This window comes from Paraburkholderia sp. BR10937, from assembly GCF_040965695.1.
In the GTDB taxonomy this organism is placed as follows: Bacteria; Pseudomonadota; Gammaproteobacteria; order Burkholderiales; family Burkholderiaceae; genus Paraburkholderia.
Genome location: NZ_JBFRCL010000048.1, coordinates 1 through 55,440, shown reverse-complemented (window position 1 = coordinate 55,440; position 55,440 = coordinate 1). Strand labels below are relative to the sequence as shown.

Below are 55,440 nucleotides of genomic sequence, written 5' to 3'. Positions count from 1 at the left end.
CGGCGCGCCCTGGCCGGTAGTCAGACCGCCGCTTGCCCGGCCACGCACGCGCTATCTTCGGCCGCCATTCAGGCAGCAACTGCCGCAGATCGACCACGGGAATCAATGTGGCGCGCTGGTTGACGAGCCCGAGCCGATACGGCGGCGCGAGCGGGACCGCCGCGAGCGTCTCGGGCGGGTTGACGACTTCCTGCAAGCCGGCCACCGGCAGCGCGAACCCGGTACGGGCCAGATGGAACGAGCCGTACAGTTCGACGTTCGGACCGGCGGCAAGCGCAGTCCACCGACGAGGCCAGCAGCAGCATCGCGACAAGGCAAGCAAGCGCCTTATTCGTGTCGCAATCCTTATTAATTATGAGAGTACGCCATGGCGCGCCCTGGCGTTGAGGCGCGCACGGTCTACGTCACTCTGACGAAGGGCGTGTGCCCTGAGAAATCGATACGGCGATTTGATTTGTGATGGCGAGGCGAGCCGTCCACGTTCGAATCGGGCACAGGCGGCAAGCGCATCGATATCCAATTATTACAACCGGTCGACGCACGCTCGCGCCTCATTGCGCGCATTTCTGTGAGATATGGAGCGCGAAGCGAGCCGTTGCGCGCCGTACGCACTCCGGGGGCCCTTTGCACCCTGCCAGCCCGACGCCTTCTGTAACAACTCGAAAAATCGGTGCAACTCGCGTAATTGCATTGGTTCCGGCAATGTCATAGCGTTCGATAATTGGCTGGTGCGCGCCGTTGCTCCGGCCTGCCCGTTTCTGGAGATCGTGTGTGAGAAGGTCGAAACTATTTCTCGGGGCCGCTGCGGCCGCGCTTGTCGGCGTGTGCGGCGTAGCACAGGCGGCGCGTGTGGGCGTGTATTTCGGCGCCGGCGTGCCGTATTACTACCCGGTCGCGCCCGCGCCCTACTACTACGCGCCGCCGCCGGCCGTCATCGTCGCGCCGCCGCCGCAGGCGCCCGACTACATCGAGCAGGGCCAGGCCGGCACCCCCGCCATGGACCCGCAGCAAGGCCCCGTCAACGCCGCGCCAGGCGATGCGGCGGGCGACCAGCAGGCAAACGCCGACACCTGGTATTACTGCGACGAGTCGAAAACCTACTATCCGTATGTAAAGCAATGTTCGTCGGGCTGGCGCGCGGTTCCCGCCCAACCGGCGCCGTCGAACTGAACACCTTGAAAATATCGAGCCGCACATGAAATACACGTATCTCGCGCTACTCGCCACGGCGGGGCTGCTGAGCGCATGCGCCGTGACGCCCACGGGGCCGAGCGTGATGGCCCTGCCTGGCACGGGCAAGACCTTCGATCAGTTCCGCGCCGACGACGCGAACTGCCGCCAGTTCGCCTTCCAGCAGGTGGGCGGCGTCACGGCGAACCAGGCGGCGACCGGCGCCGGCGTGGGCAGCGCCGTGGTCGGCACGGCGCTCGGCGCGGCCGCGGGCGCCGCATTTGGCGGCGGCCAGGGCGCGGCCATCGGCGCGGGCGCGGGCCTGCTTGCGGGCAGCGCGGTCGGCATGGGCAACGCACAGGGATCCGCGTGGGACGTGCAGCGCCGTTACGACTACGCTTATCTGCAATGCATGTACGCCACCGGCAACCGCATCCCGGCGCCCGGCAACATGACGATGTCGCAGCCCCAGCAGTTCCAGGCGCCGCAGCAGCAGTTCCAGACCGCGCCGCAACCGCGCTATTTGCCGCCGCCCCCGCCGGGGTCGCCGCCACCGCCGCCGAGCGGATATTGAAGCTGAAGCGGATATAGACCGCACGACAAAGAACGCGAGGCTGACGCATCTGCGCCGGCCTCGCGTTTTGCTTTGGATTCCGAATAACCTGGATCAGTGCGCGTCGTCGAATTCGAGCCCATTGCCGTTCCACACCACACGGCGCTTTTCGCCCGATTGCGGGTCGATGAGCGTCATCTGCTGCGCGGCGTGGACAGGATCGGGTCTCTCATCGCGGCCCGTCGCGGACCTGGACTCGAGCAGCGGCTGCAGCACCGGCGCGAGCGACTTCAGCAGTTGCACCGACAACGCGCTCGTGAACGTATAGCGCGCCGCGTACGGCTCATGCACCCATGCCGTGAGCGTGCCATAGAAGCGGTTGCCGATCACGAACACGAAGGTCGCGCTGCGGTTCACCTTGCGCGATTCGATGAGCCGCGCGCCCGGCGCGTACACGTTGAAGCGCTGGTCGCCGGTACCGGTCTTGCCGTACACGGGCAGCGTCTTGCCGTCGGGGAGCGTCATGCCGTCCGCAAGGCGCTTGGCCGTGCCGCCCTCCACCACCGACGTCAGCAGCTGGCGCACCACTTGCGAAATTTCCGGCGATATCAACGCCTGCGGCTGCGCGGACGCATGCACGAAGTGCGTCTCGTACGGCGTGCCGCGCGCGAAGTCGAGCGACTCGAAGCTATGCGTCGGCAGCTTTTCGCCATTGCTCGAAATCAGGCCGATGAGTTGCGCGAGCGCCGCGGGCCGGTCGCCCGACGCACCGATCGCCGCGCCATAAGAAGGCGTGATGCTGTCGAACGGATAACCGACCGCACGCCATGACTTGCCGATCGCGTCATACGCCCGCAGCTCGATCATGTGGCGAATGCGCCGGTTCTGGGTCGCGTGATACTTCGTCTTGAAGAGCCAGCTGTAGGTGTAAAGACGCGTGTCGCGGCTCTCCTGCTGGACCTGCGCGAGCGTCGCATCCGGGTGCACGCGCATGTAATTCAGCAGCCACAGTTCGAGCGGATGAATGCCCGCAATATAGCCACGGTCATTGAGGTTGAATTTGTCGATGGCGTACTTGTCGTAGTAGTGCGCGAGGTCTTCGTCGTCGAGCCACTGGAACTTCGTGTTCTTGAGTTGCGCGCGCATCTGTGCATCGAACCACGGCAGCTTGCCGTCGGGTTTCACGCTGCGCAGGACGGTCGCAATGCGCGCCGGGCCCTTGCGCGTGTGCTGGAGCAGGATCGCCAGCGCTTCGTCGTTGCTCTTGCCCGCGTAGCGCGTGTAGAAGCGCTTCATATAGACCTGGCTCTCACCATCGGCAAACTGCGTGAGAAAACGCGTGCGCACGACGGGATCGTCGAGCCATTGCGCGGGCGGCCCCGACGTCTGAATCATCTCGTAGTGGACGATATCGCGCATGAGCCGCACGAACACCAGATTCACCGAATGCTGGAAGGCGCGGTGCACGGTCAGAATCTGCGCGTTGTCGCTCGACTCGAAATTATTGAAGCTCTGCGCGCCGCCGCCGGTGTAGAACGTCTCGCCCGGGCTGGCCGAGTACTTGCGCTCGACGGCCGCTTCCAGCATCGAATGCAGCGAGCGGTCGGACGTCTTCGAAAGATAGTCGATCGCCCAGCGCGTGAGCGCATCGCTCGGATCGACTTGCGGCAGCATCGCGCGCAGCGACTTCGCGTCGTCGGCCGCGTAACGCGCGTGCAGCGCGCTCACGATCTGCAGATACGTCACGAGCGTGCGCAGCTTCGCCGTCGACCCCAGATTCAGGCGCGCGCCCGAATTGATGTCGAACGGCTGATTCACGCTGTCCGTCTGCACGCGCACGAGGTTCTCGCCGCTGCTGCGCTCGAACAGCGTGAAGCTATACGCGATCTTCGATGGATCGTCGGCGGGACGCAGCATCTCGAAGCCGACCAGACCCGCCTGGCGCGCGCCGTCCTTCGTGGCGGCGTCGGCGAGGCGGTCGCTCACGGCCTGCTGCACGCTGTCGACGAGCGTAGCCGTGGCGGTCAGATCGAGGCGGTCGAGGTCGTAAAGCGTCTTCAGCCCCAGCGCCTGCATGAGCTGGGTGCGCAGCGTCAGCACCGCCTTGCGCTCCACGAAGGAAACCGGCACGCGCTGCGACGGCTTCGAGCGGTCGAGCGTGAGCTGCGTGGCGAGCGCGGCGTCGCGCAGCGCCGGCGTAATCACGCCGCCGGCGCCGAGCAGGCGGATATAGCTGTCGGTCAGCTTCGCGAGCGCCTCGTTGTTCTTTTGCAGGAAGTACGAAGGCGCGCGCTGGGCGATCAGCAGCGAGAGCACCTGGCGGAACGCCAGCGCCTGCGCGTCGAGCGTCTCGGGCGTCAGCGGCGCGCGCAAGATGCGATTGACTTCGCGGAAGTCGCGGCCATACCAGGCGGCGAGGCCGTCGCCGAGACCGTTGACTTCGCCCACGCCCGGCTTGGCGGAGAGCGGCACCGAATTCAGGTAGTGCACGAGAATCTGCTGGCGCGCGGGCATGGTCTGCGGGCCGTCCAGATAGGCGCGCAGCGACGCGGACGCGATCTGGCGCAGCTTCTCCGGCGGCGTGGAGGTGCGGCCGCCGGTCGAGTGCCGGAACTTCTCGATCTGCGTGGCGAGCGTGCTGCCGCCCGGCGTTTGCTGATGCTGGTTCACGAGGCGCGCACCCTGATCGACGAGCGCGCGGCTAAAGCGTCCCCAGTCGATGGCGGGATTGCGATTCGGCTGGTCCTGGGCCAGCAGGTATTTGTCTTCGATGAAAAGCAGCGAGTCGCGCACCACGGCCGGCACGGCGTCGAAATTCTCGTACGCGCGCTGCGGATAACGCGTATGGAAGAGCGTCGCACCGGAAGCGTCGCGCAGTACGATGCCGGCCTGATCCTTTTCCTCGAACGGCAGGAAAAGCCCCTCGTCGGCGACGGCGATCATGCGATCTGAATCGCGCGCCTGCGCGGCGATCGCGAAACCGCGTTCCGCAAGCCGGTTCTCGAAGGTGGGCAGTTGCGCATAACCGAGCCGCACGTCGTACGGCCCGTTCGTGGTGGGAAAGCGGATGCTGTGGCTCGGCCCGTTCTCGATCGTAAAACCGATGTCGCGCGTAAGTTCGGAGAGGTAGCGCGCCTGCAGGCGCGACGTGTCGATTTCGATCTGAACGATGCGCGCGATGATGACGAGGGCAGCCAGAAACGCGACGACGAATCCCCACTTGACCCACCTGAAGAGTGAGCCAGCGCCAGCGGCGCGAACAGGAAAGCGTACCGATGGGCGGTTCATGCGTATTCTCCTGACGTCACGTCAGATTTCCAGACGGCACCCCTTAAACAGTCTATCTCGCTCCGTAGGTTCTTGCGCGCCAGTATGTAGGCCTTCGCACGCACGTCGCACTGCCGCAACACCGATGCCCGGCGCGTGACAGTTTTGCGGCATTTTGCGCCGGCGCCGTGGCACGGCACATGCTCCCGATATAATGATTGACTATTTCGTTGGATATCGGGAAATATGAAGAAGCTTGCCGTGCCCCTTGCCCTTTCGCTCACGCTCGGCGCGTGCGCGTGGTTTCAGAGCAACCCGGACGCCGGTCAGCCGGTCATCGATTCCACAACCAACCGGTCGGTCCAGGACGTCATCTCGTGCCTGACCGTCGAAGCCTCACGTCACGGCGCCAGCTTCACCACCTCGCCGCTGCCGCAAGGCCAGATGCTCGAATTCGGCGACTCGAACGTCATCAAGGTTCGCACCGACAATGGCGCGACGACCTATCGCTATTACGCCGGCAAACGCCACGCCTCGAACCTGTGGATCGAGGGTGCGAGTAAAACCTGCGCGCCTTGAACGTTTGACAGGCCGTTTTTGCCGGGGCGCCGTCGCGCGGCGTTTCGCGGCGCCCTTCGCGCCCTTTCTATTACAGCCTTTTACATCGATGCGCGCCGTGTAGCGCGCTGACACATTTTCGGCGGGCGTTTTAAGAATCGCTTAAGTCTTCGTCCGCATCATCGCTTCACCTAGAAGAAACGAACGCTGCAGGAGGTTCCGTGAAACAGCAAGACCCGCAAATCCAGGCGACCAGTCAGGTCGACAGCGAGGCCACGCCCGGCGCGAAGCCCGCTCGCCGCACCTTGTTGCGCCGGTTGCTGAGCCACCACGAGCTTGCGACCCTCCTGTTGCTGCTGCATGCGCCGATCGACGCGCACGCCAAACCGGAGATTCCGATGCTCAAGGAAGCCGGCCTCGTCGAGCAGGTGCAGGACGACGCCGGCGACCCGCGCATCCGCCTCACATCGGAAGGCAACGCCGTGCTGCAAGGACTCGGCCTCGCGCCCTGAGGTTGCCGCGCGCGGCGCGCGACGCACCAGACAAAAAAGACGGCGGCACGCCATGCGTGCCGCCGTCTTTTTTTATCGAACTACAGAATGAATCGAAGCGCCTCGACTCAAGCCGACTCGAGTTCCGCGTCTTCGGCGGCGAGCGCCTCATGTTCGTCCTGCAGGCACAGCAGCCGGTAGCCGCTTTTGTAGACCGGCTGCAGCCGAAAGCCGTTCGGCGTGTCGATCTCCAGCAGCAGCCGCAGTCGCGACACGTGGCTGTCGATCGTGCGGGTCAAGGTCTGCAACTCGCGCCCCCACACCATCGCGTAGATGTGATCGCGTGAGAGCACGCGCCCGATATTCGAGAAGAACAGCGCCGCCAGCCGGTATTGCGTAGTCGAAAGCAGCACAGGCTTGCCGTGCACGCTGACCGCCTGATGCCGCAAGTCGAAGTGGTAGGCGCCGGCGTCGATCGTCAGGTTCTCGAAGCGGTCGGGAAACGCGCGGCGCAGGAGCGCATGCACGCGCGCGCGCAGCACCGAAGGACAGACCGGCAAGCACACGTAGTCGTCGGCGCCGATAGAAAACGCTCGCACCACGTTCTCGTCGGAAGCGTCCTCCGAGACGAACAGCACCGGTATCTGGCTGCCGTTCACGGCCCGCAAGGTTCTCAGCAGCTCCGCGCCGGCGATTTGCGAGCCCTGCCAGTCGAGCAGGAGCATATCGACCGTCGATGCGGCCAGCGTCCTGGCAAGCAAGAGTGCGTCGCCGGACGCAACGCAGGCGTGACCGCATTGCGTCAGCACGCGCTCGAGCTGCTGGCGATGGTCAGCGTCGCGCTGGAGAATCGCGATGCGCATGGTGGGGGCCTCTGCTGGATCGATGATGAAACCGGGCAATTTTGTGGATATGTGCAAAATCTGCCCATCGGACGATTCCGAATTCCAGAGCGCTTCACCGTTCTCCCACAGCGGCGCGGGAGCGTCCCGACGGGCCACGCGTCTGGCAGCTCGCAGGCTTCCTGTAGAATCGCGCTCTGGCCTGAAGTCGTCGCACGTCTGCCCACCCTCGCGGACGCGCTGTTGCCGCGCCCCACCCTTGCGCCCGCCTATCCGACGACCGCCGCCCCGCGCCACGCGCGCACCAGGCAAATTCGGCCATCACGGACGTCCACACGCGTTCCGCACGCGCTACATACAACGTCGTACATAACAACACCCTGGTTTTTCGGAAATGCAAGCAACAGAAATTGGCGTGCGCACGCCTGCCGCTGCGCGCGCGCTCACCCGCAGCGACTACAAGACGCTCGGGCTCGCCGCACTCGGAGGCGCCCTCGAGTTCTACGACTTCATCATCTTCGTGTTCTTCGCGCCGGCTATCGGCCAGTTGTTCTTCCCCGCAACGATTCCCGACTGGCTGCGCCAGCTGCAGACTTTCGGCATCTTCGCGGCGGGCTACCTCGCGCGGCCGCTCGGCGGCATCGTCATGGCGCACTTCGGCGACCTGCTCGGCCGCAAGCGCATGTTCACACTCTCCGTGCTGCTGATGGCGCTGCCCACGCTCGCCATGGGCTGCCTGCCCACCTACGCGACGATCGGCGTGCTCGCGCCGGTGCTGCTGCTCGCGCTGCGCGTGCTGCAAGGCGCGGCCGTGGGCGGCGAGGTGCCGGGCGCGTGGGTGTTCGTCTCCGAGCACGTGCCGCGCCGCCATACCGGCTATGCATGTGGCACGCTCACAGCGGGCCTCACGTTCGGCATCCTGCTCGGCTCGCTGATCGCCGCGGCGGTCAATCATCACTACGCCCCGGGCGACATCGCCGCCTATGCCTGGCGCATCCCGTTCCTGATTGGCGGCCTGTTCGGCATGTTCTCGGTGTATCTGCGCCAGTGGCTGCACGAAACGCCCGTGTTCGCAGAGATGAAGGCGCGCAAGTCGCTCGCCGACGAAATCCCGCTCAAGGCCGTGCTGCGCGACCACGGCCGCGCCGTGATCGTCTCGATGCTGCTCACGTGGATGCTTTCGGCCGCCATCGTCGTCGTGATTCTCATGACGCCGCCGCTCCTGCAGAAGCAGTTCCATCTCGACGCCACCACGTCGCTGCTCGCGAACTGCGTCGCGACGCTCTTCCTCACGGCGGGCTGCGTGAGCGCGGGCGCGCTGGCGGACCGCTTCGGCGCGCGCCGCGTGCTCGCCATCGGCGGCATTGCCCTCGCCATTGCCTACTACACGCTGTTCCGCCAGATCGCCGTGGACAGCTCGATGCTCATGCCGCTTTATGCGCTCTGCGGGCTGCTGGTCGGCACGATCGGCGCGGTGCCCTACGTGATGGTGAATGCGTTCCCGCCCGTGGTGCGCTTCTCGGGCATCTCGTTCTCGTACAACGTCGCGTATGCCGTGTTCGGCGGCCTCACGCCGATCGTCGTCGCGCTGCTGATGAAGTCGGCGCCGCTCGCGCCCACTTACTATGTGGCCGCGATCTGCGTGCTCGGTGCAATCACGACGCTGTTCTTCAAGGACCCGCAACGGGAGGAGTAAGTGCGCCGCGGTGCGCACCGAATGCGCAGGGGACGGTCGCCACTGGTCCGGCACCATTTTGCCGCCGGCTTCGATGTTTCACCTCACGCTGAAACGTCGAAGCCGACGAGCGCCCTACCATGGGCGCATGAATACCTCACACCCCACCCCCGTCCATTTCACGCCCGCGCTCACGCGTATCGTCGCGACCGTCAGCGTCGGGTTCGTCGTCACGCAGCTCGACGTCACCATCGTCAATATCGCGCTCGCGCGCATCGCAACCGATCTCCATGCGAGGGTTGCGGGCCTGCAATGGATCGTCGACGCCTATACGCTCGCCTTCGCCGTGCTGATGCTCTCAGGCGGCGTGCTCGGCGACCGCTACGGGGCGCGCCGCCTCTACGCCATCGGGCTCGTGGTGTTCGCGCTCGCCTCGCTGGCCTGCGGGCTCGCGGCCAATCCGGTCATGCTGATCGCCGCCCGCGCGCTGCAGGGCGCGGGCGCGGCGGCCATGCTGCCCAATTCGCTCGCGCTGCTCAACGAAGCGTGCCGCCACGACCGGGCGCTCAGGGCGCGCGCAGTGGGTTTCTGGACCGCCGCCGGCGCCATCTCGATCGCCGCCGGCCCGGTGGTGGGCGGACTGCTGATCGCGGCGTTCGGCTGGCGCAGCATTTTCCTCGTGAACCTGCCGCTGTGCGCGGCAGGCCTGTGGGCCGCGCTCGCCTGGATTCCCGCGCCGCGCCGACATGTGCACGATGCCAGCGCCGTCGGCGCACCCGCCGTGCGCAGCCTCGACGTGCGCGGCCAGCTGCTCGCCATCGTGGCGCTCACGGCCTTTACAGGCGCCGTGATCGAATGGCGGCCGCTCGGCTTCACGCACTGGGCCGTGGCGGGCGGCTTTGCGCTCGCCCTCGTCGCAGGTTTTGCGTTCGTCTCGCTCGAAGCGCGCGCACACGACCCCATGGTGCCGCTCGGCATGCTGCGCAACCGCACGTTCAGCGCGGCGGTGCTGTTCGGTATCTGCGTGAATCTCACCTATTACGGCACGGTGTTCGTGCTCGCGCTCTATCTGCAGCATGCGCGGGGCGAGACGCCGTTGCAGGCGGGCCTCGCGTTCATCCCGCTCACCGGCGGCTTCCTGCTCTCGAACCTCGTGAGCGGCCATGTGGTGGCGCATTACGGCACGCGTCGGCCGATGATCATCGGCGCGCTGATCGCGGGGGCCGGCTACGCGCTCTTGATCAGCGTGGACGCCTCGACGCCGCTCGCCTTCGTGCTGCTCGCCTTCCTGCTGATTCCCTCCGGCATGGGCCTGGCGGTACCGGCGATGACGACGGCCGTGCTCTCCTCGGTGGAGCCGGCGCGTGCGGGGACGGCCTCGGCGCTGCTCAATACGGCGCGTCAGGCGGGCGGTGCGGTGGGGGTGGCGGCGTTCGGCGCGCTCGCGGGCGGGGCGGGCGCGGCGCAGGTGGTGGCCGGCCTGCGCGCGGAAACCGCGGTCTCGACGGCGCTCCTGCTCACGGCGGCCGGGCTGGCCTGGTTCGTGAGGACAGAGCCGGCGCATGCGGGCGTCCGCCGCGCCGCGCCGGCGCGCGTGAACGAATCCGAATCTCGCTGAGACAACCGCGAGCCGGCGTGCGGCACTACAGCGACGCCTCCTGGATCGCGCCGGAGTCGATTGCGCGGGCGATCAAGCCATCGTCCTGCGCCTTGCGAATGGCGTGAGCGATCAGCTGGTCGGGCTCCTCGAGCTCAGCCTTGAGCGTGCCGATGAGCCCGGAGGCGTCGAGGATCACCAGCGTCTTCGCGGTATCCGCATAGCTGATGAACACGCGCCGCGTGCCGTCTTCCGCAAGACTCGCGCAGAACTGCCCGGTCTTGCCTGCCACGTTGAAGTCGAAGTTCTGTATCAAGGCCTGCTCCCTCTACACCCGGTTGCCCGGTGGTTGCAATTCGACACTCGCCTCGCCACGCGAAGGCGTCAGCCTCGCAGGCCGCCGCTGCGCGGCGCGCGCAGACCATCAATGGAAGCACGTCCCGCGCCCGTCACGGTCAGCAGCAGGAAACCGCCCGCGATCGCCACGTTCTTCCAGAAATGAATCACCGCCTCCTGTTGCGCCGCGGCCTGGGTCATGTTCCAGAAGTCATGGCCGAGTATCGCCGTGACGATAGCGTACACGGCAAGCAAGAACGCAACCGCACGCGTGCGCACGCCCAGCACGATCGCAATGCCGCCGAGCAGTTCGACGGCGGTCGCCACGATCGCTCCATACGTGGCATACGGCACGCCCTTCGAGTGCAGGTAGCCGACGAACCCCGCGTATCCCAGCAGCTTCATGGCACCGCCCCAGAGAAACAGAATGGCGAGCGCGATGCGAGCGATGAAGATGATGAAGGAATCGGCGGGACGGGTCATGGAGGGCTCCGGTATGCAATATCGGAATGACCGCGGGGCGCACGCTCAGTTCCCTCGACGTGAGGCGGCAGTGGCAGACGAGGCGGCACGCGGAACGGCGCGCCATGCGCCGGAGCGCAACGAACTAATTCGGGAATTGATTCGGAATGCTATGGAATTTGGCTGACCTGCCTTGTCGCGATCCGTTCGCGACGCACTCGCGCAATTGCGCAAACCGACGCGGTGCTGGCACGCTCAATGCTTGTGATGCATGCCGTGCGGCCGATGCGCGTCGAGCCAGCGAGTCAGGCGCGCCTCGAGCGTGCCTCTGCTGCGGCGCGACACGGCCCACATGGCCGCACACACCAGCAACATGACGCCTGGTCCGAGCAGATAAGCAGCAACGGTTTCCCTCATGGCAGTCTCCTCTGCGCGACGCCACAGTCCGTGAGAATTTTTATTCTAGGCGATAGCACGGCACACGGTAAACGTCGTCCACGAATGCAGCAGGAGCGTAAACCCGAGGTTTTCATATATCCGTTGCCGGCCGCTTCTTTACCTCAGACGTAATCGCCTTGCTCACGCGTTTCGCTAGAATCGCCAGCATGAACACGCTCGCTTCCCTCCTCCCCGCCGCGCCGTCCGGCGCCGGGCGCCCCAGCGTCGGCGAGATGCTGCGCGACTGGCGCATGCGCCGGCGCATGAGCCAGTTGCTGCTCGCAACCGAAGCCGAGATTTCGACGCGCCATCTGAGCTTCGTCGAATCGGGCCGCGCGCTGCCGAGCCGCGAGATGGTCATGCATCTGGCGGAGCAGCTCGATGTGCCGCTGCGCGAGCGCAACGCGCTGCTCGTGGCGGCGGGCTATGCGCCGCTCTATCGCGAGCGCGCGCTCGACGACCCGCAGCTCGCCGCCGCGCGCGAGGCGGTCGATCTCGTGCTGCGCGGTCACGAGCCCTATCCCGCCGTGGCCGTGGACCGTCACTGGAATATCGTCGCGACGAATGGCGCGCTCGCGCCGCTCATCGGCGACGCTTCGCCTGCGCTGCTCGCCGCGCCCATCAATGCGCTGCGGCTTTCTCTGCATCCCGAGGGCATGGCGCCGCGCATCGTCAACTGGCATGCGTGGCGCGCGCATCTGCTCACGCGCCTGCAACGTCAGATCGACGCGAGCGCCGACCCCGCGCTCGCCGCGCTGCATGAGGAACTCGCAGCGTATCCCACGCCGCCGGGCGTAGCGAACGCGAGCGCCGAGCCGATCATGCATCACATTGCCGTGCCGCTGCGCGTGCGCACGGTGCTTGGCGAGCTGGCGTTCTACAGCACGACCACTGTGTTCGGCACACCGGTCGACATCACGCTTTCCGAACTGGCCATCGAAGCGTTCTTTCCCGCCGATCCGCACACCGCTCAGGCATTGCGCAATCACGCGCCTTGACGCGCGGAAGGCGGCCGCGCCGGGTGCGCCGGACAATATGTCGGGCACGTGAAACGAGCGGGAATAATCATTCCAGATTCATGCGCACGCAACGATCGCACAATTCGGAGCGCAGCAAAGTATCAGGACGATGCAAATCTCAATCAATTACAAAAGAATCGCGCGTCTTTTTGCACCTGATTTACGAGTCATTTCCAGATCGATGATGCAATCGCGAGAAAACCACGCTCTGCTCAAGCGAGCGATTCACCCATGAATTCATGGGGATTTCCTTCGTTGACAGACCGTCACGTGGTGGGGCCTGTCGTGACCGGCATCGTAGGGCTGGCAGGCGGCCTGGGCGGCTTTCTGCTGCCGATTCTGTTCGGCATCCTGCTCGACTGGCTCAAGATCCGTTCGAGCTGCTTCATGCTGCTCTACGGCATCGTGTGGGTCTCGCTGATCCTGCTTTACATCTCCGAAGTCAAGCGCACGCCGATTCTAGGCGAACCCAGCGCCTGAGCGGCGCAGCGCTGCCCTGCAGTTCGGGCGTCGTGGCGGCGGCTCAGGCCGCCGCTTTCGCGGGCTCCGGGTCCGCCGCGGTAACGACCAGCACGCTGCACGACACGCGGTCGAGCAGCAGGCGGTCGTCGCGCCCATCCCACCAGCGTTTGAGCGGTCCACGCCGGTGGTGCGCCACCACGATGAGATCGGGCTGCAGTTCCGCACAGTAGCTTGCGATCACGTCGATCGGCCGGCCCACCACGAAGTGCCCCGTCGCCACGAGTCCCTTGTCCTGCAGGCACGCCACTCCGTCACGCAGAATCTCGCGCGCCGCTTCTTCCGCGGCTTCGAACGGCACGGCGGCGGCGATGTCCGTCCCCCATTGCAGCGGCGCCTGGTCGAGCACGGCCAGCAAATGCGTTTGCGCGTGGCATTCGCGCGCAAGGTCGGCGCCCTCACGCAAAGCCCGGCGGCCTTCGCGCGTTGCGTCGTAACACAGCAGAATCCTGTTGAACGAGGCCATGATCCCTCCCCCGATGATTTCCGGCGCCGGGCGGGCGAACGCGCCATACCCGCAATGCCGCTTTTATTTATATCACGTCGCGATATAACTGGCACATCGGCAGTCGCTGTATACGGTATAGAAGGTGCGACGGTTATCGACAACGACTTTGAACTCGCCAGGCTGCCCTTCACCCGCGTATCGTCGGCGCGCGGGCCGGTCTGTTTACTGGGCGCCGCTCCCATCGAAGTAGTGCCCTGGCTGACCTGAAGCGGCAAAAAAACCCGCCCCACCCGGATTGCGTCTCGCCAGCGGCTCGCAAACGTTTCGCAAGTGCGATCTTCGCGCAATATCCAGCCTGCATATTTTCCAGAAACCAACGGTGTGCCCCACCGTCTGCACTCGTAACATCTCAGTTACACATTGCCCTGTTACAGGTCGTCAGGGTCGAAACACCTGTTACAAACTCAATAGTCATAGGTATTAATCCGCAGTGCCGTATTTTTTACCTGTCAACCCAACTCCTTTCTAAACGTTTATTCCACCGGGCGGCGTTTTTCGTCCTTCGGCGATTCGTTGCGCAGGCACCGGAGATCTGGCGAAAACCCTGATAAACCAAGGTGCTACGGCCTGTTTGAGCGCCCCGGTCAGTGTCGCGACCGCTTGTCGCCAGCCACATATCAAATTGCAGCAAAACTTACCGAAAATAATTTACAACAGTACGATTATTTTTGATCCGAGGGATTGATTTCTGAGATAAGCCCTCATACAATTCCCTCCAAGGTTGTTACGAGATGTAACAACCTGTATCAAAGAGTCAGATCGAGCCAAAGAGCGAAGATCGACCACAAGACCAGAAAAGATACAACGGCGAAAAAGGCCGGGGGGTTAAATTCGGGGCTTCGGAAACTAGAGAAATGGACCGCAGCAGCGAGACGCTGGAATCTATCCGCGAAATTAATTTGTCGTATCTGATGCTCGCACAGCGCATGCTGCGCGAGGACAAGCCAGTCGGCATGTTCCGACTGGGACTGTCGTCGGAACTGGCCGATCTGCTTGGCGCTCTGTCGCTCGCGCAGATCGTCAGGTTGGCCTCTTCCGACCAACTTCTCTGTTTTTTCCGCTTCGACGATCATGCGATGTTGTCCGCGCTCACGCAGACTTCGAAGCATGCCGACGTGGCGGCTACCCATGCGGCCATCCTGCTTGCAGGACAGCCGGCTGGTCAATTCGCCTGAGGGTGACGTCCATGACTACGCGGCGCAGCCTCACCGAAGACGCTCAGGAAGTATTCCGCGCGATCGCACTGATCGAACTGGGCGCACGCATGCAGGTGCTCGAAAGCGAACTCACGCTCTCGCGCGACCGCATGATCCGCCTGTATCGCGAGATCCGTGGCGTATCGCCGCCCAAAGGTATGCTGCCGTTCTCGGCGGACTGGTACATGACGTGGCTGGCCAACATCCACGCCTCGCTGTTCTATAACACGTACCTGTTCCTCAAGAACGAAGCGCGTTGCTCGCATCTCGACGCGCTCACCAAGGGGTTCCGGCTGTATCTGGAACATTGCCGCCACAGCGGGGCCGAGCCGGCGCTCGACCTCACGCGTGCGTGGACCCTGGTGCGATTTTTCGATGCCGATATTCTGCAGTTGACGCCTTGCTGCCGTTGCGGCGGCAAGTTCGTCGCGCATCGCCACGACCTTCAGCACAACGTCGTGTGCGGCGCATGCCAGCCTCCTTCGCGAGCCGGCAAGACGAAAAAGGCGGCTGCAGCGCGACGGGGCGCCGAGCAGACCGAGAGCGACCTTCCGGTAGTCGTAACATCGGATGGCATTGCCGAGGCTGCGTAAGCGTAGGAGAGCAGATCCGGACTAACCGGACGCGAGACCAAGACGCGAACCCGTCCGGTGCCTGAGCGCACCGGACGGCGAAGCGCTTTCTGATTGCCGCCTTGGCTTGCTGCCTGCATGGCGCGCGCCTGTTACACCTTTCCCTTCTTTAGCTTCCGCCGAACGTCTGCCAGACGAGCCACAGGTTCGCCGCCGAGATCACGACGAACAGGAACCACGCCAACAGCCGCGTGGGCAGCCGGTTCACGAACTCGCCCATCAGCGCACGATCGTTCGTCATGCGAATGAGCGGCCAGAGCGCGAACGGCAACTGCAGACTCAGCACCACCTGGCTTGCCACCAGCAGCTTGCCCACCGCGCCGTTGCCGAGCAGCGCGACGCCCGCGAAGGCGGGGATCAACGCGAGCACGCGCGTAATGAGTCGCCGCTGGTAGCACGGAATCTTCATCCGCAGGAAGCCTTCCATGATGACCTGGCCCGCCACCGTGCCCGTGAAGGTCGAGCTTTGCCCGGAGGCAAGCAGCGTGATCGCGAACAGCACCGCCGCCGCGCCCGTACCGACGATCGGCGCGAGCAGCTTGTAGGCCTGTTCGATATCGGTGACCTGGGTGTGCCCGTTGGCGTGAAAGGCCGCCGCGGCCAGAATCAGGATGGCCGCGTTGATGAGCAACGCGATCAGCAGCGAGACGATCGTGTCGAGGCGCGACAAGCCGATGGCCTGCGCGAGGCTCGCACGGTCGCGCTTGACGGCGCGCGTCTGCACGATCGACGAATGCAGGTAGAGGTTGTGCGGCATGATGGTCGCGCCGAGAATGCCGATCGCCAGATACAGCGGCTCCGCCGAGGAAATGGCGTGCCACGACGGCACCGCGCCCGCGAATACCGAGGGCCAGTGCGGCTTCACGAGCGCGAGCTGGATCACATAGCCGAGGCCTATCGTGGCGATAAGGCCGGCCATGATCGCCTCGAGCGAGCGGAAATTCTTGCCCTTCAAGCCGAGCACGATGAGCGTATCGAAGGCCGTGAGCACCACGCCCACCATCAGCGAGCAGCCCAGCAGCAGGTGAAACGCGAGCGCGCCGCCCAGCACCTCCGCAAGATCGCAGGCGATGATCGAAAGCTCGGCAAGCACCCACTGGCCGAGCACCACGGGCCTCGAATAGCGCTCGCGCGAAAGCTCCGCGAGATCGCGCTGCGTGACGATGCCAAGACGCATGGAAAGGCATTGCAGCGCGATCGCCGCGAGGCTCGAAAGCACGACCACGAACAACAGGCTGTAACCGAAGCGCGAGCCCGCCTCGATGTCGGTGGCCCAGTTGCCCGGGTCCATGTAGCCGATCGACACCAGCAGGCCCGGGCCCGCGAATTGCCAGAACTTCTTCCAGAACGGCGCGCGCGGCGAAACCTCGATGCTGCCCTGCACTTCGGACGGGCAAAACGGCGCCGTCGCCGTAGTCGGTAGTCGGAATTCCAACGCTTCGATCCTCAAGGGTTGACGCGTCGCGGCACGTGACGCGATCGGGCCCTCAAGTGTACAGCGTCGGCTGCGGCACTTCTCTCAAGAGCGTATAGCGGCCCACGTCGCGCAGGCGGTAGTCGAGCGGATCGTGCAGCGTATGCACGCGCGCATTGCGCCAGAAGCGGTCGAGCGCGAGCGCCGCCCCCGTGGCGCGTGCGCCGCACGCTTCGAAGAGCTGCTCGCCGCCCTGGAGCGCGGCGCGGTGCGCGACGATCTTCGCCTCCGAAATCGCGAGCGAGACTTCGGCGCGCGTGGTCGTGCTCAACGCCTCGCCTTCGTCCCACGCGGCGTCGAGCAGCGCAGCCGCGCGATCCGCGAGCACCGCCGCCGCGAGCGACTGCACGCGCATTTCGCCGAAGCGCTGCTGCAGGAACGGGTCGTCGGCCACGTGCTGCACGCCCGAGTTGACCCACGGGCGGCCGTTCGCGAGCACGTAGGCGCGCGCTTCCTCGAGCGCGCCTTCGGCCAGGCCCACAAAGAGATTCGTCAGCACGCCTTGCGAGACCAGCGTGCGCAACGTGGCGCGCGGCGTGTCGGGCCGCTGTAGCACTTCGGCGGCGCGCACTTCCACATTCTCGAACGATACCGTGCCGCTATCGGTCTGACGCTGGCCTATCGGGTCCCAGTCGTCGTGCACCGTGATCCCGGCGCGCGTGGTGGGAACGACCGCGAACACCGGGCTGCCCGTGGCAGGATCGTGCGCGCTCACGGTCATCATCTGCGAACCGTAGGTGCCCGAACAGAATCCCTTCCTGCCATGCAGACGCCAGCCTCCTTCCCTGTCCGGCTGCGCGACGAGCCGCGTGTCGATCGGATTCACGGCATTGCCCCACCACCAGCGATGCTCGACGGTGCCTTGCAGCCAGTTCGTGCGCTGCGCCGCGCTGCCCCATAATGCGACGCTCGCCACCTGCAGGCACTGAAAGCCGAGCAGATGCGCAAGCGCGCTGTCGACGCGAGCGAGCGCGCGGATCGTCGCGTAGATATCGCTCCAGCGCACGCCATCCCGACCGAACTGCCCGCCGAATTCGCGCGGCACGGCGAGCGTGAGCAGCCCGGCATCCGCAATGCGCTGCTTTTCGGCGGCTGCGTGGCCGCCTGCGAGATCGCGTTGCGCCGCGTTCGCGCGCAGCGCTTCGAGCAGCGCGGCGAAACGCGCGTCCTGTTCCTGCCCGCGTGGGCGCTGTGCTTCGTTCATACCCATAGTTCCCGAATGTGATGCCCGAAAAGCGAAGCGCGCAGCAAGGGGGCTGCGCGCGTCATGTCGAACAGCTCGCGCCGTTCAGGTTCGCCGCAAAAGACGCCGCACCAGCGTGTCGCCCGTGAACTGCACCGCCGCGACGATCGCGATCAGCAGCACGATCACGGTGACCATGACCGTCGTGTCGAAGCGTTGATAGCCGTAGCGTATCGCGAGATCGCCGAGACCACCCGCGCCGACGGCGCCTGCCATCGCCGAGGAGCCGATCATCGCCACCACGGTGATCGTGAAGCCGCCGAGCATGCCGGGCAGCGCCTCGGGCAACAGCACATGCCAGACGATATGGCGGCGCTGCGCGCCCATGGCCTGGGCCGCCTCGATCAAGCCGCGATCGACTTCGCGCAAGCTCACCTCGGCCACGCGCGCGAAGAACGGAATGGCCGCAATGGAAAGCGGCACCACGGCGGCCCACACGCCTATCGTCGTACCAACAAGGAAGCGCGTGAGCGGCAGCAACGCGACGAGCAGGATGATGAAAGGCGTGGAGCGGAACGCATTGACGAGCGCGCCCAGCGTGGTGTTGAGCGCGGGCCGCTCCAGGATGCCGCCGCGCGCGGTAGTGACGAGCAGCAGCGCGATGGGAATACCGATCAGGAGTGCGAATATCGCCGATACGCCGACCATCAGCAACGTGTCGCGAATGCCTTCGAGGAGTTCGGTGATCCACACGTCAGACATAGCCCAGCACCTCCACGCGGCTCGCATGACCACGCGCGCGCTCGGCGAGCGAAGCGGCCTCGGCGGCGTTTAGCACCGGCGCGGAAACGACCAGCCGCCCTTGTGCGCGCCCCTGGATCCGCTCGATACCGCCATGCACGAACCGCACGCCCTGCGCGCCGAACGCCTGCGCGAGCGTGGCGAGGTCCGGCTCTTGCGCCGTTTCGCCGGTGAAGCGCACGTCGAACAGCGCGTGCGCGCCCGCTTGCGGCGTACCCTGAATACGCGCCGCCAGGTCGTCAGGCAACTCGTGGCCGGGCGTGTGCAGAAGCGCGCGCGTCGCCTCGTGCCGGGGATCGCCGAACACGCGCCACACGGGCCCCTGCTCCACCACCTCGCCGCGCTCGATCACCGCGACCGTGTCGCAAACGTCGCGGATCACCTCCATCTCGTGCGTAATGAGCACGATGGTGACGCCGAGCCGCCGGTTGATATCGCGCAGCAGCGCGAGTATGGCGCGCGTAGTTTCCGGGTCGAGCGCCGACGTCGCCTCGTCGCAGAGCAGGATATCGGGCTCGTGCACGAGCGCGCGTGCAATGCCCACGCGCTGCTTCTGGCCACCGGAAAGGCGCGCGGGCCACGCGTCGCGACGTTCGCTCAAGCCGACGAGATCGAGCAGCACGTTCACGCGCGCCTCGATGTCGGCCTTCGGCACACCCGCGATTTTCAGCGGCAGTGCGATGTTGTCGTGCACGGTCTTGGCGGAAAGCAGATTGAAGTGCTGGAACACCATGCCGATGCGCCGCCGCAGCGCCACCAGGGCGCGTTCGTCGAGCGCGCCCACGTTCACGCCGTTCACCCGCACGCCGCCGCTCGTGGGCTTTTCGAGTCCGTTTACGAGCCGCAGCAGCGTGGACTTGCCCGCGCCGCTGCGCCCGATGATGCCGAACACTTCGCCGCGCGCCACCTGCAAGTCGACGCCCGCAAGCGCCGCCGGCGCGCCTGGCGCGTAAGTCTTGCCGACGTTTTCGAACACCACTGCGGGCTGCGATGCATTGGCATTGCCCTGCGCCTCGCCCGCCGCCGGCCCCGCCTCGATAAAGCGCGCCGTCCCGAACCATTTCATCATCGCTGCTCCTCGTGCGTGAATTGCGCGTTACCAGGCGACCGCGTAGAGGTTGCCGAAGGCCTTGTCGAGTTCCTTGCGCACGGCCGGCGAATGCTGGTAGATGTCGATGAACTTGCGGATGCGCGGATCGTTCACGCTCTCGGGCCGCACCACGAACTGGATCGCAAACGCCTTGTTTTCCACGCCGTCGAAGAGCAGCGCGCTGTTCGGATCGGTGGTGCCCGCGAGCTTGATGAAGCTCGGGTAGCCTTGCGCGAGATCGACGTCATCGAGCGAGCGCGCCAGTTGCGACGCTTCGAGCTGCACGATCTTGAGGTGTTTGGGATTGGCAACGATGTCGAGCGTCGTGGCGCGATAGTCGACGCCAGGCTTGAGCTTGATGAGGCCCGCGCGCTGCAGCAGCAGGAGGCCGCGGCCGCCGTTCACGGGATCGTTCGCGATGGCGACCGTCGCGCCATCCTTCAGGTCTCCGAAGCGTTTCACCTTCTTCGAATACAGGCCGATCTTCATGATGGTGCCCGGCGCGATGGCGACGAACCTGTAGCCGCCCTGCTGTTCGGCGTTTTCCAGAAACGGCTTGTGCTGAAAGTAGTTGGCGTCGATATCCTTGTTCGCGAGCGCGGCGTTGGGCGTATTCCAGTCGGTGAATTCGACGATCTTCACGTCCACCCCCTGCGCCTTCGCCTCGCGCGCCGCCTCCTGGAGCGCGGGCGTTTGCGGCGTGGTGGCAATGCCGATCTTGAGCGTCGCGGTGTCGGCGTGCGCATCGAGCGCCGCCGCCGCGAGCGACACGGCGATTGCCGTCAGCAGACCGAAGCGCTGAAAAAAGGAAGGGCGCCCCACGGCGCGCACGGCACGGATCATCGCGTTCCCCGGATGGAAGTTGGACTTCGTTCAGTGAGGAGCGACGCGATGAGGGCCCATCGCGTTGGCTCCAGATGGGTCCAGACGATGATAGGGGCGCGGCGCGGCCGGGTCTACGAAGCGATTGAGCAAAGGAAATCGCCACCTGCGATATGCACAGGCGGCGAGCGTTGCGGCTTTTTACGCGGGGTTAGACCCGCGCTTGAACGCGCGGTCTAGCGCGCCGCGAGCGGCGCCGGCGGTGGCGGCGTAGCGTCGCCGGGCTTCGCGTTGCCCCAGCCGCCGCCCAGCGCGCGGATCAGGTTGACGGTCGCCACCGCCTGCGAGCCCTGCAGATGGCTGGCCTGCAGTTGCGACACGAGTACCGTCCGTTCGCTATCGATCACGTTCAGATAGCTGACCTCGCCTTCCTCATACTGCGTGCGCGAAAGCTGCGCCGACTGCTGCGAAGCGCCCACCGCGTCGTTCTGCTCGCGGATCTGGTCGTCGAGCAGGCGCAGGTCGGAGAGATTGTCCTCGACCTCGCGGAACGCCACGAGCACCTGCTGACGGTATTGCGCAACATCTTCTTCATACTTCGCGCGCGACTGGGCGAGATTCGCCTTGCGCCGGCCACCATCGAACAGCGGCAGCGTGAGCGCCGTACCCGCGAGCGGCCCAAGCAGGAACGCACGGCTCGACCACATGAACAGGTCGCCGAGCGTGGCCGACTCGAAGCCCGCAGCACCCGTAATATTGAGTTGCGGGAAGAACGCCGACTTCGCGAGGCCCACGCGTGCGTTCGCGGCCGCCATCGCGCGCTCGGCGGCGGCCACGTCGGGGCGACGCTCCAGCAGCGTGGAGGGCAAACCCGGCGGCACCTGGACGACGACCGGCGCGAGCGGCGTTTCGGGGAACGTGAAGTCCGCGGGCGCCTTGCCGAGCAGGATCGCGAGGCTGTGCTCCGAAGCCGCGCGCTGACGCGCGACGCCCACCGCGTCGGCACGCGCGCTCGCGAGTTCGTTGCGCGCCTGGGCTACGTCCAGTGCGCTGATGTCGCCTTCCTTGAAGCGGCGCTCGACGAGCTTGAGTGCGTCTTCGCGCAGCGCCACCGTGCGGCGGTACAGATCGACGTCGGAGTCGAACTGGCGCAGCTGGAAGTAGTTCTGCGCGACATCGGCCTGCAAGGCGAGCTGCACCGAGAGGAACAGCGCTTCGCTTTGCTGGGCGTCCGCCTGCGCCGCGTGAACGTTCGAGCTCACCCGGCCGAACAAGTCGACTTCATAGCTTGCCGTAGCCTGTGCGCGCCACAGCGTTTGAGCGGGCACGTTGTAATTTTGCGGGAAATACAGCGAAGCCGGCGAGGCACGCTGATAGGTCGGGCCGAAGCCCGCATCGATCGACGGGAACCACGAGGCGCGCGCGGCCTGCGTCACGGCGCGCGCCTGCTGCACGCGCGCGGCGGCCGCCTTGAGGTCCTGGTTCGCTTCGAGCGCCTGCTGCTCGAGCTTGTCGAGCGTCGCGTCACCGAACACCGTCCACCATTCGCCGCGATGTGTGTCGTCAGCGGGCTGCGCGGGCGTCCACGTGCCCACGTCGTGCGGATTCGTGCTCTGCGTTTGCTGCGGCGCTTCCTTGTAGGCCGTGGGAACGGCTGCGTCGGGCACCTTGTAGGTCGGCTCGACCGAGCATGCCGCGAGCCAGGCAAAGAGCGCGACGCTCGCCGCGATTCGGGTGATACGCGCGAGATGCCCGCCTCCCGGTGCGGCATTCGCGCTAGAGCGCAAGATGGATTCGTTAGTCATGTTGATCATTTTCCCTTGTCGCCTTACGCGTCAACCATCGACTGCGGCTTGCGCGCATTGTCCTTCTGCGCGACGTGAATCTTGCCGCCCGCGAGCGTGCGCAGCACCACATAGAACACCGGCGTCAGCAACAAGCCGAATGCGGTCACACCGAGCATGCCGAAAAACACGGCCACGCCCATCGCATGACGCATTTCCGAACCCGCGCCGCTGGAGAGCACGAGCGGCACCACACCCATGATGAACGCGATGGACGTCATCAGGATCGGACGCAGACGCAGGCGGCTCGCCTCGATGGCAGCGGTAAGCGGCGTGTGTCCGTCATGCTCCAGCTCGCGCGCGAACTCGACGATCAGGATCGCGTTCTTCGAAGCGAGCCCCACCAGCACCATCAGGCCGATCTGCGTGAAGATGTTGTTGTCGCCCTGCGTGAGCCACACGCCCGTCAGCGCACACAGCACGCTCATCGGCACGATCAGGATCACGGCGAGCGGCAGCGTCAGGCTCTCGTAGAGCGCCGCCAGCACGAGGAACACGAGCAGCACGCTGATCGGGAACACCCAGATGCCCGCATTGCCCGCCAGCACCTGCTGGTACGTGAGGTCGGTCCACTCGAACTTCACGCCGCGCGGCAGCACTTCAGCCGCGATGCGTTCCGCCGCCGCCTGCGCCTGGCCCGACGAATAACCGGGCGCCGGGCCGCCGTTGATGTCGGCAGCGGTGTAGCCGTTGTAGCGCACCACCATCTCGGGGCCATACGTTGGCGTGACCGTGACGAGCGACGAGAGCGGCACCATTTCGCCCGCGGCGTTGCGCGTCTTCAACTGCAGGATGTCGTCGGCCCGCTGGCGGAACGGCGCATCGGCCTGCACGCGCACCTGATACACGCGTCCGAAGCGGTTGAAGTCGTTCACGTAGAGCGAACCCAGATAGATCTGCATCGTGTCGAACACATCGGTGACCGGCACGCCGAGCTGCTTCGCCTTCGTGCGGTCGAGATCGACGTTCAGCTGCGGCACGTTGATCTGATAGTTCGTGAACGTCGGGCCCAGCTCCCGCGTTTGCGCCGCGCGCTTGACGAAGTCCTGGGTCGCGCGGTTGAGCGCCTCATAGCCGAGCGCACCATGATCCTCCAACTGCATCTTGAAGCCGCCCAGCGTACCGAGGCCGAGCACCGGCGGCGGCGGGAACACGGCGATGAACGAATCCTTGATGCCGGCGTACTGCTGGTTCAGCGCCCCCGCAATCGCACCGGCCGAAAGCGCCTTGCCCTTGCGCTCCTTGAACGGCTTGAGGGTGACGAACACGATGCCCGCGCTCGAACTATTGGTGAAGCCGTTCACCGAAAGGCCCGGGAACGCCACGGCGCTTTCCACGCCGGGCTGTTTGAGCGCGATGGCGCTCATGTCGCGAATCACGTTCTCGGTGCGATCGAGCGCGGCGCCATTGGGCAGCTGTGCGAACGCAATCAGATACTCCTTGTCCTGCGCGGGCACGAAGCCGCCGGGCACGACACGCGCCATCAGCACCGTTGCGGCGATCAGCACCACGTAGACCGCAAGCATCGCGCCCTTGTGGCGGAGCACGCCGTTCACGCCGCGCCCATAGCTTTCCGAGCCGCGCTGGAACACGCGGTTGAAGCGACGGAAGAAGCCGCCCAGCACGAGGTTCATCCCACGCGTGAGCCAGTCTTCCTTCTCGCCGTGACCGCGCAGCAGCAGCGCCGAAAGCGCGGGCGAAAGCGTGAGCGAGTTGAACGCCGAGATCACCGTGGAAATCGCGATGGTCATCGCGAACTGCTTGTAGAACTGGCCCGTGAGACCGCTCATGAACGCGAGCGGAACGAACACGGCCACGAGCGTGAGCGCAATGGCGATGATCGGCCCGCTCACTTCCTGCATGGCCTTGTAGGTTGCATCGCGCGCGGATAGCCCGCTGGCGATATTGCGCTCCACGTTTTCGACCACCACGATCGCGTCGTCCACCACGATGCCGATCGCGAGCACCATCCCGAACAGCGACAGCGCGTTGATCGAGAACCCGAACGCAAGCAGCAGCGAGAACGTCCCGACGATCGACACCGGCACCGCGATCAACGGAATGATCGAGGCGCGCCACGTTTGCAGGAACACGATCACCACGATGACCACGAGTGCGATCGCTTCGAGCAGCGTATGCACCACGGCTTCGATACTGGAGCGCACGAACTGCGTGGGGTCGTAGACAATCTTGTAATCCACGCCCGCTGGCATGTCCTGCTTGAGTTCCTTCATCGCCGCGCGCACCTGGTCCGAAATCGCGAGCGAGTTTGCGCCCGGCGCCTGGTTGATCGCGAGCGCCACGGCCGGCTTGTTGTCAAGCAGCGAACGCAGCCCGTATTCCGAGGCCGCCAGCTCGATACGCGCGATATCGCGCAGATACGTCACACCGCCATCGGGATTCGTCTTGACGATGATGTTGCCGAACTCGCTTTCCGTGCGCAGACGGCCGCGCGCATTGACGTTGAGCTGGAACGGCGTGCCAGGCACGCTAGGCGACGCGCCGATCACGCCCGCCGCCACCTGCACGTTCTGCTCGCGAATCGCGTTGACCACGTCGTTCGCGGTCAGATTGCGCTGCGCCACCTTCTGCGGGTCGAGCCAGATGCGCATGGCGTAATCGCCCGAGCCCCACAGCTGCACCTCGCCCACGCCCTGGATGTTCGAGAGGCGGTCCTTCACGTTGAGCAGCGCGTAATTGCGCAGGTACGTCATGTCGTACCGGTTGTCGGGCGAGATCAGGTGCACCACCATCGTGAGCGTAGGCGAGCTCTTGATGGTCGTGATGCCGAGGCGCTGCACGTCTTCCGGCAGGCGCGGCAGCGCCTGGTTCACGCGGTTCTGCACGAGCTGCGTGGCCTTGTCCGGGTCGGTGCCGAGACGAAACGTGACCGTGAGCGTGAGATTGCCGTCGCTATTGGCTTGCGACTGCATGTACAGCATGTTCTCGACGCCGTTGATCTGCTCTTCGAGTGGCGCAGCGACGGCTTCGGCGATCACCTTCGGGTTCGCACCCGGATACTGCGCGTGGACCACCACCGAAGGCGGCACGACCTCGGGATACTCGGAGATCGGCAACTGGAACAGCGCGATCACGCCGGCCAGCAGGATCAGCACGGACAGCACGCCCGCGAAGATCGGCCGGTCGATGAAGAATTTCGATATGTTCATGGGTTGCTCTTGTTCATGACGCTCAAATTGACGCGAATCTTTCTGCTTAGTCGTCCTGACGGAAGCACGGGCGCAGGCTGCGATTGCCCACGCCCGTCGCTCGTCAGGACGTTTTCGCTGCCTTGGCGCCGGGGTTCGCTGCCGTGCTGGTCGAATCGGCGTCGGGGTCGCCGTTCATCGGCACCATGTGCGAGCGCACGGCTTCACCGGGGCGCACGCGCTGCGTGCCGTTCACGACCACGTGGTCGCCCGCCTTCAGGCCACCCAGAATCACGCGCAGGTTGCCCTGCTGGCCGCCCGTTTGCACCGTGCGGTAGGCGATCTTGCCGCTGTTGTCCACGACGTAAACAAACTTTTTGTCCTGGTCGGTGCCGATGGCGGCGTCGTCCACGAGCAGCGCCGGGTGCGGGGCGCTGCCGCTCACCTTGATGCGTGCGTAAAGCCCCGGCACCAGCGCGCCGTCGGCGTTGTCGAAGCGCGCACGCACGCGGATCGTGCCCGACGTGGTGTCGAGACGGTTGTCCACCGACTCGATCGTGCCCGTGCGCGAATAGCCCGATTCGTTCGCGAGACCCAGTTCCACCGGCACCTTCGAGCCATTCTTCATGTGGCTGATGTAGTCGAGATAGGTCTGCTCGTCGGCGTCGAATTCGGCGTAGATGGGCGAAACGGAGACGAGCGTCGTGAGCGGCGCGGCGCTCGCCCCGGCGGATACGACGTTGCCCACCGTGATCTCGGCGCGCGACACACGCCCGGCAACCGGCGCGACGATGCGCGTATAGCCCAGGTTGATCTGCGCGGCTTCGAGCGCGGCCTGCGCGGCCTTGAGGTTCGCGTTCGCTTCGCGCGAGGCGTTCTGCTTCTCGTCGTAATCGCGCTTGGCGATGGCGTTGTCGCCAATCAGGCGCTGCGCGCGCTCCCAGTCGCTTTGCGCGTAGCCCGTGCGCGCCTGGGCAGCGGCAAGCTGCGCGGCGGCTTGATCGACGGCCGCCTGGTACGGGCGCGGGTCGATCACGAACAGGGTCTCGCCCTGCTTCACAAGCGCGCCGTCACGGAAGTTCACGGAGACGATCGTGCCGGAAACCTGCGGACGTATCTCCACTTTCTCGACAGCGGCCATGCGGCCCGAGTAGGTCTGCCAGTCGGTGATCGTGCGGTTGAGCACGGGCGCGACGTCGACCTCGGGTGCGGGCGGCGCTTCAGCGGCAACGGCAGGGTGCGAGTCGAGGCGGATGGCACCGAGGGTGCCGAGGCCCGCGACCACCAGCACGCCAATGACCGCTAGTGCGATACGGGTTCGGGATTGCGAAAAAAGTGACATGTCGGACTCCAGAAATAATGGTTGATTGTTCTTCACTGGTTCGGCAGCACCGCCGCAAGGGTGCTTCGTCTATGACGCCCCCGCGTCGAAGCAACATTGGAAAAACCGTACGGCTTCGCTGAGCGCGGCCGGATGCGCCGCGAGATTCGCGTGCGAGACGCTCGGGTAGCGCACCACCTGGGTGCGCACGCCCGCGTCGATCAGGCGGCTCGCGTACTTCTCCGCTTCGATGTGCAGCACGTCGTTCTGTGCGGTCACGATGAGCGTGGGCGGCAAGCCGCCAAGACGCAGCGATTCGAGCGGCGCGGCGTACGGATGCATACGCTGCGTCGAGTTGGGCAGATACGCGCGATAACACGCCGCGCATTCGCTTGCGGTGATATCCGAGCCAAGGCGCGCCTCGTCGCCAAGACGCGTGAGGCTCGGGTCGAGCATCGGCGCAAACAGGGCCTGCGCCGCGAGTTTCACGTCGCCGCGATCGCGGCCCATGAAGGCGAGCACGTTGGCGATCTGGCCGCCCGCGTCGTGGCCCGCCGCGATCACGCGCTTCGGGTTGCCGCCGAACGCGCGGGCCCGCGTGAGCGCCCACAGCGCCGCGCGATGCGCATCTTCGGGGGCGGCGGGAAACGGGTGCTTCGGCGCGAGCGAATACCCCACGCTCACCACGAGCGCTGGTAAGCGTTCTGCGAGAAACCGCCCCACCGCATCCGCTTCGTCGATCGACCCGCGCACGAAGCCGCCGCCGTGGAAATACAGCAACACCGGCAGGCCATTCGCGGCTTCGGGGCGGTACAGGCGCAGCGGAATCTGCTGGGCGTAGCCTTCGATCACGACGTCGGTCGTGAGCAGCGCGCGCGCCTTGCCAGGCTTGGCGGACGCGGTAACGGGCGGCGCCGCGGGCACTTCGGCCAGCGGCGCTTCCTCCGCGGAGGTCCAAGACGTTGGGCGTTTAAAGACATCCATGTCAAATCGGCGCAATGCGCGAGAGTAGATTCGAATGACGGGAATTGTGGGTTCGGCAGACTTGCAAATAAATGCCTATAATCCGGCAACACAATTCGGCGCACCTGAACAATCTGTCTCCTCTTTCTGCGCGGGCGTATCTTTCGAATGCCGCGCGCCGTGCGACCGAAGCTTTTTGGAGAGTGGCAATGGACCGCCTTCAGGCCATGCAGGTGTTCACCCGCGTCGTCGATACCAACAGCTTCACGCGTGCTGCCGAAACGCTCGACATGCCGCGTGCTTCGGTCACGACGATCATTCAGAATCTCGAAGCGTTTCTCGGCGTGCGCCTCATGCACCGCACCACGCGCCGTCTGTCGCTCACGCCCGATGGCGCGGCGTACTACGAGCGCTGCGTGCGCATTCTCGCGGACGTCGAGGAAACGGAAACCACATTCCAGGATCGCAACCGCAAACCGCACGGCAAACTGCGCATCGACATGCCCGGCTCGATTGGGCGGCTCATCGTCATTCCGTCGCTGTGCGAATTCCACGGCCGCTATCCGGACATCGACCTGCAACTCGGGCTATCCGATCGCCCCGTGGACTTGCTGCAGGAAGGCGTGGATTGCGTGGTGCGCGTGGGGGCGCTGCAGGATTCGTCGCTGGTCGCGCGGCGCATCGGCATTTTCGAAGGCGTGTCGTGCGCGGCGCCGTCGTATCTGGAGCGCCACGGCACGCCGCAAACGCTCGAAGAGCTGGCCGAGCATCGCGCCGTGAACTACTTCTCGTCGCGCACGGGACGCGTGATGGACTGGGCGTTTCTCGTCGACGGCAAGGAAGTGGAGGTCAAGCTCAAGAGCATGGTCTCGGTCAACGACGCGGACGCTTACGTGACCTGCGGCATCGAAGGCTTCGGCCTGATTCAGGGGCCGCGTTACATGGTGCTGCCGCACCTGAAGTCGGGCGCGCTCGTCGAAGTGCTGCCCGATTACAAGCCGCTGCCCATGCCGATTTCGGCCGTCTATCCGCACAGCCGCCATCTGTCACCCAAAGTGCGCGTGTTCGTAGACTGGATCGCCGAAGTGTTCGACCGCTGCCCGCTCCTGAGCGGCCGCGCCTCGCTCGACAAGGCCTGCACGATGCGCACGCTCGAAGAGCGCGAAAACGCGCCGTCACTCGAAACGCCGGTGATTTCGGAATGGGCCGCTTAAGCTGGGCCGCGTAGGCCGGGCCGCGTAACGCCGTCGCGCTGCGCCAACCCTCGAAGCCGCGCCCGCAAAGGCTTTCGCGGGCGCGGCGCAGCGATTGTTCCGGATTTTCGACAATTGCTTTCGCGTTCCGGCCGTTTATCGCAAACGGCTGCGCAACTACATTTGCTCCTGTCGCCGCGACCCACGTGGCACCAGTACAAAAGGAGCAGATCATGAAACGCACTCTCGCAACCGCCATTGGCGCCACGCTCGTTCTCTCGCTCGCCGCCAGCGCTTCGGTCTTCGCCCAGGACAACAGCGCCCCGAAAACCCGCGCCGAAGTGAAGGCGGAAATCGCCGCCGCGTACCGCGACGGCACGCTGCCCTCGCTGAACAAGACGAGCTACCCCGAGCAAAGCCTGATCGGCCGCACGCAAGCGCAACGCATCGCGCTGCAGGAAAGCCGCGCGAACAACGCCCAGCGCGTTGCGCAGGCTGGCGAATGAGCCCGCAAGACGCATCGGCATTTCGATTTCAAGACGAAAAACGTAGGAGTCCAACATGAATCCGACCGTACCTTCCGAACTCGAGCAGTGGGACAACACCACGCCCGTGTGGACGCCGTTTCGGCATTGAAATGTGAAGCGCGCGTGAAGATGTGAAATGTGTGCAAGGGCCCGGCGGTTTATGCAACCGCCGGGCCCTTGCATTACCGGTTCACGAAATCCGGCTCGAAAAACACCCAGCGCACGAGGGGAAAGCGCGCCTGCAGATCGGCTTCGATCTCGTTGATCGCTTCGACCATGGTGCGGCTGTGGTCGTACTCGAGCATTTCGCACTGCACCGCCACCATCACCTCCTTGCCCCATTGCAGGGTAATGAGGCTGATGATGCTGCGAATCTCGGGCCGCGCGCGCAGGAACGATTCGATATCGCGCCGCATTTCCGGGCTGGCCGATTCGCCGACGATCATCGACTTCACTTCGCGCGCGATGAACCACGCGATCAGCATGAGCAGAATGCCCACGCCGATCGAGCCGCACGCATCCCATACCGGATTGCCCGTGATGACCGTCAGCAGCACGGCGGCGAACGCAATGGCGAGACCCGCCAGCGCGGCGATGTCCTCGCCCGCCACGACGAGCAGATCAGAATCGCGCGTTTCGCGCGCCCAGCGCCACAGCGATTTGGTGGGCGCGCCCTTGCGAATCTCGCGCATCGCGCCGTAAAGCGAAAACGCTTCGAGCACTACGGAAATGCCGAGCACGACGAGCGCCACATAGACGAATCGCAACGGCTCGCGCGCGATCAGCCGGTGCACGCCCTCGTAGACCGAGAATGCGCCGCCCACGAAAAACAGCAGCAGCGCCACGAGCAGCGAATAGAAGTTGATCGCGCGGCCCGTGCCCATGGGATGCAGCGGCGTGGGCGGCTCGCGCGACTGACGCAGGCCGAACAGCAAAAGCAGCTGGTTGCCGCAGTCGGCCGTGGAGTGGATCGCCTCCGCAAACATCGATCCCGAGCCCGTGAACGCCGCGGCAGCGTACTTGCAGACCGCTATGCCGAAGTTCGCAGCGAGCGCGTAGAAGATGGCTTTCGGCGATTCTCCGCTCATACGGCCCTCACGCGACGTCCACGCGTGCCGGGCCTTCGCTCAGTTCGCCGATCACGCGCGCGTCGCCAAAGCCTTCCGTGCGGAAGATCGCCAGCACGTCGTCCACGCTTGCCGGCGCGCATGCCACGAGCAGGCCGCCCGAGGTTTGCGGGTCGGTGAGCAGCGTGCGCGCGCTTTCGGGCAGGCTGGGCGCGAGCGTGACGGCGTCGCCGTACGAAGCCCAGTTGCGGCCCGAGGCGCCCGTGTACACGCCGTCGTCGACGAACTTCTGCACGCCCGGCAGCCACGGCAGTTCGGCGTAGTGCACGCGCGCGGTGAGATTCGCGCCGCGCGCAATTTCGAGCGTGTGGCCGAGCAGGCCGAAGCCCGTCACGTCGGTCATGGCGTGCACGCCCGGCAGTTCCGCCAGCGTCGCGCCCGGCTTGTTGAGCAGGGTCGCGGCGGCCACCATCGCCTTGTAGCCCGCGTCGCCGAGCATTTCCTTCTTGAGCGCGGCGGACAGCACGCCAACGCCCAGCGGCTTGCCGAGCACGAGCACGTCGCCGGCTTGCGCCGACGCGTTGCGCTTCACGCGCTCGGGATGCACGACGCCGAGCGCCGCAAGGCCGTAAATGGGCTCCACGGAGTCGATCGAATGGCCGCCCGCCACGGGAATGCCCGCGGCCGCGCACACGTCTTCGCCGCCGCGCAGCACCTGCGCGATCACGTCGTGCGGCAGCACGTTGATCGGCATGCCCACGAGCGCCAGCGCGAGGATCGGCTTGCCGCCCATGGCGTAGACGTCCGAGAGCGCGTTGGTCGCGGCGATGCGGCCGAAGTCGTACGGGTCGTCGACGATCGGCATGAAGAAGTCCGTGGTCGCGACGATGGCCTGCTCGTCGTTGAGCTTGTAGACGGCGGCGTCGTCGGCGGTCTCGGTGCCGACCAGCAGGTTCGGAAATGCGGTGGTGAGCGGCGTGCTGCGGGCGAGCAGCGCGGAAAGCACGCCCGGCGCGATCTTGCAGCCGCAGCCGCCGCCGTGCGAAAGGCTCGTGAGGCGCGGCACGGCGGCGCCAATGGCGGGTTTGTCGTTCATGTCTGGAAATCGTCCTGAAAGTGCCGGATGAGTTTTCGTATTATGGGGCAATCGCCGGACTGGCGATGCGGGCGGCGCGCACGCGCCGCAGCACCGCTCAGCCGCGGCCGGTGGCCCGGCTCGCGGCGTTCGCGGCGACGTCGCCCGCGTGGAGCGTATCGACGAGCCATTGCGGATCGTCGTGCGGCAGATCGTGCCCCGCCCACGGATGCGCCACGTGCGGCGCGCCCCAGGCCCGCGCGAGCCGCGCCGAGCAAACCGGGTTCACGAGCCGGTCGCCGCGTGACGACACCACGAGCACCGCGCAGCGCGGCACGGCGCGCGCCTTGAAGCGCGCGGCGGCGGCCAGCTGGCGCAGCGCGTTCGCGCGGCTCACGTGGGCGCTCGCGCGGATCGCGCGCCACGTTTCGAGGTCGGCCGCGAGCGTGTCGCGGCGCGCGCAGGTGAGCCCGTGGATCAGCGTCTCGGCAATGCCGTCGCTGTCGCCGCCACCCCAATGCCGCGCCACGCGCACGAGCGCGGGCCACGCCGAGGGCCGCAAGCGCTCGTCCACGCGGCTATGCGGCCGCATGCTCGTGTTCACCAGCACCAGCCGCCCGACTTCTCCGGGGTAACGCAGCGTCCACGCCGTCGCCACCATGCCGCCCAACGACATCGCCAGCACGCGATATGGCGCGCGGGCGCCGTGCCGCTGCGCCTCGGCGCGCAGCGCGTCCACGTAGTCGTCCACCGCGAGCGGCGAGCGTACGTGCGCCGCCGTGCCGTTGCCCGGCAGGTCGATGGGCAGCACGCCGTCGCGCGCCGCAAGCAGCGTGGCAAACGCGCCCCAATGGCGCGATTCGCGCGTGAGGCCGCGCAGCAGGATCCACGGTTCGCTCATGTGCCCGGCTTGCGATACCAGTGCCCGATGGCGCTTTTCAGCACCTCCTCGCGTATCACGCCCTCGGGCAGCCAGCGCGGCGAGGAATACGCGGCGCGCGTGAGGAACTCGAACAGATTCGCGTGACGCCGCAACACACGCGCGGTGCGATGCTGCAAGAGCGGATTGAACATGCCCTGGCGCGAAAAGATCTGACGCGGGTTCTTCTTGATCCACAGCCACGAGCCCAGTTCGAGTGTGAGCGGCAGGAAGATGTTGCTGTCGGGCGCGCGATCGTACGCGCAATCCCACAAGTCGCCGTGCAGCAGATATTGATGGCTCTGCGGTTCGAAGGTGTAGCCGTGGTGCGGATGCGCGCGCTCGAACATCGTCTTGAGCACGTACATTTCGGGCAGATGGCGGATGAGACGGCGCGTGCGCGCGTACGGAAACCAGATGCTGTCGGTCCAGCCGTAACCCGAATGGCAGTCGAGCGCGAAGGAAAGCGGGCGCCGCGTGAGTTCTTCGTCGACGATCTTCAGGAGCGCCTGCGCCTCGATCTCCATGGCCGCGCCGCGCCGCCCCCGATACCACGGCAGCCACGAGCCGACGCGCTGGCCGCCCGCGAGAAAAGGCACGCGCTCGTCGGCATCCTGCGGCGCGTTGCGCATGAGGTCCACGCCGTTCGGATTCGCGCGCGTCGCAAGCCACATGCCGCCGGGATTGAGGATCGGCGCGAACACGATGCGCACGGACTCGAGCTGGCGCAGGAGCAGTTCGTCCCAGGCGAGACGCCCCACCAGCGCGCGCAGGTAGTCGAGTACGAGCTGCGAGCCAATGCGCTCGAGCCCATGGATGCCCCCGAAAAAACCAATGCCGGGTGCGGCCGGATCGCGCGAGCCGATTGCCGCCACGTAGAGCGGAAACGTGCGGCCGCGCACCTCGACTTCGCCCTCGCTGCGAATGTCGAGCCAGCGTGCGCCGGCATCGAGGATCATCTTGAGGTCCTCGTATTCCTCGAAGCTGTCGGGTAGGAAGCTCAGTGCCTGCATATGGCGCCGGGTTTCGTCGCTCGTTTGGATGGGGCCGCCCAGGTGGGGCCCCAGGTGGGGCCGCCCAGGTCGGGTCGCGCAGACCGCGGCCGCCGCGTGCGGCCGCATTGTCTACAACTACCTTGCGAGTGCTGCCCCTGTCGACAATGAGTCAGCAACAAGTCAGGAAAACCAGGGACAGCACGTACGTTGCCCATCAATATAGCCGCTTCCCATGATATTGAGCGTGACAGATGTTTGGCGTCATGCCTCTGTCACATCTCTTGCGATTTTTTCCGCCGCGGGAAGGTCGCAAGACATGTAGTCGTCTAGACGTCGCGACACCTTCACTCAACCGTCACAGTCGCTTCCTAGAATGACCCCTCGACTACACAGCGACGGATTGTCATGGACGCCATACGCATCGAACGCCTCTCGAAAAGCTTCGACAGCGGCCGCAAGGCACTCGACGAAATCAACCTGCGCGTGGGCGTTGGTGAGATGGTCGCGCTGATCGGCGCATCGGGCTCGGGCAAATCGACCTTGCTACGCCATATTGCGGGCTTCACGGCTTCCGACCCGCAGCCTTCGCGCATCGAGATTCTTGGTCGTCCTATTCAGCAGGATGGCCGCATCGTGCGCGAAGTGCGCCGCATTCGCCGCGACATCGGCTTCGTGTTTCAGCAGTTCAATCTCGTGCATCGCCTCACGGTCGAAACGAATGTGCTGATCGGCGCGCTGTCGCGGCTGCCGCTCTGGCGACGTCTCACGGGCCGCTTTCCGCGCGCCGAGCGCGAACTGATGCTGGCCGCGCTCGGCGAAGTCGGCATCGCGCACAAGGCCGCCGAGCGCGCCTCGAATCTCTCGGGCGGCCAGCAGCAGCGCGCGGCGCTCGCCCGTGCGCTCGTGCAGCGCGCGCGCCTGATTCTCGCCGACGAACCCATCGCCTCGCTCGACCCCGCATCGTCGCGCCGTGTAATGGACATGATGCGCATGCTCAATCGCGATCACGGCTTGACGGTGGTCGTCTCGCTGCATCAGGTGGATATCGCCATGGAGTACTGCCCGCGCACCATCGCGCTGCGCGACGGGCGCGTGGTGTACGACGGCGCATCGTCGGCGCTCACGCCCGCCCTGTTGCAACAGCTTTATGGCAACGCCGCGCGCGAGCTGCTCGAACCCGATGCTGCACCGTCCGCGGCAACGCGCTTCGGCGCGCAGCCGCGCGCGGCCTGATCACGCAAGCCAACCCTTTTCAACCCGCTACCTTTCACCTCACCACGGACCGCCCCAATGAAACTGTTCCGCTCCATGCTCTCCTGGTGCGCCGCCGGCGCCGTCGCGTTTGCCTCGCTCGGCAGCGCGGCCGCTCACGCGGAAGACCTCAGCTTCGGCATCATCTCGACCGACTCGTCGGCAGTGCTCAAGCAACGCTGGCAACCGTTCATCGACGACCTGAACAAGCAGACCGGCCTGCACGTGAATGCGTTCTTCGCCACCGACTACTCGGGCATCATCGAAGCCATGCGCTTCAACAAGGTGCAGATCGGCTACTTCGGCAACGCTTCTGCCATGGAAGCCGTGGACCGCTCGAATGGCGAAATCTTCGCGAAGGTGCTTTACGCGAACGGCGACGCGGGTTACAAGTCGGTGCTCATCACCAACGTGAACAGCCGCGTGAAGTCGATCGACGATGTGTTCAAGAATACTAAGGATCTCACGCTCGGCTGGGGCGACCCCAATTCGACCTCGGGCACGCTGATTCCGGGCTATTACCTCTTCGCGAAGCGCGGCATTTCGGTGAACGCGACGAACTTCAAGACCGTGCTGCCGTCGAGCCACGAAGCGAACCTGCTTGCCGTAGTGAACAACAAGGTGGATATCGCCACCAACAACACCATCGAGCTTTCCACGCTCCAGCAAAAACACCCGGACCGCTTTGCCCAGGTGCGCGTGCTGTGGACCTCGCCGCTGATTCCGTCCGATCCGCTCGTGTATCGCAAGGATCTGCCTGAGGCCACCAAGCAGAAGCTGCGCGACTTCTTCTACCACTACGCCAAGACCGATCCGCGCGAGAAGAAGATCATGGCCGATATCACCGGCTATGCAGGCTTCGCGCCCGCCACCGATGAGCAGCTCCTGCCGATCCGCCAGGTTGCGCTGTTCCAGCAGAAAGAGAAGATCGCCGCCGACACGCATCTCTCCGACGACGACCGCAAGAGCCAGATCGCGGCCATCGACGCAAAGATCGGCGCGCTCGCCGCACCTGCGAAGCAGTAATGGGCGCAATGGATTTCGACAGCTCACGCGCCGTGCCGCAGTCAGAAGCCGCAAGGCCCGCTGCCGGGCCGGCGGCGGCGTCCAACGTCGCCGCCGCGCCGCAAGCGGCCGCCCTTGTGGCGAGCGGCCTGGCAGGCAAACGCAGCTGGTCCTCGCTCGCGCTCTGGGCCATCGTGTTCGTGCTGCTCGGCGTGGCGTGGCAAGGCGCCGACATGCGCCCGCTCGACCTGTTCACCGACTCTGCGAACATGGGCACGTTCGCGCGCGGCTTCTTCCCGCCGAACTTCTCGGAATGGCGCACGTATGCCCACGAAATGTGGGTCACGCTCGCGGTGGCGCTGTGGGGCACGGCTCTCGCCATCGTCTGCGCGGTACCGTTCGGGCTCATGTCGGCGCACAATCTCGCGCCCGCGTGGGTGCTGCATCCCGTGCGTCGTTTGATGGACGCGTGCCGCGCCATCAACGAGATGGTGTTCGCGATGCTCTTCATCGTGGCCGTGGGCCTCGGGCCGTTCGCCGGCGTGCTCGCCTTGTGGGTGCATACCACGGGCGTGCTGGCAAAGCTCTTTGCCGAAGCGGTCGAAGCCATCGACCCGCGCCCCGTGGAAGGCGTGCGCGCGACGGGCGCCTCGCCGCTCGACGAGATCATCTACGGCGTGCTGCCCCAGGTCATGCCGCTGTGGATCTCGTATGCGCTCTACCGGTTCGAGTCGAATGTGCGCTCGGCGATGGTGGTGGGCATGGTGGGCGCTGGCGGCATCGGCGTCGTGCTGTATGAGGAAATCCGCTCGTTCGATTATCAGCAGACCAGCGCCGTGCTCATCATGGTGATCGTCGTCGTCACGGCCATCGATCTCATCTCCGCAAGACTGCGCGCGCGCGTGATCTGACGCGTTCCCCAAAGCCGCGCGAGCCGAATAGAAACACAACCACGGCTCGCGCGGCTTTTCCCTATTTCTGGCGGCCACACGCGTTCGCTGGAATAATCACACGATTGCGGCCGCAACGGCCCGCGTCTCCAACACACCATTCGATTCGCAATCCCGATGGCCAGTTTCGTCGTTCTGCTGGTCCTGCTCTCGGCACTCATGCACGCGAGCTGGAACGCCTTCCTCCATCTTTCGGGCGACCGCCTCTGGCTGCTCGGCATGTTCTCGGTGCCGTACATCGTCGTGAGCGCGATCGCCGTGTGCGTCCTGCCACTGCCCGCGCCGGCGAGCTGGCCGTATATCGCCGCCTCGGTGGTGCTGGAGTTCGTGTACTGCTTCACGCTGATCCGCGCCTATCGCAGCGGCGATTTCGGGCAGATCTACCCCATCGCGCGCGGGCTTTCGCCGCTGCTCGTGTTCGGCGGCGCGCTCGTGTTCGCGCACGAAGACCTCCATGCGCTCGCGGCCACCGGCGTCGCGCTCGTATCGCTCGGCATCATGTCGCTCGCCTTCCGGCGCGGCATGCGCTTTTCGGGCGAGAGCGTGCCATACGCGCTGCTCACGGGCCTTTTCATCGCGATGTATTCGGTCGTCGACGGCCTCGGCGCGCGCCTTGCCGGCAACGGCATCAGCTACATCATGTGGGTGTATCTGCTCTGGAACGTCCCGCAGTTTCTCGTGGTCTGCAAACTGCGCGGCGGCGCGACGCGGATGTTCACGTCGAAGTCCGCGGTCGCGCGCGGCATGCTCGCAGGCGTGCTCGCGCTCACGGCGTATTGCCTCGTGATCGAGGCGTTCCGCTATTTGCCGATCGCGATGGTTTCCGCGCTGCGCGAACTCTCGTCGATCTTCGCCGTGCTGATCGGCTGGCTCGTCATGAACGAGAAGCTCACGGCGCGCCGCATGGTGGCGTGCGCGCTCGTGACTTGCGGGGCGGTGCTGATCCGGCTGTGAGCGGCCTGCGCCGTCGCGACGGCTTCGCTCACACGAATGCCGGCAACGTCGTATCGATCGCCTCGGCAAGCGTTTCGAACGCCGGCGCGATCTCCTCGTCGGGCACGCAGGCGTAGCCGATCAGCAAGCCCGGGTTCGCGCGCTCGCGCGACGAGTAATACCCCGAAAGCGGCCGCACCACGATATTGCGCGCGAGCGCGGCTTCGGCCACGGCGCGGTCGTCGCTGCCTTCGGGCAGCTGCATCACGACGTGCAGGCCCGCGTCGCCGCCCATCGCCGGCAACGCGTCGCCGTAGCGGCGCGCAACGGCGTCCAGCAGCACCTGGCGGCGCTGGCCGTAAAGCGCGCGCATCTTGCGGATATGCGAGGTGAAATGCCCTTCGGCGATGAACTCCGCGAGCACGGCCTGCTGCAGCAATTGCCCCTCGCGGTACAGCTCGGCGCTCGCGGTCGCGAAGCTTTCCGCCAGTGCTTCGGGCGCCACGAGATAACCCACACGCAAGCCCGGAAACAGCGTCTTGCCGAAGCTGCCCACGTAGATCACCTGCCCTGCCGTATCGAGCCCCTGCAGTGACGCGAGCGGGCGGCTGCCGTAACGGAACTCGCTATCGTAGTCGTCCTCGATGATCCAGCACTGATGCTGGCGCGCGTACTCGAGCAACATGCGCCGGCGCGCGAGGCTCATCACCATGCCGAGCGGGTACTGGTGCGAAGGTGTGACGAGCATGAGCCGCGGCGGCGGCGCGGCGAAGTCGCCGGCCGACGGATTGAGCCCTTCGCTGTCCACGGCGATCGGCCGCGTGTTGAGGCCCGAAACATGCAGCACGCTGCGTACGCCCCAGTAGCACGGGTCTTCGGTCCAGATGGTGTCGCCGGGGTCGGAGAGCAGACGCACCGCCAGGTCGATGGACTGATGAATGCCTGTCGTGATGATGATCTGCTCCGGCGAGCAGCGCACCGAGCGCGAGGTGCGCAAATAGTCGGTCAGTACGTGGCGCAGCAGCGCGAGGCCGCCGCCGGGTGCGTAGGTCAGCAGGTCCGGGCGCAGGCTGCGCCAGTACTTGTTGTGCAGACGCGTCCACACGCGCGCCGGGAAGCGGGAGACGTCGGGCACGCCGGGCATGAACGCGCCGCCCTGGCGCTTCGATACGCCCGCGCCGGTAATCAGGCGCGTGCCGCGTGCCGAAAGTGCGCGCGCTGTGGGGCGCTGCGCCTGCGTGGCGGCTTCCAGCCCGCTTGTCGACGCGGCGCCGGGTGCCACGGCGGCAAGCGGTTCCGGGCCCTGCGCGCTCAGGTTGTTAGTTGCGGCTTTCCCCGTAGATAGCGCGGCCCCTGAAGTGCCTCCATTTCCCCGCGTTTGCATAGAGCCAATTTCCGTCGCGCCGACGATCTCGTCGGGCGACGTGTCCGCCACGAAGGTGCCGCGCCCCGTCGCCGACGTGACATAGCCTTCGAGCACCAATTGTTCGTAGACCTGTGTCACGGTATTGCGTGCAATCCCCAGTTCGGCCGCAAGCAGCCGCGACGACGGCACCCGCGCCCCGGCCGGCAGCTCGCGCGACAGGATCGCCTGCTGCAGCAGCTTGTGCAGTTGCCGGTACACCGGCTGGGCGCTGCCGCGGTCGAGCCGTTCGGCCAGCCAATCGGACAGAACACTCGCACGCATCGAAATTGGCTCCTAAAGATTGCACTGAATGGCTCTGAAATTTAGAGCCAAACGTGAGTATAGTCGCGACATGGACTGCTTGCCGGTCCGTCAACCAACTTCAGAACTGACACCGATTCCACAGGAGATGAACGTGAGCAAGAACGCCGATCTGCAAAGCCGCAAGAACGCCATTACCCCGCGCGGCGTGGGCGTGATGTGCGACTTCTACGCGGAGCGCGCTGAAAACGCGGAGCTGTGGGACGTGGAAGGCCGCCGCTTCATCGACTTCGCCGCCGGTATCGCCGTGTGTAACACGGGCCACCGCCATCCGAAGATCGTCGCCGCCATCAAGGCGCAGCTCGACCAGTTCACGCACACGGCCTACCAGATCGTGCCGTACGAGTCGTACGTCTCGCTGGCCGAAAAGGTCGCCCAGCGCACGCCGGGCAGCTTCGCCAAGAAGGCCGCCTTCTTCACGACGGGCGCCGAAGCCGTCGAAAACGCCGTCAAGATCGCTCGCGCCCACACGGGCCGTCCGGGCGTGATCGCCTTCGCGGGCGGCTTCCACGGCCGTACGCTGATGGGCATGGCGCTCACGGGCAAGGTCGCCCCGTACAAACTCGCGTTCGGCCCGTTCCCGGCCGACGTGTACCACGCCCCGTACCCGAACTCGGTCCACGGCATCAGCACGGCCGACTCGCTCAAGCACATCGAGATGCTGTTCAAGGCCGACATCGATCCGAAGCGCGTCGCCGCGATCATCTTCGAACCGGTGCAGGGCGAAGGCGGCTTCTACCAGGCACCGGCCGACTTCGTGCGCGGCCTGCGCAAGATCTGCGACACGCACGGCATCCTGCTGATCGCCGACGAAGTGCAAACGGGCTTCGCGCGCACAGGCAAGCTGTTCGCGATGGAACACTACGACGTCACGCCTGACCTCATGACGATCGCCAAGAGCCTGGCAGGCGGCATGCCCCTCTCGGGCGTGGTGGGCCGCGCGGAAGTCATGGACGCGGCGGCGCCCGGCGGTCTCGGCGGCACGTATGCGGGCAACCCGCTGGCCGTGGCGTCGGCGCACGCGGTGATCGAGATCATCGAAGAAGAAAAGCTCTGCGAGCGCGCGACGAAACTCGGCGACAAGCTCAAGGCCAGGCTCAACGCGATGAAGGCCGACGTGCCGCAAATCGCCGACGTGCGCGGCCCCGGCGCGATGAACGCCGTTGAGTTCTGCAAGCCGGGCACGAGCGAAGCCGACGCCGACTTCACGAAGCGCGTGCAAACGGCAGCCCTGAACCGCGGTCTGCTGCTGCTCGTGTGCGGCGTGTACTCGAACGTCGTGCGCTTCCTGTTCCCGCTGACGATCCAGGACGCCGTGTTCGACGAAGCGCTCGCGATCCTCGAAGAGTCGGTCAAGGAAGCCGTGGGCGTGCCGGCGTAAGCCTCCACCACATGCTGGCCCACGATCAGCGGGCCAGCCGCGCAACGGCACACCGGCGCTTGCCGCTGTGCCGTTCGTCGTTCTAAATGAATCGAAGTCAGTCCGGAGTGCAAGCATGAACCTGAAAGACGCATCGCTGCTGCAAACCAGCGCCTTTATCAACGGCGAATGGCAAGGCGCCGAAGACGGAGCCACGTTCGAAGTGAAGAACCCCGCCACCGGCGTGGTGATCGGCACGGTGCCGCGCATGGGCGCCGCCGAAACGCGCCGCGCGATTTCCGCCGCGAATGCCGCATGGCCCGCCTGGCGCGCGAAGACCGCGAAGGAGCGGAGCAGCATCCTGCGCAAGTGGCACGACCTGATGATGGAAAACGCCGACGACCTGGCGCTCATCCTCACCACCGAACAAGGCAAGCCGCTCGCCGAGGCGAAGGGGGAGATCGGCTACGCCGCCTCGTTCCTCGAATGGTTCGCTGAGGAAGGCAAGCGTATTTACGGCGACACGATCCCCACGCCCGCCAACGACAAGCGCATCGTCGTGACCAAGGAACCCGTGGGCGTGTGCGCTGCGATCACGCCGTGGAATTTCCCCGCCGCGATGATCACGCGCAAGGTCGGCCCCGCGCTCGCCGCAGGCTGCCCGATCGTGCTCAAGCCCGCCGAAGCCACGCCGTTCTCGGCGCTCGCGCTGGCCGTGCTGGCCGAGCGCGCGGGCGTGCCGCGCGGTGTGTTCAGCGTCGTGACGGGCGACCCGAAGGCGATTGGCGGCGAGCTCACGAGCAACCCCACGGTGCGCAAGCTCTCGTTCACGGGCTCGACGCCGGTGGGCCGCCTGCTCATGAGCCAGTGCGCCTCGACGGTCAAGAAGGTCTCGCTGGAACTGGGCGGCAACGCGCCATTCATCGTGTTCGAAGACGCCGATCTCGATGCGGCCGTCGCCGGCGCCATCGCCTCGAAGTATCGCAACAGCGGCCAGACCTGCGTGTGCACGAACCGCTTCTACGTGCACGACGCCGTGTACGACGCGTTCGCGGGCAAACTGCGCGACGCGGTGGAAGAGCTCAAGGTCGGCCTCGGCACGGAGGCCGGCGTGACGCAAGGCCCGCTCATCAACGAAGCGGCCGTGCTGAAGGTGGAATCGCATATCGAAGATGCGCTCGCCAAAGGCGCTCAGGTGACCACGGGCGGCAAGCGCCACGCGCTCGGCCACGGCTTTTTCGAGCCGACCATCCTCACCGGCGTCACGCCCGCGATGAAGGTGGCGCGCGACGAAACCTTCGGGCCGCTCGCGCCGCTGTTCCGCTTCTCGTCCGATGAAGAAGTGATCAGGATGGCGAACGATACCGAGTTCGGCCTCGCCGCTTACTTCTACAGCCGCGACATCGGCCGCGTGTGGCGCGTGGCCGAAGCGCTCGAATACGGCATGGTGGGCATCAACACCGGCCTGATCTCGAACGAAGTCGCGCCGTTTGGCGGCGTGAAGCAGTCTGGCCTGGGCCGCGAAGGCTCGCACTACGGCGTGGACGACTACGTGGTGATCAAGTACATGTGCATGGCAGGCATGTAACAACCAGACGCAAAGCGGGCGCCTTCTGAGGCGCCCGTTCGGATCGTAACAAGGAGCCGGCGCCGCCATGCGCCGGCTTTTTTACGTGCTTACTGCGTAGCGGCGACCGGCGTCACCTGGGTCGCATAAGCGGAAACGAACACGGCGTGGACCGTGTCGCCGACCTTCAAGGTCTTGAGGTCGATATCGGGCGTGGCTTGCAGCGTGACGGTCTGATACGCGCCGCGCAGCGTCACTTCGCGCTTCTTCGCGTTGATGTGCTGCACCGTGGCCTGGACTTCGACCTGGCGCGCGGCGTCGTAGCCCGACGACGCGGGCAGATAGACATTGGTATCCACACGCTTGCGAATACCCTTGTCCTTGCCCGTTACCTTTTCGGCCGTCATGAGGAGCGCGTTCTTGTAGAGCACGTCGACGTTGTCGCCCACGTTGAGTTGGTCGAAGTTGCTGACCTGCGGACTGAGCGCAATATCGACATCATTGCCGCGCGGCCCCCGCAGCGTGACGACGCGCGCAGCGCGATCGATGCCGACGATCTTCGCGTGGATATGCACCGGCTCTGCGTTGGCAATCACTTCCTGCGCCGCGCTGGTGAGCGCGGTTTGTCCCTGCGGCGCCGAAGCAGGCGCGTCGTTTTGCGCAAACGCCCCCTGCGAAAGGCCAACGCCTACCACCCATGCCGCCGCCAGAATCGCTGCTTTCGTCATTCACATTCTCCTCGTCAAACGGGTTTGAACTGATTGCCGTATTTGCATCGGCGTGTGGCGCCGAAGTGCGGCCGATTCTACGCGCGGCTTTTAAAACGCGGACGCTACCTGGCCGGAAACGGGTCAAGTTACCGCCAACAAATACGGCTGATTGCCGAGGGGTTTGCTGAGGCTCAAATTCTTGTGCGATTGTGTGATGAAACGGATCGCGCAATTGTTGTCAGGCGCGAAATGCTTGTTCCTTGCGTGGCGTTGCCAACTGCATCTGCAGGGACAGACTCGATACAGTACTTACAGACGATTACACATGGGGCACACCCGGCGATCGACGCTGCTCATACAATCGACGCGTCGAAAGTCCTGGGGAGACGATAGTGAGAAAAGTACGAACAATCATTGCAACAGCGGCCTGCCTGCTGGCTTGCGCATCAGTTACGGCCTACGCGCATGGCGGCGGCAATGGTGGCGGTAGCGGCGGCGGCAACGGCGGCGGAAATGGCAATGGCGCCGCGCTGGGTGCGGGCGTCGGCGTTGGACACTCGGACGTTGGCCATATGGACGGGAGGTCGCTGGGCCATATGAGCCATGTGGGATTCAGCAACACGAACAGCCACGTTTCGGCGGACCGTGACAAGGGGCTGGCCCGAGCGGGCGACCGGGCGGGGCATCACGCACGCGGCCACAGTTTGCATGCGGACGGCAGGTCGGCGAGCCATATGAGCGAGCGGGGCTCGAGCGAAACGAACAGCCACATCTCGGCCGATCGCGACAAGGGCCTTGCGCGGGCGGCAGACCGTTCGGCATTGCCGTCGCAACCGCACGCAGGCGACCCAACCTGAACGAGAGCGCCACAAGGGAAGACGAGGGCGCGCAGCAAAACAAAAAAGCCGCGAATCAAATCGATCCGCGGCTTTTCCAATTCAGGGCGACCAGATATCAGACACGCTCGATAGCGATCGCAATCCCCTGCCCCACGCCAATACACATCGTGCAAAGCGCAAAGCGCCCTTGCGTGCGATGCAGCTGATACGTGGCGGTCGTCACGAGCCGCGCGCCGCTCATGCCGAGCGGATGCCCAAGCGCAATCGCGCCGCCGTTCGGGTTGACGCGAGGATCATCATCGCCAACGCCGAGCATGCGCAGCACGGCGAGCCCTTGCGAAGCAAACGCTTCGTTCAACTCGATAACATCGAACTGGTCGATGGTCATGTTCAGACGCGCGAGGAGCTTCTGCGTAGCCGGGGCGGGGCCGATACCCATCACCCGCGGCGCGACGCCAGCCGTCGCGATGCCGAGCACGCGCGCACGCGGCACGAGCCCGAAGCGCTTCGCGTTTTCCTCGTTGGCGAGGAGCAGCGCGCAAGCGCCGTCATTCACGCCCGAAGCGTTGCCAGCCGTCACCGAGCCATCCGGGCGCACGACGCCCTTGAGCTTGGCCAGCGCCTCGAGGCTCGTCTCACGCGGATGCTCGTCGCGCGAGAAAACAATCGGATCGCCCTTCTTCTGCGCAATCGTCACTGCGACGATCTCCTGCGCAAGCGTGCCATCCGCCTGTGCGCGAGCCGCCTTCTGCTGGCTGCGAACCGCGAACGCATCCTGATCGGCGCGGCTCACGTTGTAGTCGACGGCGACGTTTTCGCCCGTTTCCGGCATCGAGTCCACACCGTACTGCTGCTTCATCAGCGGATTGACGAAGCGCCAGCCAATCGTCGTGTCGTATATCGCTGCGTCGCGTGCAAAGGCGCTCGCCGACTTGCCCATGACGAACGGCGCGCGGCTCATGCTTTCCACGCCGCCCGCAATCATCAACCCGGTTTCGCCCGACTTGAGCGCGCGCGCGGCAATGCCCACGGCGTCCATGCCGGAGCCGCACAGGCGGTTCACCGTCGAGCCCGGCACGGCTTGCGGCAAGCCCGCCAGCAGCGACGACATGCGCGCGACGTTACGGTTGTCCTCGCCCGCCTGGTTCGCGCAGCCGTAGATGACGTCGTCGATCGCCGTCCAGTCCACCTCCTTGTTGCGCTCCATCAGCGCCTTGAGCGGCACGGCGCCGAGGTCGTCGGCGCGAACCTGGGCCAGGGCGCCCGCGTAGCGGCCGATAGGCGTGCGAACCGCGTCGCAGATGAATGCTTCCGTCATGTGAGTCTCCTTTCGATCGCAGGCACTTGATGCGATCCCATGCAAAGATGATTGAGATTGACGGACTGCGCGGGCGAAAATGGGAGCTCGAACGCGCACGTCCTCGTGCGATTTGTTCGACTGTCGAACCAATGATCGATAATCGAACAATTTGACGGCCATAATAGGCGTGTCCTGGGACGGGTGTCAAGCACGCGGACCTGGCGCCAAAAAGCGAAAAAGCCGCACGGGACAGGTACCCGTGCGGCTTCGCGAGTTCAGGCGGGCGCGAGGCGCCAGCCAGTGAGGCGAACGCTTAACGCGACATCATGAGCGCGCCGACGTTGTGCATGACCCAGATGGTGCCGAAGATCAGGAACGCGGCGGCCAGTACCGTGTACGCGAGCGACAGCACGTTCCAGCCCTGCCCCGGCGACGTGTTCAGATGCAGGAAGAACACGAGGTGCACGACCACCTGCACGAAAGCGAGCACCGCGATCACGATCAAGGCCGTGGTGGCATCGAGCGTACCGTGCAATACGACGCCGAATGCGCCAGCGGTAAGCAGCACCGAAAGAATGAAGCCCGCCACATAGCTGCCGAGGCTGCCGTGCGACTCTGCATGAGTTTGAGCCATTTAGAGCACGCTCCCGAGATAGACAAAAGTAAACACGCAGATCCACACGACGTCGAGAAAGTGCCAGAAGAGGCTCAGGCACGTGAGGCGGCGGACTTCCTGCTCGCCCAGTTCGCGTGTGCGCACCACCTGGATCATCATCACGAGCATCCACAGCAGGCCGAAGAACACGTGCAGCCCGTGCGTGGCGACCAGCGTGAAGAACGACGACAGGAACGCGCTGCGCTGCGGGCCGGCGCCTTCTGCGATCAAGTGCGAGAACTCGCGCAGTTCGAGCACGAGGAACGACGCCCCCAGAATGAAGGTAATGGCGAGCCAGCCGAGCACCACGCCGTTCTTGCGCTGGTGCGCGCCGAGCATCGCGAAGCCGTACGTGATGCTCGAAAGCAGCAGCACGGCCGTTTCGAGCGCCACGCCCTGAATATCGAACAGGTCCTTGCCCGTGGGGCCGCCCGCGAACTGCTGGCTCAGCACGCCGAACGTGGCGAACAGCGCCGCGAACAGCAGGCAGTCGGTCATCAGGTAGACCCAGAAGCCGAATACCGAGTGCGACTGCGGGTGATCGTGGTGATCGAGTTCGGCAAGGGTTGCCGCATTGGTTTTCTGTAACATCAGACTGCCTCCTCGGCGACCAGGTCGCGCTTGGCCACGGCGGCGCCGGTGCCAAAGCGGCTTTCTTCGATCTCGCGGACCTTCGCGGCCGGAATGTAATAACCGTCGTTGTTGCCGAAGCTCTTGAGGATCACCGTCAGCACGACGCCAATGAACCCGAGCACCGCCAGCCACGTGATGTGCCACACGGCCGCGAAACCCAGCACGAGGCTGAACACGCCGATGAAGAGGCCGGCCGACGTGTTCGACGGCATGTGGATGTCGCTGTATTTCGCGGCGAGGCCCGGAGCGCGGCCCGCTTCCTTCATGTGCGCGAAAGCGTCGATGTCGTCCACGTGCGGAATGACCGCGAAGTTATAGACCGCCGGCGGCGACGACGTCGCCCATTCGAGCGTGCGGCCGTCCCACGGATCGCCGGTCACGTCCTTGCATTCGGCCTTGTTGCGGTTCACGAAGGCCATGACCCACAGCAGGACCTGGAACACGACGCCGACCGCGATGATCGCCGCGCCAATCGCGGCGACGACGAAGTACGGATGCCATTCGGGCACATCGTAGTGGTTGGTACGACGCGTGGCGCCCATGAAGCCGAGCACGTAGAGCGGTATGAAGGCCACGTAGAAACCGACGAACCAGCACCAGAACGACGCCTTGCCGAGCTTTTCGCTGGGCTTCAGGCCGAACACCTTCGGGAACCAGTACTGCAGGCCCGCGAGGTAGCCGAACACCACGCCGCCGATAATCGCGTTGTGGAAGTGAGCGACCAGGAAGAGCGAGTTGTGGAGCACGAAGTCCGCGCCCGGAATCGCGAGCATCACGCCGGTCATGCCGGCGATCGAGAACGTCACCATGAAGCCGACGGTCCAGAGCACGGGCGCGGTGAAGTGCACACGGCCGCGATACATCGTGAACAGCCAGTTGAAGATCTTCACGCCGGTGGGAATGGCGATGATCATCGTCGCGATACCGAAGAACGCGTTGACGTCGGCGCCCGCACCCATCGTGAAGAAGTGGTGCGCCCACACGAGGAACGCCAGCACCATGATCGCGCACGAGGCGTAGACCATCGTCTTGTAGCCGAACAGCGGCTTCTTGCAGAACGTGGCCATCACTTCCGAATAGATGCCGAAGGCAGGCAGCACGAGGATGTACACCTCGGGGTGGCCCCACGCCCAGATCAGGTTCAGATACAGCATGGCGTTGCCGCCCAGCTCGTTCGTGAAGAAGTGCGTGCCGACATAGCGGTCGAGGCCGAGCAGCGCCACCGCGATCGTGAGGATCGGGAACGTGGCCATGATGAGCACGTTCGAGCACAGCGCGGTCCACGTGAACACGGGCATCTTCATGAGCGTCATGCCGGGCGCGCGCATCTTGACGATCGTGACGAAGAAGTTCACGGCCGTGATCAGCGTGCCGACACCGGAAAGCTGCACTGCCCAGATGTAGTAGTCCACCCCCACGTCTGGACTGAACTGCAGTTCAGAGAGCGGCGGATACGCGAGCCAGCCCACTTTCGCGAACTCGCCGACCACGAGCGAAATGTTGACGAGGATCGCGCTGATCGCCGTCATCCAGAACGAGAGCGAGTTCAGGAACGGGAACGCCACGTCGCGCGCGCCGATCTGCAGCGGCACGACGAGGTTGAAGAAGCCGACCATGAGCGCCATCGCCATGAAGAAGATCATGATGACGCCGTGCGCCGTGAAGATCTGGTCGAAGTGATGCGGCGGCAGATAGCCAGGCGAATCGAACGCCATGGCCTGCTGGATACGCATCATGACCGCGTCGGCAAAGCCGCGCACGAGCATGAGCACCGCCACGATCATGTACATCACGCCGATGCGTTTGTGGTCCACGCTCGTGAGCCACTCGGTCCAGATGTACTTCCACTTGCCGGTCACGGTGACGAGACCGAGCACGCCGACGACGATCAGCGCCATGAACGCCGCCGCGCCCATGATGATGGGCTGATCGAACGGGATCGCCTCTAATGTGAGTTTTCCGAACATGCTGCTTACCCCTTGGTCACGCAGGACGGGTCGAAAATCGTGACGTGCCCGTTGTTGTACTTCGCGATGATGTTATTGAAGAGCTTCGGGTCGACGGTCGAGAAGTACTGCACCGGCGCCTTCTCTCGCGGCTTCGCGACCGTTGCGTACTCGTCCATCGAAAGCTGGGTGGACGACGTCTTCACCTTCTGCACCCACGCGTCGAAGTCCTGCTGGCTCGTGGCGAGCGTGCGGAACTTCATGTCCGAGAAACCCTTGCCGCTGTAGTTGGACGAGAGACCGTCGAAATCGCCCGCTTCGTCGGCGATCAGGTGCAGACGCGTTTGCATGCCCGCCATGGCGTAGACCTGGGTGCCCAGCTGCGGGATGAAGAACGAGTTCATCACCGAGTCCGACGTGATGCGGAAGTTGACCGGCGTGCCCACCGGCACGGCAAGCTGGTTCACCGAGGCGATGCCGAGGTCGGGGTAGATGAAGAGCCACTTCCAGTCGAGCGCGACGACCTCGACGTTGATGGGCTTCACGCTCGACTCCAGCGGCTTGTAGGGGTCGAGCTCGTGCGAAGTGCGCCACGTGAGGATGGCGAGGAACAGGATGATCGCGGCCGGAATGGCCCAGACCACCACTTCGATCGCCGTGGAGTGGGCCCACTTCGGCGCGTAGGTCGCGTTGCGGTTCGAGGCGCGGTAGCGCCACGCGAACAGGAGCGTCAGGATGATGACGGGCACCACGACCAGCAGCATGGCCCATGTGGCCGTGAGGATGAGCGACTTCTCGGCCGCGCCCACGCTGCCCTTCGGGTCCAGCACGGCAAAATTGCCGCTGCACCCCGCAAGAGAAACGAGCAGCCCGCTGCCGAGGGGGATTAACCACCTTTTAAAGGCTTTTCTGTCTTTCATGTTTGCCTGTTCTTCCGTTGTCCACCAAAACGCGTAACACCCAACACATTTGCATCGCAAATTCGCCACGCAAAATGCACCCGTATCGTATTCAGCGCGATTCTACGGAATGCACCAATCTCAAAATTTGATCTTTGCTAAGGATTAGCCAGCGGGACAAAGCTCGCCCAGGCAAGCGCGACGGAAAGCCGCAAATATCTTTCCAGGAGCTTTCACCGCGCAGACACCTACTGTGTGCCGGTTTCGGCGTGATGGACAGCGCGCGTGCACGCGAAGACAGGGCACGAAGATACGCGCGCGGCGCAATCGAAGAATGGTCAGAAAATGCGCCGATTCATTCGAATTTCGACATCACTTATTTCGTTCTAAATTCGGGCCCCGTCGATATTCGGCTTTTTAATAATCAATTCACACGTCAATCATTTTTTGGCCACAATGAATTGACTAGAATCAAATAACTGAATGTCGCATGATCTGGCGTGCGCATTTGACGCATGTCACGCCACGCTGCACTATCGATGTCGACGCAGGCGCCCTGCCGCGAAAGTTTGCGGCCGCCCCGCCCTCGCCGCCTTCGCCACTTGTTGGCGAAACCGATCGCTTGGGTTATCTTGATAGGTTCTTCAAGCGCAGCAGCAAGACCGAACGCCACGCCCATGAATTCTGCTTCCAGTGCCCCGCCAGACCGCTCCGCCGACCAGCAGGAGATTCCCGAAAAACCGGGCGACTCCTATGTGCAGTCGTTCGCGCGCGGGCTTTCGGTGATCCGCGCGTTCAACGCCGAGCATCCCGAGCAGACCCTCACCGACGTCGCCGCCGCCACGGGCCTCACGCGCGCCGGGGCGCGCCGCATTCTGCTCACGCTGCAGACGCTCGGCTACGTCGAAGCCGAGGGACGGCTCTTTCGCCTCACCCCGCGTATTCTCGACCTGGGCTTCGCGTACCTCACGTCGATGCCGTTCTGGAATCTCGCCGAACCGGTCATGGAAGAGCTGTCACAGGAAGTGCACGAGAGCTGCTCGGCGGCGGTACTCGACCGCACCGAGATCGTCTACGTGCTGCGCGTGCCCACGCACAAGATCATGACGATCAACCTCTCGATCGGCAGCCGCCTGCCGGCCTACTGCACCTCGATGGGGCGCGTGCTGCTCGCCTCGCTCGACGACGCCGCACTCGACGAAACGCTCGGCTCCTCGCCGCTCTATGCGCATACGGGGCGCACGGTCACCGACGTCGGCGAACTCAAGAAGATCATCGCCCAGGTGCGCCAGCAGGGCTGGGCCATCGTCGATCAGGAACTGGAAGGCGGCCTCATCTCGATCTCCGCGCCGATCCGCAACCGGCAGGGCCGCGTGATCGCCGCGATGAACATCAGCGGCAACGCGCAGCGCACCTCGGCGAAGCAGATGGTGAAGACCTTCCTCGATCCGCTTCAGCAAGCCGCGGCGCGTGTGTCCGGCATGGTCGCGCGGCGCACGTAAAGGCAACTGATCGCAACCGGGCGCGACCGGGCGAACCCGCCCCGGCGTGCTCGAGCCGTTTCAGGCAACCTCGGCAAACACCTGTACGAGCCAGTCGGCGAAAGCGCGCACGCGCAGCGACAACTGGCGGTTCTGCGGATACAGCACCGAGACCGGCAAGGGCGGCGGCGGATGCGCGGGCAGCACGACGCACAGTTCGCCGTTGGCGAGCAGTTCGCGCACGCGGTAGAGCGGCACCTGCACGATGCCGAGCCCCGCCAGCGCGCCGGCCGCATAGAGTTCGGCGCCGTTGACGGCCACCGGACCCGGCAGCGTTACGCGAGCGATGCCGTCAGCGGTCGTAAATTCGAGCGGGAGGGCTCGGCCCGTGGACGGCGAAACATAATTCACGGCACGATGGCCGGGCCGGCCCGGATTGTCCGTGTGCGTGCCGGCGAGTGCCTCGATCGACTCCGGGTCGCCATGCCGTTCGAGATACGCGGGGCTCGCGCAGGTCACCTGCTCGAGCAGCGCCACGCGCCGCGCGATCATCGAGGAGTCGGCCAGTTCGCCCGCGCGCAGCACGCAGTCCACACCCTCGCGCACGAGATCGACGAAGTGGTCGCCCGAGCCAATGAAAAGCTCGACGCGCGGATAGCGTGCGAGAAAGTCGGGCAGGCGCGGCATCACGAAATACTGCGTGAGCGTGCCCTGCATGTTCACGCGCAAGCGCCCCTGCGGATCGGTGTCGCGAAACGCCTCCTCGGTTTCCTCGAGGTCGGCGAGCAGGCGCATGCAGCGCTGGTAGTAGGCGTCGCCGTCGAGCGTCGGCTTGACCTGGCGGGTGGTGCGTTCGAGCAGGCGCACGCCGAGACGCGCTTCGAGACGCTTGATCGAGTTGGTGACCGTCGCGCGCGGCAGGTTCAGATCCTCGGCCGCCTGCGTGAAGCTGCGGCGGTCGACGATGCGCGTAAAAATCTGCATCTCCTGGAAACGGTCCAAGGGCATTCTCGTTGAGTTCTCGGGTCGCCTGCATCTTCTCATGGCAACCGTACCCAACCAAAAATCCCCCGGCCCGTTCGAGCCCTTAAGCGGCTGTTAAGCGGTGCTCGAGGACGGCGCCGAGACTATCCGGCCGCCACCTGCAGCACGAGCTTGACGAACGCCCCGCCCGCCTCCTCCAGATGCCCCGAGTTGTCGATGCGCGCGAACGCGGCGCCCGACGGCACCTCGAACGGCGCACGCCGCGCGAGACGCAACGCGACCTGCTCGGGCGTTTCGCGCGCCCGGGAAGCGAGGCGCGCGGCGAGGACGTGCTGCGCGGCTTCGATGTGCACGAGCGTCATGCGCGGGTAGCGCTCGAACGCCTCGCCCGCGTAGGCGCGCGAACCGTTCACCACGACGGTGCAGCCAAGCGCCATCCATTGGTCGATCTCCACGCCCACGCCGTAGCGCAGCGCGTGGCTGCGCCATTGCAACGCGAACAGGCCGCGCTGCGAACGCGCCTCGAATTCGGCCTCGGTGAGCGCGATGTGGTTCTCGCCGCCGCTGTCTTCGCGCGTGATGTAGCGATGCGCGAAGACGACGTCTTCGCCGGACAGGCGCTCGCGCGCATAACGCAGCAGCGTGTCCTTGCCCGCGCCCGAAGGCCCCATTACATAGATCAGGCCGCCCTTCATGCGCGGGCACCCGCGAACGGCAAGCGGCGCCACAGCGCGAATGGCACGCCCGGCCCGGGCTCGACGAAGAGCGCCGCGCCGTCCACCGGCAGCGGGTTGGCATCGTGCATCTGTATGTTCCAGGCATCGACGAGTTGCGCGCACGTTTGCGCGTCGTTGAGCGAATCGGATAGCGTCATGTGAAAGCGGAATTCTTCGAACACGTACGGATAGCCCCATGTTTCGACATAAGCGCGCTGACGCTGCGTGAGCGGCGCGTCGAGGCGCTTCGCGAGTTCGGCGGGCGTTTGCGGGGCGCGCAGCGAGCCGAGCGCGCGCAGTGCGTTGGCAGCCAGCTCGCGCAGCGCGGTTTCAGCGGCATCGTCGGCGGGGCGCAGCGCCACGAAGCGGCCGAGCAACGCTGCTTCGACACTGGCTTCGAAGCGCGCCTGGCCCTGCGCCCACTGCTGCGCGGCGGCCAGCAGCGCGGCTGGCGTCACGCCCGACGCGAGACGGAACGGCGGCACGAGAGTGCCGTGCCAGCCGTAGCGGCGTGGCGCGACCGTGAGCGTTTCCAGCGGCTGCTCCAGGCCTGCGAGCCACGGCGGCGGCGGGAGGGTGTCGCCCGTCTCCGGATCGCGGCCAAGCCACGCACAGCCCGCCCGCCACCACGCCGACTCGCGCGGCGGCGCATAGTAAAGCGCGAAGCGCGTGGCTTCGTTCCAGTCTTCGTGCAGCACGCTCATATGTCGTGCTCCACCATCAGCTGCACGCGGTCGGCGGCGAAGTGCGTGATGCCGTACTTGATTGGCACGCCTTCGAGATCGACGTCGACGTTTTCCACCCACAGCACCGGCTGCTGCCGGTTGATGTTCAGGCGCCGCGCCACCTCGGCCTCGGGCAGCACGCTGCCGATACGGCTCCACTTGCGCAGATAGTCGGTCACGCCGAATTCGGCGAGGGCCTTCGACGTGCTGTCGACGCGCTCCATGACCACGGGCAGATCGGCGAAGCGTGCGGCGGGATACCAGCTGCGCGCGTAAGTGAGCGGCACGCCATCCGACTCGTGCAGCGTTTCGAGCCGGTAGACGAGCGCGCCCGCGCGCAGCCCCAGGGCCTTGGCGACCGTGGGGTCGGCCTTGCCACGCGAGGACGACAGCAGCTTGCCTGCCGCAGAATGCTGATGGCGCTTCAGGTTCTCGGTAAAACGCGTGCGCTTGCCGATGGTGTAGTCGATCGCGCCGGGCTGCACGAAGGTGCCGCGCCCCTGCTCCACGCTCACGAGCCCCAACGCCGCGAGACCCAGCATCGCGCGCCGCACCGTGTGGCGGTTCACGTCGAAGCGGCGCGCAAGCTCGCCTTCGCTAGGCAGCCGGCCGTCTTCGCCGAAGCCCTTCGCGGCGATCTCCGCCGCGAGGATCTGCTCGATCTGCCGCCACACCGCTACACCCGCGCCGCGCTCAAGCAGGCTGGACGGCGCCTCGTCGTTCGATGTCATGGTGCTGTCATTCCTCTCGGTTCCAATAGCGTTTTGTGCATTGTAGTGCGCAGGGCGTGATGGAAATATGAAAACCTTCATTGCGTCCGCACTGGACGACTGTACCACTAAACGTCTAGACGTTTAGATGAATAGATGGTTCAATCGAGGTCCAGACAAGGCTGTTCGAAAGGCGCAGTTGCCATGTCCGTTCTCCCCCGTTCACGACACAGGAACTCCGATGAACGCTTCCTCCACCCCATCCTCCGCACCGGCGAGCCGGCGCGCATGGATGGCCGTTCTCGCGCATACCCCGCGCGCCGAGCTTGAAGCGGCGCTCAGCGTCGCGCTCGCCGGTGCGCCCGAGCCCGCCTTCGACTGGCTGCGTCCGCCACAAACCGGACTGGCCATGGTACGCGGGCGCATTGGCGGCACCGGCGACGCCTTCAATCTGGGCGAAGCCACCGTCACGCGCGCCACGCTGCGCCTGCGCGCCGCGGACACCGAAGGCGGAGATGCCGGCCAGTCCGGCCCGGTCGGCGTGGCCTGCCATCTGGGCCGCGACAAGCGACGCGCCGAGCTGGCCGCGCTCGCCGATGCGCTGCTGCAACTCCCCGCGCGCCACGACCAGCTGCACGCCCGCTTGATCGAGCCGCTTGCCGCGCGGCTCGCCGCACAGCGTGACGCGCGCCGCGCCGACGCCGCCAGCACGCGGGTCGAGTTCTTCACGATGGTTCGAGGTGACGCATGAGCGACCAACGCAATGCCATGACGCCCGATCTGCTCGCGGCGCTCGCGCCCGGCTTCGGCGATCCGGTTCACGACACGCAGACGGTGTTCCGCACGCTGCTCGACGCGCTCGCGCGCCCCGGCACGATCGGCGTGGTCGAAACGCCGCTGCCGGCGGCCACGGCGGCGGATGCGTCCCCCGCGCGCGCCGGCCTCGCCGCGTTCGCCTCGCTGCTCGCACTCGCAGACTACGCCACGCCGGTGTGGCTCGCCCAGCCCGACGCCGCACTCGCGGCCGCGCTGCGCTTTCACGCAGGTGCGCCGCTTGCACAGCAAGCGCGCGAAGCCGCGTTCGCCTATGTGCACGACGCCGCGGCCCTGCCGCCACTCGACGCCTTTGCAAGCGGCACGCCCGAGTCGCCGGAGCAGTCGGCCACGGTGTTCGTGCGTGTCGATTCGCTCGCCGGCGGCGCACCGCTCACGCTGCGCGGCCCCGGCATCGAAACGACCTGCAGCATCGCGCCCGTCGGCCTGCCCGAGCGCTTCTGGCGCGAACGCGCCGCCCTCGCGCCGCACTTTCCGTGCGGCTTCGACTTCTTTCTCGTGTGCGGGTACCGCCTGATGGGCCTGCCGCG

Annotated in this window: 53 protein-coding genes and 1 pseudogene (1 of these 54 only partly in view); 22 read left to right on the top strand and 32 right to left on the bottom strand. The window is 65.4% G+C overall.

The window, feature by feature from the left end; translation table 11 throughout:
• Window positions 1-322: the 5' portion of a chemotaxis protein CheW gene (locus tag AB4Y44_RS31165; RefSeq protein WP_342918987.1), read on the bottom strand. The gene continues 5 nt to the left of window position 1, outside the view; the window shows 322 of its 327 coding nt (coding positions 1-322); the start codon lies at window positions 320-322; its stop codon lies off the left edge, out of view.
• A 449-nt stretch (window positions 323-771) separates the two neighbouring features.
• On the opposite strand from AB4Y44_RS31165, the gene AB4Y44_RS31160 reads away from it, so the two are divergent.
• A complete protein-coding gene (locus tag AB4Y44_RS31160) occupies window positions 772-1,170 on the top strand; it encodes a hypothetical protein (protein WP_368701718.1) in 399 nt (132 codons plus the stop codon).
• Between the two features lie 25 nt (window positions 1,171-1,195).
• Window positions 1,196-1,744 (top strand): hypothetical protein, encoded by a 549-nt coding sequence (locus AB4Y44_RS31155; protein ID WP_342918989.1) that lies wholly within the window; start codon window positions 1,196-1,198, stop codon window positions 1,742-1,744.
• Between the two features lie 93 nt (window positions 1,745-1,837).
• Here AB4Y44_RS31155 and AB4Y44_RS31150 read toward each other — a convergent pair whose 3' ends face one another.
• Window positions 1,838-5,011, bottom strand: coding sequence for a transglycosylase domain-containing protein (locus AB4Y44_RS31150; RefSeq protein WP_368701717.1), 3,174 nt, complete (start codon window positions 5,009-5,011; stop codon window positions 1,838-1,840).
• A gap of 225 nt (window positions 5,012-5,236) precedes the next feature.
• On the opposite strand from AB4Y44_RS31150, the gene AB4Y44_RS31145 reads away from it, so the two are divergent.
• Together AB4Y44_RS31145 and AB4Y44_RS31140 are read left to right on the top strand one after the other, a co-directional pair.
• Window positions 5,237-5,569: a hypothetical protein gene (locus tag AB4Y44_RS31145; RefSeq protein ID WP_028202622.1), complete on the top strand. Its 333-nt coding sequence runs from the start codon at window positions 5,237-5,239 to the stop codon at window positions 5,567-5,569.
• A gap of 221 nt (window positions 5,570-5,790) precedes the next feature.
• Window positions 5,791-6,060 carry a hypothetical protein gene (locus AB4Y44_RS31140; RefSeq protein ID WP_342919235.1) on the top strand — a complete coding sequence of 90 codons (270 nt, stop codon included), beginning with the start codon at window positions 5,791-5,793 and terminating at the stop codon, window positions 6,058-6,060.
• Window positions 6,061-6,167: 107 nt separating this feature from the next.
• On the opposite strand, the gene AB4Y44_RS31135 is transcribed toward AB4Y44_RS31140, so the two are convergent.
• Window positions 6,168-6,902 carry a response regulator transcription factor gene (locus tag AB4Y44_RS31135; protein ID WP_342918991.1) on the bottom strand — a complete coding sequence of 245 codons (735 nt, stop codon included), beginning with the start codon at window positions 6,900-6,902 and terminating at the stop codon, window positions 6,168-6,170.
• A 373-nt stretch (window positions 6,903-7,275) separates the two neighbouring features.
• Between AB4Y44_RS31135 and AB4Y44_RS31130 the strand changes: the two genes are divergently transcribed.
• Window positions 7,276-8,577 carry an MFS transporter gene (locus AB4Y44_RS31130; protein WP_368701716.1) on the top strand — a complete coding sequence of 434 codons (1,302 nt, stop codon included), beginning with the start codon at window positions 7,276-7,278 and terminating at the stop codon, window positions 8,575-8,577.
• A gap of 127 nt (window positions 8,578-8,704) precedes the next feature.
• A complete protein-coding gene (locus AB4Y44_RS31125) occupies window positions 8,705-10,174 on the top strand; it encodes an MFS transporter (RefSeq protein WP_368701715.1) in 1,470 nt (489 codons plus the stop codon).
• A 25-nt stretch (window positions 10,175-10,199) separates the two neighbouring features.
• Here AB4Y44_RS31125 and AB4Y44_RS31120 read toward each other — a convergent pair whose 3' ends face one another.
• From AB4Y44_RS31120 to AB4Y44_RS31110, 3 genes are all read right to left on the bottom strand, one after another.
• On the bottom strand, window positions 10,200-10,469 hold the full coding sequence (locus AB4Y44_RS31120) for a hypothetical protein (RefSeq protein ID WP_342918994.1): 270 nt from the start codon (window positions 10,467-10,469) through the stop codon (window positions 10,200-10,202).
• 68 nt (window positions 10,470-10,537) lie between these two features.
• Entirely contained in the window at window positions 10,538-10,972 is a 435-nt protein-coding gene (locus AB4Y44_RS31115) for a DoxX family protein (protein WP_342918995.1), read from the bottom strand.
• Window positions 10,973-11,206: 234 nt separating this feature from the next.
• Window positions 11,207-11,368: a hypothetical protein gene (locus tag AB4Y44_RS31110; protein ID WP_165979491.1), complete on the bottom strand. Its 162-nt coding sequence runs from the start codon at window positions 11,366-11,368 to the stop codon at window positions 11,207-11,209.
• A 188-nt stretch (window positions 11,369-11,556) separates the two neighbouring features.
• On the opposite strand from AB4Y44_RS31110, the gene AB4Y44_RS31105 reads away from it, so the two are divergent.
• The gene (locus tag AB4Y44_RS31105) at window positions 11,557-12,387 is read left to right on the top strand and encodes a helix-turn-helix domain-containing protein (protein ID WP_368701714.1); all 831 of its coding nucleotides are present in this window, start codon (window positions 11,557-11,559) and stop codon (window positions 12,385-12,387) included.
• A 303-nt stretch (window positions 12,388-12,690) separates the two neighbouring features.
• A pseudogene (locus AB4Y44_RS31100) lies at window positions 12,691-12,888 on the top strand (MFS transporter); the annotation flags it as partial.
• Window positions 12,889-12,931: 43 nt separating this feature from the next.
• Here the strand turns inward: AB4Y44_RS31100 and AB4Y44_RS31095 are convergent.
• Entirely contained in the window at window positions 12,932-13,393 is a 462-nt protein-coding gene (locus tag AB4Y44_RS31095; RefSeq protein WP_342918997.1) for a universal stress protein, read from the bottom strand.
• Window positions 13,394-14,289: 896 nt separating this feature from the next.
• Between AB4Y44_RS31095 and flhD the strand changes: the two genes are divergently transcribed.
• Both flhD and flhC read left to right on the top strand, forming a co-directional pair.
• Complete coding sequence (gene flhD, locus AB4Y44_RS31090; RefSeq protein ID WP_028202636.1) at window positions 14,290-14,610, top strand: flagellar transcriptional regulator FlhD; 321 nt, start codon at window positions 14,290-14,292, stop codon at window positions 14,608-14,610.
• 11 nt (window positions 14,611-14,621) lie between these two features.
• On the top strand, window positions 14,622-15,224 hold the full coding sequence (flhC, locus tag AB4Y44_RS31085; RefSeq protein WP_051481243.1) for a flagellar transcriptional regulator FlhC: 603 nt from the start codon (window positions 14,622-14,624) through the stop codon (window positions 15,222-15,224).
• 148 nt (window positions 15,225-15,372) lie between these two features.
• Here the strand turns inward: flhC and AB4Y44_RS31080 are convergent, their stop codons facing one another.
• From AB4Y44_RS31080 to AB4Y44_RS31040, 9 genes are all read right to left on the bottom strand, one after another.
• Entirely contained in the window at window positions 15,373-16,698 is a 1,326-nt protein-coding gene (locus tag AB4Y44_RS31080) for an Nramp family divalent metal transporter (RefSeq protein ID WP_342918998.1), read from the bottom strand.
• Window positions 16,699-16,750: 52 nt separating this feature from the next.
• Complete coding sequence (locus AB4Y44_RS31075) at window positions 16,751-17,941, bottom strand: acyl-CoA dehydrogenase family protein (protein WP_342918999.1); 1,191 nt, start codon at window positions 17,939-17,941, stop codon at window positions 16,751-16,753.
• Window positions 17,942-18,025: 84 nt separating this feature from the next.
• A complete protein-coding gene (locus AB4Y44_RS31070) occupies window positions 18,026-18,682 on the bottom strand; it encodes a methionine ABC transporter permease (RefSeq protein ID WP_368701713.1) in 657 nt (218 codons plus the stop codon).
• The gene (locus tag AB4Y44_RS31065; protein WP_342919001.1) at window positions 18,675-19,790 is read right to left on the bottom strand and encodes an ATP-binding cassette domain-containing protein; all 1,116 of its coding nucleotides are present in this window, start codon (window positions 19,788-19,790) and stop codon (window positions 18,675-18,677) included. The genes AB4Y44_RS31070 and AB4Y44_RS31065 overlap by 8 nt, the downstream gene beginning before the upstream one ends.
• 27 nt (window positions 19,791-19,817) lie before the next feature.
• On the bottom strand, window positions 19,818-20,654 hold the full coding sequence (locus tag AB4Y44_RS31060) for a MetQ/NlpA family ABC transporter substrate-binding protein (protein WP_342919002.1): 837 nt from the start codon (window positions 20,652-20,654) through the stop codon (window positions 19,818-19,820).
• Window positions 20,655-20,869: 215 nt separating this feature from the next.
• The gene (locus AB4Y44_RS31055; RefSeq protein WP_342919003.1) at window positions 20,870-22,438 is read right to left on the bottom strand and encodes an efflux transporter outer membrane subunit; all 1,569 of its coding nucleotides are present in this window, start codon (window positions 22,436-22,438) and stop codon (window positions 20,870-20,872) included.
• A gap of 23 nt (window positions 22,439-22,461) precedes the next feature.
• Entirely contained in the window at window positions 22,462-25,647 is a 3,186-nt protein-coding gene (locus tag AB4Y44_RS31050; protein WP_342919004.1) for an efflux RND transporter permease subunit, read from the bottom strand.
• Window positions 25,648-25,750: 103 nt separating this feature from the next.
• The gene (locus AB4Y44_RS31045) at window positions 25,751-26,968 is read right to left on the bottom strand and encodes an efflux RND transporter periplasmic adaptor subunit (protein ID WP_342919005.1); all 1,218 of its coding nucleotides are present in this window, start codon (window positions 26,966-26,968) and stop codon (window positions 25,751-25,753) included.
• Between the two features lie 69 nt (window positions 26,969-27,037).
• Complete coding sequence (locus tag AB4Y44_RS31040; protein WP_342919006.1) at window positions 27,038-27,931, bottom strand: alpha/beta hydrolase; 894 nt, start codon at window positions 27,929-27,931, stop codon at window positions 27,038-27,040.
• A 188-nt stretch (window positions 27,932-28,119) separates the two neighbouring features.
• On the opposite strand from AB4Y44_RS31040, the gene AB4Y44_RS31035 reads away from it, so the two are divergent.
• Together AB4Y44_RS31035 and AB4Y44_RS31030 are read left to right on the top strand one after the other, a co-directional pair.
• On the top strand, window positions 28,120-29,124 hold the full coding sequence (locus AB4Y44_RS31035; protein ID WP_342919007.1) for a LysR family transcriptional regulator: 1,005 nt from the start codon (window positions 28,120-28,122) through the stop codon (window positions 29,122-29,124).
• Between the two features lie 212 nt (window positions 29,125-29,336).
• On the top strand, window positions 29,337-29,609 hold the full coding sequence (locus AB4Y44_RS31030; RefSeq protein ID WP_254316690.1) for a DUF4148 domain-containing protein: 273 nt from the start codon (window positions 29,337-29,339) through the stop codon (window positions 29,607-29,609).
• Window positions 29,610-29,812: 203 nt separating this feature from the next.
• On the opposite strand, the gene AB4Y44_RS31025 is transcribed toward AB4Y44_RS31030, so the two are convergent.
• The 4 genes from AB4Y44_RS31025 to AB4Y44_RS31010 all read right to left on the bottom strand — a co-directional run bounded on the left by AB4Y44_RS31025 (window position 29,813) and on the right by AB4Y44_RS31010 (window position 33,704).
• Window positions 29,813-30,718 carry a cation diffusion facilitator family transporter gene (locus AB4Y44_RS31025; protein WP_342919008.1) on the bottom strand — a complete coding sequence of 302 codons (906 nt, stop codon included), beginning with the start codon at window positions 30,716-30,718 and terminating at the stop codon, window positions 29,813-29,815.
• Between the two features lie 7 nt (window positions 30,719-30,725).
• Window positions 30,726-31,793, bottom strand: coding sequence for a selenide, water dikinase SelD (gene selD / locus AB4Y44_RS31020; RefSeq protein ID WP_368701712.1), 1,068 nt, complete (start codon window positions 31,791-31,793; stop codon window positions 30,726-30,728).
• A 97-nt stretch (window positions 31,794-31,890) separates the two neighbouring features.
• On the bottom strand, window positions 31,891-32,673 hold the full coding sequence (locus AB4Y44_RS31015; protein ID WP_368701711.1) for an alpha/beta fold hydrolase: 783 nt from the start codon (window positions 32,671-32,673) through the stop codon (window positions 31,891-31,893).
• Window positions 32,670-33,704, bottom strand: coding sequence for a M14 family zinc carboxypeptidase (locus AB4Y44_RS31010; protein ID WP_342919011.1), 1,035 nt, complete (start codon window positions 33,702-33,704; stop codon window positions 32,670-32,672). Before AB4Y44_RS31010 ends, AB4Y44_RS31015 begins: the two co-directional genes overlap by 4 nt.
• A 387-nt stretch (window positions 33,705-34,091) precedes the next feature.
• Here AB4Y44_RS31010 and phnC point away from each other — a divergent pair, with 387 nt between their 5' ends.
• The 4 genes from phnC (at window position 34,092) to AB4Y44_RS30990 (ending at window position 37,846) form a co-directional block, all read left to right on the top strand.
• A complete protein-coding gene (gene phnC / locus AB4Y44_RS31005) occupies window positions 34,092-34,919 on the top strand; it encodes a phosphonate ABC transporter ATP-binding protein (RefSeq protein ID WP_254316685.1) in 828 nt (275 codons plus the stop codon).
• A 57-nt stretch (window positions 34,920-34,976) separates the two neighbouring features.
• Complete coding sequence (gene phnD / locus AB4Y44_RS31000; RefSeq protein WP_342919012.1) at window positions 34,977-35,963, top strand: phosphonate ABC transporter substrate-binding protein; 987 nt, start codon at window positions 34,977-34,979, stop codon at window positions 35,961-35,963.
• An 8-nt stretch (window positions 35,964-35,971) separates the two neighbouring features.
• Window positions 35,972-36,853, top strand: a complete 882-nt coding sequence (phnE, locus tag AB4Y44_RS30995; protein WP_342919236.1) for a phosphonate ABC transporter, permease protein PhnE — start codon at window positions 35,972-35,974, stop codon at window positions 36,851-36,853.
• Between the two features lie 156 nt (window positions 36,854-37,009).
• A complete protein-coding gene (locus AB4Y44_RS30990) occupies window positions 37,010-37,846 on the top strand; it encodes an EamA family transporter (RefSeq protein WP_342919013.1) in 837 nt (278 codons plus the stop codon).
• 28 nt (window positions 37,847-37,874) lie between these two features.
• Here the strand turns inward: AB4Y44_RS30990 and AB4Y44_RS30985 are convergent, their stop codons facing one another.
• Complete coding sequence (locus AB4Y44_RS30985) at window positions 37,875-39,512, bottom strand: PLP-dependent aminotransferase family protein (protein ID WP_342919014.1); 1,638 nt, start codon at window positions 39,510-39,512, stop codon at window positions 37,875-37,877.
• Between the two features lie 127 nt (window positions 39,513-39,639).
• Here AB4Y44_RS30985 and gabT point away from each other — a divergent pair, with 127 nt between their 5' ends.
• Together gabT and gabD are read left to right on the top strand one after the other, a co-directional pair.
• Window positions 39,640-40,932 carry a 4-aminobutyrate--2-oxoglutarate transaminase gene (gene gabT, locus AB4Y44_RS30980; protein WP_342919015.1) on the top strand — a complete coding sequence of 431 codons (1,293 nt, stop codon included), beginning with the start codon at window positions 39,640-39,642 and terminating at the stop codon, window positions 40,930-40,932.
• A gap of 115 nt (window positions 40,933-41,047) precedes the next feature.
• Window positions 41,048-42,499 (top strand): NADP-dependent succinate-semialdehyde dehydrogenase, encoded by a 1,452-nt coding sequence (gabD, locus tag AB4Y44_RS30975; protein WP_368701710.1) that lies wholly within the window; start codon window positions 41,048-41,050, stop codon window positions 42,497-42,499.
• A gap of 89 nt (window positions 42,500-42,588) precedes the next feature.
• Here the strand turns inward: gabD and AB4Y44_RS30970 are convergent, their stop codons facing one another.
• Entirely contained in the window at window positions 42,589-43,206 is a 618-nt protein-coding gene (locus AB4Y44_RS30970; RefSeq protein WP_368701709.1) for a hypothetical protein, read from the bottom strand.
• Between the two features lie 392 nt (window positions 43,207-43,598).
• Here AB4Y44_RS30970 and AB4Y44_RS30965 point away from each other — a divergent pair, with 392 nt between their 5' ends.
• Window positions 43,599-44,045 (top strand): hypothetical protein, encoded by a 447-nt coding sequence (locus AB4Y44_RS30965; protein WP_342919237.1) that lies wholly within the window; start codon window positions 43,599-43,601, stop codon window positions 44,043-44,045.
• 97 nt (window positions 44,046-44,142) lie between these two features.
• Here the strand turns inward: AB4Y44_RS30965 and pcaF are convergent, their stop codons facing one another.
• The 6 genes from pcaF to AB4Y44_RS30935 all read right to left on the bottom strand — a co-directional run bounded on the left by pcaF (window position 44,143) and on the right by AB4Y44_RS30935 (window position 50,139).
• On the bottom strand, window positions 44,143-45,345 hold the full coding sequence (pcaF, locus tag AB4Y44_RS30960) for a 3-oxoadipyl-CoA thiolase (RefSeq protein WP_368701708.1): 1,203 nt from the start codon (window positions 45,343-45,345) through the stop codon (window positions 44,143-44,145).
• A gap of 295 nt (window positions 45,346-45,640) precedes the next feature.
• The gene (gene cyoD, locus AB4Y44_RS30955; RefSeq protein ID WP_254353663.1) at window positions 45,641-45,961 is read right to left on the bottom strand and encodes a cytochrome o ubiquinol oxidase subunit IV; all 321 of its coding nucleotides are present in this window, start codon (window positions 45,959-45,961) and stop codon (window positions 45,641-45,643) included.
• Window positions 45,962-46,573, bottom strand: coding sequence for a cytochrome o ubiquinol oxidase subunit III (gene cyoC, locus AB4Y44_RS30950; RefSeq protein WP_342919019.1), 612 nt, complete (start codon window positions 46,571-46,573; stop codon window positions 45,962-45,964).
• The gene (gene cyoB, locus AB4Y44_RS30945; protein WP_368701707.1) at window positions 46,573-48,582 is read right to left on the bottom strand and encodes a cytochrome o ubiquinol oxidase subunit I; all 2,010 of its coding nucleotides are present in this window, start codon (window positions 48,580-48,582) and stop codon (window positions 46,573-46,575) included. Before cyoB ends, cyoC begins: the two co-directional genes overlap by 1 nt.
• Before the next feature lie 5 nt (window positions 48,583-48,587).
• Window positions 48,588-49,481, bottom strand: a complete 894-nt coding sequence (cyoA, locus tag AB4Y44_RS30940) for a ubiquinol oxidase subunit II (RefSeq protein WP_342919021.1) — start codon at window positions 49,479-49,481, stop codon at window positions 48,588-48,590.
• Window positions 49,482-49,896: 415 nt separating this feature from the next.
• Window positions 49,897-50,139: a hypothetical protein gene (locus AB4Y44_RS30935; protein WP_368701706.1), complete on the bottom strand. Its 243-nt coding sequence runs from the start codon at window positions 50,137-50,139 to the stop codon at window positions 49,897-49,899.
• On the opposite strand from AB4Y44_RS30935, the gene AB4Y44_RS30930 reads away from it, so the two are divergent.
• The gene (locus AB4Y44_RS30930) at window positions 50,138-50,962 is read left to right on the top strand and encodes an IclR family transcriptional regulator (protein ID WP_342919023.1); all 825 of its coding nucleotides are present in this window, start codon (window positions 50,138-50,140) and stop codon (window positions 50,960-50,962) included. The two genes, AB4Y44_RS30935 and AB4Y44_RS30930, sit on opposite strands and share 2 nt — an antisense overlap.
• Window positions 50,963-51,022: 60 nt before the next feature.
• On the opposite strand, the gene AB4Y44_RS30925 is transcribed toward AB4Y44_RS30930, so the two are convergent.
• From AB4Y44_RS30925 to phnF, 4 genes are all read right to left on the bottom strand, one after another.
• The gene (locus AB4Y44_RS30925; protein WP_342919024.1) at window positions 51,023-51,943 is read right to left on the bottom strand and encodes a LysR substrate-binding domain-containing protein; all 921 of its coding nucleotides are present in this window, start codon (window positions 51,941-51,943) and stop codon (window positions 51,023-51,025) included.
• Window positions 51,944-52,068: 125 nt separating this feature from the next.
• The gene (gene phnN, locus AB4Y44_RS30920) at window positions 52,069-52,620 is read right to left on the bottom strand and encodes a phosphonate metabolism protein/1,5-bisphosphokinase (PRPP-forming) PhnN (RefSeq protein WP_069261879.1); all 552 of its coding nucleotides are present in this window, start codon (window positions 52,618-52,620) and stop codon (window positions 52,069-52,071) included.
• A complete protein-coding gene (locus AB4Y44_RS30915) occupies window positions 52,617-53,345 on the bottom strand; it encodes a DUF1045 domain-containing protein (RefSeq protein WP_342919025.1) in 729 nt (242 codons plus the stop codon). Before AB4Y44_RS30915 ends, phnN begins: the two co-directional genes overlap by 4 nt.
• Window positions 53,342-54,097 (bottom strand): phosphonate metabolism transcriptional regulator PhnF, encoded by a 756-nt coding sequence (phnF, locus tag AB4Y44_RS30910; RefSeq protein WP_342919026.1) that lies wholly within the window; start codon window positions 54,095-54,097, stop codon window positions 53,342-53,344. Before phnF ends, AB4Y44_RS30915 begins: the two co-directional genes overlap by 4 nt.
• Window positions 54,098-54,317: 220 nt before the next feature.
• Here phnF and phnG point away from each other — a divergent pair, with 220 nt between their 5' ends.
• Both phnG and phnH read left to right on the top strand, forming a co-directional pair.
• Window positions 54,318-54,827, top strand: a complete 510-nt coding sequence (gene phnG / locus AB4Y44_RS30905) for a phosphonate C-P lyase system protein PhnG (RefSeq protein WP_342919027.1) — start codon at window positions 54,318-54,320, stop codon at window positions 54,825-54,827.
• Window positions 54,824-55,440: phosphonate C-P lyase system protein PhnH (gene phnH / locus AB4Y44_RS30900; protein WP_368701705.1), on the top strand; the 617-nt coding region annotated here is incomplete at its 3' end. The genes phnG and phnH, both read left to right, overlap by 4 nt.

Coding starts and splice junctions, on each gene's coding strand:
- AB4Y44_RS31130 (WP_368701716.1), top strand. CDS start 7,276: ATGCAAGCAACAGAAATTGGCGTGCGCACGCCTGCCGCTGCGCGCGCG.
- gabT (WP_342919015.1), top strand. CDS start 39,640: ATGAACGTGAGCAAGAACGCCGATCTGCAAAGCCGCAAGAACGCCATT.
- AB4Y44_RS30985 (WP_342919014.1), bottom strand. CDS start 39,512: ATGCGTGCGAGTGTTCTGTCCGATTGGCTGGCCGAACGGCTCGACCGC.
- AB4Y44_RS31150 (WP_368701717.1), bottom strand. CDS start 5,011: ATGAACCGCCCATCGGTACGCTTTCCTGTTCGCGCCGCTGGCGCTGGC.
- selD (WP_368701712.1), bottom strand. CDS start 31,793: ATGAACGACAAACCCGCCATTGGCGCCGCCGTGCCGCGCCTCACGAGC.
- AB4Y44_RS30915 (WP_342919025.1), bottom strand. CDS start 53,345: ATGAGCGTGCTGCACGAAGACTGGAACGAAGCCACGCGCTTCGCGCTT.
- AB4Y44_RS31075 (WP_342918999.1), bottom strand. CDS start 17,941: ATGAACGAAGCACAGCGCCCACGCGGGCAGGAACAGGACGCGCGTTTC.
- AB4Y44_RS31145 (WP_028202622.1), top strand. CDS start 5,237: ATGAAGAAGCTTGCCGTGCCCCTTGCCCTTTCGCTCACGCTCGGCGCG.
- AB4Y44_RS31070 (WP_368701713.1), bottom strand. CDS start 18,682: ATGTCTGACGTGTGGATCACCGAACTCCTCGAAGGCATTCGCGACACG.
- AB4Y44_RS31105 (WP_368701714.1), top strand. CDS start 11,557: ATGAACACGCTCGCTTCCCTCCTCCCCGCCGCGCCGTCCGGCGCCGGG.
- flhC (WP_051481243.1), top strand. CDS start 14,622: ATGACTACGCGGCGCAGCCTCACCGAAGACGCTCAGGAAGTATTCCGC.
- phnN (WP_069261879.1), bottom strand. CDS start 52,620: ATGAAGGGCGGCCTGATCTATGTAATGGGGCCTTCGGGCGCGGGCAAG.
- AB4Y44_RS31125 (WP_368701715.1), top strand. CDS start 8,705: ATGAATACCTCACACCCCACCCCCGTCCATTTCACGCCCGCGCTCACG.
- AB4Y44_RS31045 (WP_342919005.1), bottom strand. CDS start 26,968: ATGTCACTTTTTTCGCAATCCCGAACCCGTATCGCACTAGCGGTCATT.
- cyoC (WP_342919019.1), bottom strand. CDS start 46,573: ATGTTACAGAAAACCAATGCGGCAACCCTTGCCGAACTCGATCACCAC.
- flhD (WP_028202636.1), top strand. CDS start 14,290: ATGGACCGCAGCAGCGAGACGCTGGAATCTATCCGCGAAATTAATTTG.
- AB4Y44_RS30935 (WP_368701706.1), bottom strand. CDS start 50,139: ATGGGCGTGGCGTTCGGTCTTGCTGCTGCGCTTGAAGAACCTATCAAG.
- AB4Y44_RS31040 (WP_342919006.1), bottom strand. CDS start 27,931: ATGGATGTCTTTAAACGCCCAACGTCTTGGACCTCCGCGGAGGAAGCG.
- AB4Y44_RS31010 (WP_342919011.1), bottom strand. CDS start 33,704: ATGCAGGCACTGAGCTTCCTACCCGACAGCTTCGAGGAATACGAGGAC.
- phnF (WP_342919026.1), bottom strand. CDS start 54,097: ATGACATCGAACGACGAGGCGCCGTCCAGCCTGCTTGAGCGCGGCGCG.
- AB4Y44_RS30990 (WP_342919013.1), top strand. CDS start 37,010: ATGGCCAGTTTCGTCGTTCTGCTGGTCCTGCTCTCGGCACTCATGCAC.
- phnD (WP_342919012.1), top strand. CDS start 34,977: ATGAAACTGTTCCGCTCCATGCTCTCCTGGTGCGCCGCCGGCGCCGTC.
- cyoD (WP_254353663.1), bottom strand. CDS start 45,961: ATGGCTCAAACTCATGCAGAGTCGCACGGCAGCCTCGGCAGCTATGTG.
- AB4Y44_RS31095 (WP_342918997.1), bottom strand. CDS start 13,393: ATGGCCTCGTTCAACAGGATTCTGCTGTGTTACGACGCAACGCGCGAA.
- AB4Y44_RS31055 (WP_342919003.1), bottom strand. CDS start 22,438: ATGACTAACGAATCCATCTTGCGCTCTAGCGCGAATGCCGCACCGGGA.
- AB4Y44_RS31110 (WP_165979491.1), bottom strand. CDS start 11,368: ATGAGGGAAACCGTTGCTGCTTATCTGCTCGGACCAGGCGTCATGTTG.
- AB4Y44_RS31065 (WP_342919001.1), bottom strand. CDS start 19,790: ATGATGAAATGGTTCGGGACGGCGCGCTTTATCGAGGCGGGGCCGGCG.
- AB4Y44_RS31015 (WP_368701711.1), bottom strand. CDS start 32,673: ATGAGCGAACCGTGGATCCTGCTGCGCGGCCTCACGCGCGAATCGCGC.
- AB4Y44_RS31135 (WP_342918991.1), bottom strand. CDS start 6,902: ATGCGCATCGCGATTCTCCAGCGCGACGCTGACCATCGCCAGCAGCTC.
- AB4Y44_RS30930 (WP_342919023.1), top strand. CDS start 50,138: ATGAATTCTGCTTCCAGTGCCCCGCCAGACCGCTCCGCCGACCAGCAG.
- cyoA (WP_342919021.1), bottom strand. CDS start 49,481: ATGAAAGACAGAAAAGCCTTTAAAAGGTGGTTAATCCCCCTCGGCAGC.
- phnG (WP_342919027.1), top strand. CDS start 54,318: ATGAACGCTTCCTCCACCCCATCCTCCGCACCGGCGAGCCGGCGCGCA.
- AB4Y44_RS31030 (WP_254316690.1), top strand. CDS start 29,337: ATGAAACGCACTCTCGCAACCGCCATTGGCGCCACGCTCGTTCTCTCG.
- AB4Y44_RS31050 (WP_342919004.1), bottom strand. CDS start 25,647: ATGAACATATCGAAATTCTTCATCGACCGGCCGATCTTCGCGGGCGTG.
- phnC (WP_254316685.1), top strand. CDS start 34,092: ATGGACGCCATACGCATCGAACGCCTCTCGAAAAGCTTCGACAGCGGC.
- cyoB (WP_368701707.1), bottom strand. CDS start 48,582: ATGTTCGGAAAACTCACATTAGAGGCGATCCCGTTCGATCAGCCCATC.
- phnE (WP_342919236.1), top strand. CDS start 35,972: ATGGATTTCGACAGCTCACGCGCCGTGCCGCAGTCAGAAGCCGCAAGG.
- gabD (WP_368701710.1), top strand. CDS start 41,048: ATGAACCTGAAAGACGCATCGCTGCTGCAAACCAGCGCCTTTATCAAC.
- AB4Y44_RS31155 (WP_342918989.1), top strand. CDS start 1,196: ATGAAATACACGTATCTCGCGCTACTCGCCACGGCGGGGCTGCTGAGC.
- AB4Y44_RS31060 (WP_342919002.1), bottom strand. CDS start 20,654: ATGATCCGTGCCGTGCGCGCCGTGGGGCGCCCTTCCTTTTTTCAGCGC.
- pcaF (WP_368701708.1), bottom strand. CDS start 45,345: ATGACGGAAGCATTCATCTGCGACGCGGTTCGCACGCCTATCGGCCGC.
- AB4Y44_RS31115 (WP_342918995.1), bottom strand. CDS start 10,972: ATGACCCGTCCCGCCGATTCCTTCATCATCTTCATCGCTCGCATCGCG.
- AB4Y44_RS31025 (WP_342919008.1), bottom strand. CDS start 30,718: ATGAGCGGAGAATCGCCGAAAGCCATCTTCTACGCGCTCGCTGCGAAC.
- AB4Y44_RS30970 (WP_368701709.1), bottom strand. CDS start 43,206: ATGACGAAAGCAGCGATTCTGGCGGCGGCATGGGTGGTAGGCGTTGGC.
- AB4Y44_RS31035 (WP_342919007.1), top strand. CDS start 28,120: ATGGACCGCCTTCAGGCCATGCAGGTGTTCACCCGCGTCGTCGATACC.